45 protein-coding genes and 1 pseudogene (2 of these 46 cut by a window edge) are annotated in these 57671 nt (G+C 73.7%); 30 read left to right on the forward strand and 16 right to left on the reverse strand.

Annotated features, from left to right (window positions below; genetic code table 11):
* Positions 1-1691 carry the 5' portion of a hypothetical protein gene (locus ACIQUQ_RS14685; protein ID WP_403975346.1) on the reverse strand. 853 nt of this gene lie to the left of the window's left edge, so 1691 of the gene's 2544 nt are visible here — the first part of the coding sequence; the start codon lies at positions 1689-1691; the stop codon falls past the left edge of the window.
* A 198-nt stretch (positions 1692-1889) separates the two neighbouring features.
* Here ACIQUQ_RS14685 and ACIQUQ_RS14690 point away from each other — a divergent pair, with 198 nt between their 5' ends.
* A complete protein-coding gene (locus ACIQUQ_RS14690) occupies positions 1890-2672 on the forward strand; it encodes a hypothetical protein (protein WP_403975348.1) in 783 nt (260 codons plus the stop codon).
* Positions 2673-2874: 202 nt separating this feature from the next.
* Here the strand turns inward: ACIQUQ_RS14690 and ACIQUQ_RS14695 are convergent, their stop codons facing one another.
* Together ACIQUQ_RS14695 and ACIQUQ_RS14700 are read right to left on the reverse strand one after the other, a co-directional pair.
* Positions 2875-5352, reverse strand: a complete 2478-nt coding sequence (locus ACIQUQ_RS14695; RefSeq protein ID WP_403975350.1) for an HAD-IC family P-type ATPase — start codon at positions 5350-5352, stop codon at positions 2875-2877.
* 53 nt (positions 5353-5405) lie between these two features.
* Positions 5406-5696, reverse strand: a complete 291-nt coding sequence (locus ACIQUQ_RS14700) for a DUF2530 domain-containing protein (RefSeq protein WP_403975353.1) — start codon at positions 5694-5696, stop codon at positions 5406-5408.
* A gap of 140 nt (positions 5697-5836) precedes the next feature.
* On the opposite strand from ACIQUQ_RS14700, the gene ACIQUQ_RS14705 reads away from it, so the two are divergent.
* Positions 5837-7294 carry an NCS2 family permease gene (locus ACIQUQ_RS14705; protein WP_403975355.1) on the forward strand — a complete coding sequence of 486 codons (1458 nt, stop codon included), beginning with the start codon at positions 5837-5839 and terminating at the stop codon, positions 7292-7294.
* A 28-nt stretch (positions 7295-7322) separates the two neighbouring features.
* On the opposite strand, the gene ACIQUQ_RS14710 is transcribed toward ACIQUQ_RS14705, so the two are convergent.
* Positions 7323-7505, reverse strand: a complete 183-nt coding sequence (locus ACIQUQ_RS14710) for a ribbon-helix-helix protein, CopG family (RefSeq protein WP_399939308.1) — start codon at positions 7503-7505, stop codon at positions 7323-7325.
* Positions 7506-7666: 161 nt separating this feature from the next.
* Here ACIQUQ_RS14710 and ACIQUQ_RS14715 point away from each other — a divergent pair, with 161 nt between their 5' ends.
* The 3 genes from ACIQUQ_RS14715 to thpR all read left to right on the forward strand — a co-directional run bounded on the left by ACIQUQ_RS14715 (position 7667) and on the right by thpR (position 10299).
* Entirely contained in the window at positions 7667-8104 is a 438-nt protein-coding gene (locus tag ACIQUQ_RS14715; RefSeq protein WP_399939311.1) for a MarR family winged helix-turn-helix transcriptional regulator, read from the forward strand.
* 25 nt (positions 8105-8129) lie between these two features.
* Complete coding sequence (locus ACIQUQ_RS14720; RefSeq protein ID WP_403975358.1) at positions 8130-9545, forward strand: MFS transporter; 1416 nt, start codon at positions 8130-8132, stop codon at positions 9543-9545.
* A 193-nt stretch (positions 9546-9738) separates the two neighbouring features.
* Positions 9739-10299, forward strand: a complete 561-nt coding sequence (gene thpR, locus ACIQUQ_RS14725; protein WP_403975361.1) for an RNA 2',3'-cyclic phosphodiesterase — start codon at positions 9739-9741, stop codon at positions 10297-10299.
* Positions 10300-10498: 199 nt separating this feature from the next.
* On the opposite strand, the gene ACIQUQ_RS14730 is transcribed toward thpR, so the two are convergent.
* Positions 10499-11488: an aldo/keto reductase gene (locus ACIQUQ_RS14730; RefSeq protein ID WP_403975363.1), complete on the reverse strand. Its 990-nt coding sequence runs from the start codon at positions 11486-11488 to the stop codon at positions 10499-10501.
* A 138-nt stretch (positions 11489-11626) separates the two neighbouring features.
* Here ACIQUQ_RS14730 and ACIQUQ_RS14735 point away from each other — a divergent pair, with 138 nt between their 5' ends.
* The 3 genes from ACIQUQ_RS14735 to ACIQUQ_RS14745 all read left to right on the forward strand — a co-directional run bounded on the left by ACIQUQ_RS14735 (position 11627) and on the right by ACIQUQ_RS14745 (position 16249).
* Positions 11627-13114: an FG-GAP and VCBS repeat-containing protein gene (locus ACIQUQ_RS14735; protein ID WP_403975366.1), complete on the forward strand. Its 1488-nt coding sequence runs from the start codon at positions 11627-11629 to the stop codon at positions 13112-13114.
* A gap of 87 nt (positions 13115-13201) precedes the next feature.
* The gene (locus ACIQUQ_RS14740) at positions 13202-14656 is read left to right on the forward strand and encodes an FG-GAP-like repeat-containing protein (protein WP_403975368.1); all 1455 of its coding nucleotides are present in this window, start codon (positions 13202-13204) and stop codon (positions 14654-14656) included.
* Positions 14657-14755: 99 nt separating this feature from the next.
* Positions 14756-16249, forward strand: a complete 1494-nt coding sequence (locus ACIQUQ_RS14745; RefSeq protein ID WP_403975371.1) for an FG-GAP and VCBS repeat-containing protein — start codon at positions 14756-14758, stop codon at positions 16247-16249.
* Here ACIQUQ_RS14745 and ACIQUQ_RS14750 read toward each other — a convergent pair whose 3' ends face one another.
* The gene (locus tag ACIQUQ_RS14750; protein ID WP_403975373.1) at positions 16250-16933 is read right to left on the reverse strand and encodes a GDSL-type esterase/lipase family protein; all 684 of its coding nucleotides are present in this window, start codon (positions 16931-16933) and stop codon (positions 16250-16252) included.
* A gap of 75 nt (positions 16934-17008) precedes the next feature.
* On the opposite strand from ACIQUQ_RS14750, the gene ACIQUQ_RS14755 reads away from it, so the two are divergent.
* Together ACIQUQ_RS14755 and ACIQUQ_RS14760 are read left to right on the forward strand one after the other, a co-directional pair.
* Positions 17009-18037, forward strand: a complete 1029-nt coding sequence (locus ACIQUQ_RS14755; protein ID WP_403975376.1) for a WD40 repeat domain-containing protein — start codon at positions 17009-17011, stop codon at positions 18035-18037.
* A 100-nt stretch (positions 18038-18137) separates the two neighbouring features.
* Entirely contained in the window at positions 18138-18932 is a 795-nt protein-coding gene (locus ACIQUQ_RS14760) for a hypothetical protein (RefSeq protein ID WP_403975378.1), read from the forward strand.
* Between the two features lie 332 nt (positions 18933-19264).
* Here the strand turns inward: ACIQUQ_RS14760 and ACIQUQ_RS14765 are convergent, their stop codons facing one another.
* The 3 genes from ACIQUQ_RS14765 to serC all read right to left on the reverse strand — a co-directional run bounded on the left by ACIQUQ_RS14765 (position 19265) and on the right by serC (position 21577).
* A complete protein-coding gene (locus tag ACIQUQ_RS14765) occupies positions 19265-19513 on the reverse strand; it encodes a sortase domain-bontaining protein (protein WP_403975381.1) in 249 nt (82 codons plus the stop codon).
* 35 nt (positions 19514-19548) lie between these two features.
* Positions 19549-20157, reverse strand: coding sequence for a hypothetical protein (locus tag ACIQUQ_RS14770; RefSeq protein WP_403975383.1), 609 nt, complete (start codon positions 20155-20157; stop codon positions 19549-19551).
* Between the two features lie 301 nt (positions 20158-20458).
* Positions 20459-21577, reverse strand: coding sequence for a phosphoserine transaminase (gene serC, locus ACIQUQ_RS14775; protein WP_403975385.1), 1119 nt, complete (start codon positions 21575-21577; stop codon positions 20459-20461).
* Positions 21578-21662: 85 nt separating this feature from the next.
* On the opposite strand from serC, the gene ACIQUQ_RS14780 reads away from it, so the two are divergent.
* The 3 genes from ACIQUQ_RS14780 (at position 21663) to ACIQUQ_RS14790 (ending at position 27820) form a co-directional block, all read left to right on the forward strand.
* On the forward strand, positions 21663-24407 hold the full coding sequence (locus ACIQUQ_RS14780; protein ID WP_403975387.1) for an FAD-binding and (Fe-S)-binding domain-containing protein: 2745 nt from the start codon (positions 21663-21665) through the stop codon (positions 24405-24407).
* A gap of 39 nt (positions 24408-24446) precedes the next feature.
* Complete coding sequence (locus tag ACIQUQ_RS14785) at positions 24447-26711, forward strand: protein kinase (protein ID WP_403975390.1); 2265 nt, start codon at positions 24447-24449, stop codon at positions 26709-26711.
* Positions 26712-26797: 86 nt separating this feature from the next.
* The gene (locus ACIQUQ_RS14790; RefSeq protein ID WP_403975392.1) at positions 26798-27820 is read left to right on the forward strand and encodes an EamA family transporter; all 1023 of its coding nucleotides are present in this window, start codon (positions 26798-26800) and stop codon (positions 27818-27820) included.
* 405 nt (positions 27821-28225) lie between these two features.
* Here ACIQUQ_RS14790 and ACIQUQ_RS14795 read toward each other — a convergent pair whose 3' ends face one another.
* On the reverse strand, positions 28226-29878 hold the full coding sequence (locus tag ACIQUQ_RS14795; RefSeq protein WP_403975395.1) for a CocE/NonD family hydrolase: 1653 nt from the start codon (positions 29876-29878) through the stop codon (positions 28226-28228).
* A 230-nt stretch (positions 29879-30108) separates the two neighbouring features.
* On the opposite strand from ACIQUQ_RS14795, the gene ACIQUQ_RS14800 reads away from it, so the two are divergent.
* The 8 genes and pseudogenes from ACIQUQ_RS14800 (at position 30109) to ACIQUQ_RS14835 (ending at position 40099) form a co-directional block, all read left to right on the forward strand.
* Positions 30109-30585 carry a hypothetical protein gene (locus ACIQUQ_RS14800; RefSeq protein ID WP_403975397.1) on the forward strand — a complete coding sequence of 159 codons (477 nt, stop codon included), beginning with the start codon at positions 30109-30111 and terminating at the stop codon, positions 30583-30585.
* 148 nt (positions 30586-30733) lie between these two features.
* Positions 30734-31528: a TIGR03084 family metal-binding protein gene (locus tag ACIQUQ_RS14805; RefSeq protein WP_403975400.1), complete on the forward strand. Its 795-nt coding sequence runs from the start codon at positions 30734-30736 to the stop codon at positions 31526-31528.
* A 67-nt stretch (positions 31529-31595) separates the two neighbouring features.
* Positions 31596-32798: pseudogene (locus tag ACIQUQ_RS14810) on the forward strand (acyclic terpene utilization AtuA family protein); the annotation flags it as partial.
* Positions 32799-33780: 982 nt separating this feature from the next.
* Positions 33781-35379, forward strand: a complete 1599-nt coding sequence (locus ACIQUQ_RS14815) for an acyl-CoA carboxylase subunit beta (RefSeq protein ID WP_403975403.1) — start codon at positions 33781-33783, stop codon at positions 35377-35379.
* A gap of 8 nt (positions 35380-35387) precedes the next feature.
* Complete coding sequence (locus ACIQUQ_RS14820; RefSeq protein WP_403975406.1) at positions 35388-37382, forward strand: biotin carboxylase N-terminal domain-containing protein; 1995 nt, start codon at positions 35388-35390, stop codon at positions 37380-37382.
* Positions 37379-38563 (forward strand): acyl-CoA dehydrogenase family protein, encoded by a 1185-nt coding sequence (locus ACIQUQ_RS14825; protein WP_403975409.1) that lies wholly within the window; start codon positions 37379-37381, stop codon positions 38561-38563. The genes ACIQUQ_RS14820 and ACIQUQ_RS14825 overlap by 4 nt, the downstream gene beginning before the upstream one ends.
* Before the next feature lie 115 nt (positions 38564-38678).
* Positions 38679-39491 (forward strand): enoyl-CoA hydratase-related protein, encoded by an 813-nt coding sequence (locus tag ACIQUQ_RS14830; protein WP_403975411.1) that lies wholly within the window; start codon positions 38679-38681, stop codon positions 39489-39491.
* Positions 39479-40099 carry a TetR/AcrR family transcriptional regulator gene (locus ACIQUQ_RS14835; protein ID WP_399939359.1) on the forward strand — a complete coding sequence of 207 codons (621 nt, stop codon included), beginning with the start codon at positions 39479-39481 and terminating at the stop codon, positions 40097-40099. Before ACIQUQ_RS14830 ends, ACIQUQ_RS14835 begins: the two co-directional genes overlap by 13 nt.
* 59 nt (positions 40100-40158) lie before the next feature.
* Here ACIQUQ_RS14835 and ACIQUQ_RS14840 read toward each other — a convergent pair whose 3' ends face one another.
* A complete protein-coding gene (locus tag ACIQUQ_RS14840; RefSeq protein WP_399939362.1) occupies positions 40159-41265 on the reverse strand; it encodes a citrate synthase 2 in 1107 nt (368 codons plus the stop codon).
* Positions 41266-41667: 402 nt separating this feature from the next.
* Between ACIQUQ_RS14840 and pdxH the strand changes: the two genes are divergently transcribed.
* Both pdxH and ACIQUQ_RS14850 read left to right on the forward strand, forming a co-directional pair.
* Positions 41668-42291, forward strand: a complete 624-nt coding sequence (gene pdxH, locus ACIQUQ_RS14845; RefSeq protein WP_403975415.1) for a pyridoxamine 5'-phosphate oxidase — start codon at positions 41668-41670, stop codon at positions 42289-42291.
* A gap of 364 nt (positions 42292-42655) precedes the next feature.
* Positions 42656-43927, forward strand: coding sequence for a PAS domain-containing protein (locus tag ACIQUQ_RS14850; RefSeq protein WP_403975417.1), 1272 nt, complete (start codon positions 42656-42658; stop codon positions 43925-43927).
* Between the two features lie 51 nt (positions 43928-43978).
* On the opposite strand, the gene ACIQUQ_RS14855 is transcribed toward ACIQUQ_RS14850, so the two are convergent.
* Entirely contained in the window at positions 43979-44734 is a 756-nt protein-coding gene (locus tag ACIQUQ_RS14855) for an SIS domain-containing protein (protein ID WP_403975418.1), read from the reverse strand.
* Positions 44735-44921: 187 nt separating this feature from the next.
* On the opposite strand from ACIQUQ_RS14855, the gene ACIQUQ_RS14860 reads away from it, so the two are divergent.
* From ACIQUQ_RS14860 to ACIQUQ_RS14870, 3 genes are all read left to right on the forward strand, one after another.
* Complete coding sequence (locus tag ACIQUQ_RS14860; RefSeq protein WP_399939369.1) at positions 44922-45614, forward strand: iron dependent repressor, metal binding and dimerization domain protein; 693 nt, start codon at positions 44922-44924, stop codon at positions 45612-45614.
* A 669-nt stretch (positions 45615-46283) separates the two neighbouring features.
* On the forward strand, positions 46284-47159 hold the full coding sequence (locus tag ACIQUQ_RS14865; protein WP_403975421.1) for an alpha/beta fold hydrolase: 876 nt from the start codon (positions 46284-46286) through the stop codon (positions 47157-47159).
* Between the two features lie 272 nt (positions 47160-47431).
* Positions 47432-48571 carry a Kelch repeat-containing protein gene (locus tag ACIQUQ_RS14870; RefSeq protein ID WP_403975667.1) on the forward strand — a complete coding sequence of 380 codons (1140 nt, stop codon included), beginning with the start codon at positions 47432-47434 and terminating at the stop codon, positions 48569-48571.
* Between the two features lie 74 nt (positions 48572-48645).
* On the opposite strand, the gene ACIQUQ_RS14875 is transcribed toward ACIQUQ_RS14870, so the two are convergent.
* From ACIQUQ_RS14875 to ACIQUQ_RS14885, 3 genes are all read right to left on the reverse strand, one after another.
* Complete coding sequence (locus ACIQUQ_RS14875; RefSeq protein WP_403975669.1) at positions 48646-50229, reverse strand: transporter; 1584 nt, start codon at positions 50227-50229, stop codon at positions 48646-48648.
* A 95-nt stretch (positions 50230-50324) separates the two neighbouring features.
* Positions 50325-51143, reverse strand: coding sequence for an ABC transporter ATP-binding protein (locus tag ACIQUQ_RS14880; RefSeq protein WP_403975424.1), 819 nt, complete (start codon positions 51141-51143; stop codon positions 50325-50327).
* Positions 51144-51265: 122 nt separating this feature from the next.
* Complete coding sequence (locus ACIQUQ_RS14885; protein ID WP_399955746.1) at positions 51266-51931, reverse strand: bifunctional DNA primase/polymerase; 666 nt, start codon at positions 51929-51931, stop codon at positions 51266-51268.
* 282 nt (positions 51932-52213) lie between these two features.
* Between ACIQUQ_RS14885 and ACIQUQ_RS14890 the strand changes: the two genes are divergently transcribed.
* A complete protein-coding gene (locus ACIQUQ_RS14890) occupies positions 52214-53596 on the forward strand; it encodes a transcriptional regulator (RefSeq protein ID WP_403975427.1) in 1383 nt (460 codons plus the stop codon).
* A 126-nt stretch (positions 53597-53722) separates the two neighbouring features.
* Complete coding sequence (locus ACIQUQ_RS14895) at positions 53723-55390, forward strand: hypothetical protein (RefSeq protein ID WP_403975429.1); 1668 nt, start codon at positions 53723-53725, stop codon at positions 55388-55390.
* A gap of 97 nt (positions 55391-55487) precedes the next feature.
* On the opposite strand, the gene ACIQUQ_RS14900 is transcribed toward ACIQUQ_RS14895, so the two are convergent.
* Entirely contained in the window at positions 55488-56819 is a 1332-nt protein-coding gene (locus tag ACIQUQ_RS14900) for an ABC transporter substrate-binding protein (RefSeq protein WP_403975431.1), read from the reverse strand.
* A gap of 179 nt (positions 56820-56998) precedes the next feature.
* On the opposite strand from ACIQUQ_RS14900, the gene ACIQUQ_RS14905 reads away from it, so the two are divergent.
* The gene (locus ACIQUQ_RS14905) at positions 56999-57445 is read left to right on the forward strand and encodes a hypothetical protein (RefSeq protein ID WP_403975433.1); all 447 of its coding nucleotides are present in this window, start codon (positions 56999-57001) and stop codon (positions 57443-57445) included.
* Between the two features lie 72 nt (positions 57446-57517).
* Positions 57518-57671: the 5' portion of a formyltetrahydrofolate deformylase gene (purU, locus tag ACIQUQ_RS14910; RefSeq protein ID WP_403975435.1), read on the forward strand. 731 nt of this gene lie beyond the right edge of the window; the window shows 154 of its 885 coding nt (coding positions 1-154); it begins with the start codon at positions 57518-57520; the stop codon falls past the right edge of the window.

The following is a 57671-nucleotide window of genomic DNA, read 5'->3' on the forward strand; positions in this document are numbered from 1 at the left end:
GCGGTCCAGGTCACGCCGTTGTCCATGGAGAACTCCAGGGACTTGAGGGTGGCCGTGGTGCCCGCCAGGCGGGGCTTCAGGGTGGTGCTGACCGTCACCGGGTCGGTGCCGGCCTGGTTGCGCCAGTCCAGCCCGGTGACCTTGTACGTGGGGTCGGTGACCGGGAGGCCGGACTGGGCGGCCAGGGCGGCCCCGGTCATCGTCCAGTCGGTCCAGACGCGGCTGGAGAGCCGGCCCTGGGCGCCGTGCCGAGTGGCCGACACCCGGACGGTGTACGACGCGTGGCCGGTCGGGACGGTCGCCTGCCAGGTGCCGGAGTCCTGGACCGGCGAGGTGGCCAGCGTGGTGCTGCCCGTGCGGATCCGGAACTGCAGGCTCGCGGCGTCGTCCTTGCCGAGGTTGCCGGCGGCGTCGGAGTGCAGCGCGCTCTCGGTGAACTTGAACGTGCCGCTCTGGTGGGTGGAGTTGTAGCGCACCCGGGGCGTGAAGGGCGCGGCGCCGACGATCTCGACCGGATGCGTGCCCTTGGCCAGGGTGCGGGTCTTCAGGTCCAGGCGGTGGGTGCTGCCGTACGTCAGGGCGCGCGCGAAGGCCGTGCCCGGGGTGACGTATTCGGTGATCTTCGACGGGACGCCCACCTGGCTGCCGATGAACATGCCGCCGATGTTGAGGCCCATGTCGGCGTGACTGTCCAGCCGGCCCACGGAGTTGCCGTCCTGCGCGCGCAGGGAGGTCTGGGTGGTGGCCAGGTTCGCCTTGAGGACCTGCGCGACCGGGGTGGCGGGGACGCCGTTGGTGAAGCGGTGCACCAGGTCGTAGCGGTAGGGGCTGGGCAGGTTGCCCGTCGAGCCGCTCTTGTCCAGGACCTCGTGGAGGTTGAGCTTCAGGCCGGTGAGGGCGATCGGGTTGACGTACACCTTCTCGCCCCAGCCGCCGACGAAGCCGGTCGAGCTGCCGTTGGGCAGGGTGTACGAGATCTCCGCGCTGGAGCGGGCCGCGGTGGTGTCGTCCACCGCGATCCGGGTCTCCTTCGACGTCTTGGCGTCCAGGAGCACCGTCTGGGCGGTGGAGCCGACCGTGAAGGTCTTCGCCAGGAAGTGGCTCGCCCGGCCCCAGTTGGAGTACAGGCCGACGGTCACGTAGTCGCCGGGCGGCAGCGCCACCGTCCCCCAGTCGTCCCACTGCTCCTCGGCCACGTCGTAGTAGGTCCAGGTGCTGCGGTTCCAGACGTGGATCGACGGGCCCCAGTGGTCGGCGTTGACCAGGTCGATCTTGACCTGCTGGGCCGCGGTGGCGGCGTACGTGGTGCGCGCCGCCGACGGCGCGGTGACCGTGGTGCCGTCCGTGGCGAGGGTCGTGGTGGCCAGGGGGGCCTTCTCGCCGACCGGGCGGATCTCCACGCGGCCGGGCGTGGCGAGGTAGCCGTAACTGCCGGGCTGCTCGCCGTCCTTGCCGGTGACGCGGAAGGCTCCGGCGCGGCCCGGGACCCGCTCGACGCGGTCGCCGTTGGCCAGGGTGGCGCCCCCGGCGGCCCCGGTTCCGGCGTCGGGCGCGGCCGCGGTGGCCGGATTCGGTACGGCGTCGGCCGACGGCACCAGCAGGCCGGCCGCCAGCAGGGCGGCGGACAGGACGCCGGTCGCGGCGCGCCGCCGCCCGGCAGCCCCGCCGACCAGCAGGTTCTTGAAGTGCATGGACCCCCCTCGGGATGAATGGAGGTCAGCGTAGATCCGACCGCCGGAAGCCCTGCCGGGGCCCCCGCCCGTTGACCGGTGCGTGCCGGTTGGGCAGGGAAGTGGCCGGAATTTTCCCCTGCCTGCACAACCATTCGCGATCTTGCATGGTCGTACCTCCCGTCCGGTCAGTCATGTTCCGTTCGGGGGATTCCGATCATGCGTTATCGCGCCGCAGCCGTCGCCACCACGGCCGCCCTCGCCCTGTCCGCCCTCTGCGTGCCCGCCGCCGGTGCCGCCGGTACGGGTCCGGCGGCGTTCAGTGCCGTGTCCACCAACAAGCGCTGGATGCCGGTCAAGCCGGTCACGCCGAACAGCGTGAAGGTCATGTACACGATCAAGCATGCCGCGGATGTGCCGCTGTCCGACATCCACGCGGACGTCCTGCTCGCCAAGGCCGAGGCCTACGGCGGCAAGACGATCGCACCCCGCCAGGCCCCGGTGTGCGTCGCGGCCGACCGCACCTCGGCCGTCTGCGAGGTCGTCATCACCGTGGACCCGCGCACCGACCTGAAGAACGCCGACTCGCAGTCGCCCTGGGAGCTCACCGGCCGCTCCTGGCGGAAGTCCCGGCCCTCCGAGGTCTTCACGACCCCGCTCAGCGGCAACGTGTACACCCCGCGCGCCGCGTACCTGCCGATGGACGCCGGACCGGAGCCGGTGGTCAAGGGCCAGATCCTCACGGTCAAGGGCACGGTCCAGCGCGCCAACTGGGAGACCGGCGACTACCGCAACTACAACGGCGCCGTGGGCATGGGCCTGTGGTTCCGCAAGAAGGGCGCCACCGTCCAGAGCTACGTCACCGGCGTCGAGACCGACGGCAAGGGCAACTTCACCAAGCGCGTCCTCGCGAGCGAGGACGGCTACTGGCAGTGGAAGATCCAGGGCAACGCGACCACCAACCGCACGGTCTCCCGCGAGGACTACGTCGACGTCCGCTAGACGGTCCCGCGAGCCGGTCACGGCCCGCGTACAACCATTCCGGCCGAGAACGCGTCGTAGCAATCGGCCGGACGGCGCACGTCCGGACTGCGCACGGCCTCCCCGAACGGGTCCGGCGCGTGCGGAACGGGCTCCCACGGGGGTGGGGCCGGAACCGCACGCGCCGGACCGGGGGACCGCACCGGCCCCGCCGGGAACCCGGCTAGGCCGGGAACCTGCGGTCGACCCAGCGGAAGGTGAACTCCACCAGCACCGCGGCGGCAGCCGCGATGGCCACCGCGGCCCACGGCATGGTCGTTCCCACCAGCTTCAGCTCGAAGAAGTGCTGGAGCCACGGCACCACCAGGACCAGCAGGAACGCCAGCCCCATCGCCCCTACCAGCCCCACCCGCCACCACGTGTACGGGCGGGCGATGATCGCCAGCACCCACATCGACACCAGGAACAGGGTCAGGGTGGCGGCGCTGGTCTCGGCCTCAAGCGCCCCCTCGCCGGTGTAGTGGTTCCGGGCCAGCAGGTACGTGACGAAGGTGGCCAGCGCCGCGATGGTGCCGCCCGGGATCGCGTACCGCATCACGCGCTTCACGAAGTGCGGCCTGGCCCGCTCCTTGTTCGGGGCCAGGGCCAGGAAGAAGGCCGGGACGCCGATGGTGAGGGTGGACAGCAGGGTCAGGTGCCGCGGCAGGAAGGGGTACTCCACCTGCCAGCACACCACCAGGATGGCCAGCAGCACCGAGTAGACGGTCTTCGTCAGGAAGAGCGTGGCCACCCGGGTGATGTTGCCGATGACCCGGCGGCCCTCGGCGACCACCGAGGGGAGCGTGGCGAAGGAGTTGTTGAGCAGCACGATCTGGGCCACCGCGCGGGTGGCCTCGGACCCGGAGCCCATCGAGACGCCGATGTCGGCGTCCTTCAGCGCCAGGACGTCGTTGACGCCGTCGCCGGTCATCGCCACGGTGTGGCCGCGGGACTGGAGCGCGCCGACCATGTCCCGCTTCTGCTGCGGGGTGACCCGGCCGAAGACCGCGTTCCGGTCCAGCTCCGCCGCCATCCCGGCCTGGTCGGCCGGCAGCTGCCGCGCGTCCACGGTGTTCTCGGCGCCCGGCAGGCCCAGCTTCCCGGCCACCGCGGAGACGGAGACGGCGTTGTCGCCCGAGATGACCTTGGCGTGGACGTTCTGCTCGTCGAAGTAGCGCAGGGTGTCGGCGGCGTCGGGGCGCAGCCGCTGTTCGAGGACGATCAGGGCGGTGGGGCGGGCGCCGGCGCCGATCTGCGGGTCGTCCAGCTCGCGGGCGGACCTGGCGAGGAGCAGCACGCGCAGCCCCTGCTCGTTGAGCGCGTTGATCTCGTCCAGGGCCGGGTCGCCGGAGGGCAGCAGCACGTCGGGCGCGCCCAGCAGCCAGGTGGAGTTCTCCCCGTCGCCCTCGCTGAAGCTGGCACCGCTGTACTTGCGGGCGGAGGAGAAGGGCAGCGACTCCGTGCAGCGCCACTCCTCCTCGTCCGGGTAGGCGTCGATGATGGCCTGCAGGCTGGCGTTGGGCCGCGGGTCGGATTCGCCGAGGGCGCCGAGGACCTTGCGTACGTACGTCACGTCCGCGCCGCCCAGGGGCCGCAGCTCGGTGACGTCCATGCCGCCCTCGGTGAGGGTGCCCGTCTTGTCGAGGCACACCACGTCCACGCGGGCCAGCCCCTCGATGGCCGGCAGCTCCTGGACCAGGCACTGCTTGCGGCCCAGCCGGATGACGCCGATGGCGAAGGCCACGGAGGTCAGCAGCACCAGGCCCTCGGGGATCATCGGGACGATGCCGCCGACGGTCCGGGCGATGGAGTCCTGGAGGTTGTTGTCCTTGACCACGAGCTGGCTGATGATCAGGCCGATCGAGGTCGGGATCATCATCCAGGTGACGTACTTGAGGATGGTGGAGATGCCGGAGCGCAGCTCGGAGTGGACGAGCGTGAAGCGGGAGGCCTCCTCGGCCAGCTGAGCGGCGTACGCCTCGCGGCCGACCTTGGTGGCGGTGAAGGCGCCGCCGCCCGCGACCACGAACGAGCCCGACATCACCTCGTCGCCGGGCTTCTTCAGGACCGGGTCCGCCTCGCCGGTCAGCAGCGACTCGTCGACCTCCAGTCCGTCGGCCTCGCCCACCACGCCGTCGACGACGACCTTGTCCCCGGGACCGAGCTCGATCACGTCGTCGAGGACGATCTCGGAGGTGGAGATCTCGGCGGCCCTGCCGTCGCGCCGGACGGTGGGTTTGACCTCGCCGATCACGGCGAGTCCGTCGAGGGTCTTCTTGGCGCGCAGCTCCTGGACGATGCCGATGCCGGTGTTCGCGATGATCACGAAGCCGAAGAGGCTGTCCTGGATGGGCGCGACGCAGAGCATGATCACCCAGAGCACGCCGATGATCGCGTTGAAGCGGGTGAAGACGTTGCCGCGGACGATGTCGGCGGTCGAGCGGCTGCTGCGGACCGGTACGTCGTTCACGTCGCCACGCGCGATGCGTTCGGCGACGGCCGCCGCGGTGAGGCCGCCCGGCTGGAAGACGGGGGCGGGCATCCGTACAGGGTGCACGGGGTCGAGCTCCGCGCCCGCGTCGATCGCGGTGCCGCGGGTGCCGCCCGCGCCCCCGCCGCCCGGCTCCGGCCCGTCGGTGTCGATCTTCGCCCGCTGCGTCATGGTTTCGACGGTAAGCGGGGTCGTGCCGCTTCACCCGCCGAGCGACGGGAAGATCAGACCTCGGTATGACCCGGATCGTCCTGGGGTCGCCCGGCGGTTTCGGCCGCGTGGCGCTTGAGTGCGGCGTCGCGGGCGCGTACGTACCAGATGCCGATCAGGCCGAGGGCGCCGCCGGCCGCGCAGGTCCAGACCCACCAGAGGAGGTCCCGGTCGGCGAACCAGCCGTAGAAGGGGAGCTGCACGACGAACATGGCGAACCAGAGGATCGTGCCGCCGGTGATGGTGGCGACGACCGGCCCCTCCAGGGGCTCGGGTGCCTCGTGCTTGGGGGTCCACTTCGCCATGCGGGCCAGTCTAGGTGGCCTCCTGAACGGTCTACGCGCGGAGATGGACGCCCCTTCGTTCATGTGTTCATACTGAAACGGTTTGTTCGCGACCCGAATTTATTGGTGCGAATCTCCTAAGCAAACCCTTTGAGGACCGAATGAGCACGTCGGCCCCCGCCGCCCCGGCCACCGCCCCCCAGCCTTCCCCGCAGGGGACCGGTTCCGTCCTGGACCGCTACTTCAAGATCTCCGAGCGCGGTTCCACCGTGGCCCGTGAGGTCCGCGGCGGCTTCGCCACCTTCTTCGCGATGGCCTACATCATCGTGCTGAACCCGATCATCCTCGGCAGCGCGAAGGACATGTACGGCCACCAGCTCGACGGCGGCCAGCTGGTCACCGCCACCGTGCTGACCGCGGCCCTGACCACCCTCCTCATGGGCGTGATCGGCAACGTCCCGATCGCCCTGGCCGCCGGCCTCGGCGTGAACACGGTGGTCGCCCTCCAGCTCGCCCCGCGCATGAGCTGGGCCGACGCCATGGGCATGGTGGTGCTCGCGGGCTTCATCGTGATGCTGCTGGTGGCCACCGGCCTGCGCGAGCGCGTGATGAACGCCGTACCGCCGGGCCTGCGCAAGGGCATCGCGATCGGCATCGGTCTCTTCATCATGCTGATCGGCCTGGTCGACTCGGGCTTCGTCTCCCGCATCCCGGACGCCGCGCACACCACCGTCCCGCTCCAGCTCGGCAGCGACGGCCACCTGCACGGCTGGCCCGTGCTGGTCTTCGTGCTCGGCGTGCTGCTGACGCTGGCGCTGCTCATCCGCAAGACCCCGGGCGCCATCCTGATCTCGATCGTCGTCATGACGGTCGTCGCGGTGGCCGTCCAGCTGATCGCGGACCTGCCGGGCCAGGCCTGGGGCCTGACCGTGCCGGAGTGGCCGGGCAACCCGGTCGCCGCGCCCGACTTCGGGCTCGTCGGTCAGGTCAGCCTGTTCGGCGGCTTCGGCAAGGTGGGCTTCCTGACCGGCGCCCTCTTCGTCTTCACCGTGCTGCTGTCCTGCTTCTTCGACGCGATGGGCACCATCCTCGGCGTCGGTGACGAGGCCAAGCTGATGGACCGGGACGGCAACCTCCCCGGCATCAACAAGGTCCTGATCGTCGACGGCATCGCCGTCGCGGCCGGCGGCGCCACGTCCTCGTCCGCGAACACCTGCTTCGTCGAGTCCACCGCGGGCGTCGGCGAGGGCGCCCGTACGGGCCTGGCGAGCGTCGTGACGGGCGCGCTCTTCGCCGTGGCGCTGTTCCTCACCCCGCTGGCCACGATGGTGCCCTCGCAGGCGGCCACCCCGGCGCTCGTCGCGGTCGGCTTCCTGATCCTCGCGGGCTCCGTCAAGGACATCGACTGGAGCGACTTCACCATCGCCGTCCCGGCCTTCCTGGCGATGCTGACGATGCCCTTCACGTACTCGATCACCAACGGCATCGGCATCGGCTTCATCAGCTTCACCGTGCTGCGGCTGGCCGCCGGACGGGGCCGTGAAGTCCCGGCGGCGATGTACGTCGTGTCGGCGGTGTTCGTCTTCTACTACGCGATGCCTGCCCTGGGCCTCACGTAGGACCTTCCCCCGGTGGGGTTCCACGGGCTCAGGTGAGCCCGTAGAACTTCTCCGTCTCGTCGACGGCCGCCTTGAAGCGCTCGTCGAAGTCATCGCGGATGAGCGTCCGGACCACGTAGTCCTGGACGCTCATTCCGCGTTTGGCGGCGTGGTCCCGCAGCCGGGCCAGCAGCTCCCCGTCTATGCGCATGCTGAGCACGTGTGTCCCCATGGGCACAGGGTCGGGGCAGCGGGCCGCGGGATGGGTCACTTTCCGGAAGGGTCTCACCCTTATGGGTGACACGTGCCGTCAGGAGGTCGAGTGCGGGGTATCACGGCGCGCCGCGCGTTATCCGTTGGTATTTAGACTGACTAATGAGCTACTCTAAATACATGCTTGACCTCACCCATGGCGACGATGCTGCCGCCGTGAACGACCTCCGCTCGGCCGTCATGCGGCTGGGCCGGCGCCTGAAGCACCAGCGCGTCGACGAATCGCTCAGCCCGACAGAGATGTCGGTGCTCGGCACCCTCGCACGCTGCGGCTCGGCCACCCCCGGTGAGCTGGCCCGCAAGGAGCACGTCCAGCCGCCGTCGATGACCCGCATCGTCGCGCTGCTGGAGGCCAAGGGACTGGTCAGGCTGGAGCCGCACCCGGACGACCGCCGGCAGAAGGTGGTCAGCCAGACCGAACGCGCCGAGGCGATGCTCGAGGAGAGCCGCCGCAAGCGCAACGCGTTCCTGGCCCGGCTCGCGGCCGAGCTCGACGAGGACGAGTGGGCCAAGCTGCGCGCCGCCGCGCCCGTCCTCGACAAGCTCGCGCACCTGTAAGGACGAGCCGAGGAGGCGAAAGCCTTTGAGTACGGGAAACGGAGCAGACTCCGCACCCGGACCGAAATCCACCCCGACAACACCCGCAACACCCGCTGGACCCGCAGCACCTGCCGTACCCGCAGCTCCCGGCGCCGGCCGCACCCCGGTCGGCACCACCCGCAAGAACACGATGTTCAGCTCGCTGAGGATCCGGAACTACCGGCTCTTCGCGACCGGCCAGGTCGTCTCGAACACCGGCACCTGGATGCAGCGCATCGCGCAGGACTGGCTGGTCCTCTCCCTGACGGGATCCGCCTCCGCGGTCGGCATCACGATCGCCCTGCAGTTCCTGCCGATGCTGCTCTTCGGCCTCTACGGCGGCGTACTCGCCGACCGCCTGCCGAAGCGGCCGCTGCTGATCGCCACCAACTCGGCCCTCGGCCTCACCGGCGTCGCGCTCGGCGCGCTCACCGTCACCGGGCACGTCCAGGTGTGGCACGTCTACCTGGCCGCCTTCCTGGCAGGCCTGGTCACGGTGGTCGACAACCCGGCCCGGCAGACCTTCGTCTCGGAGATGGTCGGCAAGCGGCAGCTGGCCAACGCGGTCAGCCTGAACTCCGCGAACTTCCAGACCGCGCGGCTGGTGGGCCCCGCCGTCGCCGGTGTGCTGATCACCGCCGTCGGCTCCGGTTGGGCCTTCCTGCTGAACGGCTTGTCCTTCGCGGCACCGATCGCCGGCCTGCTGCTGATGCGGACCCGCGAGCTGCACGTGGTCGAGCCACGGCCGCGCGCCAAGGGCCAGCTCCGCGAGGGACTGCGCTATGTGGCCGGGCGCCCGGAGCTGGTCTGGCCGATCGTGCTGGTCGGCTTCATCGGCACCTTCGGGTTCAACTTCCCGATCTGGCTGTCGGCCTTCACGGACGACGTCTTCCACGGGGAGGCCGGCACGTACGGCCTGTTCAACTCGCTCATCGCGACCGGCTCCCTCGCCGGGGCGCTGCTGGCGGCCCGGCGAGGCCTGGCCCGGCTGCGGCTGCTGGTCGTGGCCGCCGCGATGTTCGGCGCCCTGCTGACGGTCACCGCGTTCGCGCCGGGCTTCTGGCTCTTCGCCGCGCTGCTGGTGCCGATCGGCATGTTCGGCCTCACCGTGAACGTCACGGCGAACTCCAGCGTCCAGATGGCCACCGACCCGGAGATGCGGGGCCGCGTCATGGCCCTGTTCATGATGGTGTTCACCGGCGGCATGCCGCTGGGCGCGCCCCTGGTCGGCTGGGTCACGGACACCTACGGCGCCCGCGTGGGCATGGCCGCGGGCGGCCTCGTGTCGCTGGCCGCCGCGGTCGGCGTCGGTCTGGTGCTGGCCCGCGTCGGCGACCTCCGCCTCCGGGTGGACCTGCGGCCGGGCCGTACGCACGTGGCCTTCGTACCGCGCCGCGAGCAGCTCGCCACCGCCGCGTGACGGCGCCCGGCGGGCGGCCAGGACCGCCCGCCGGGCCGCCCGGGTCCACCTGGCGTCCCCTGCGTCCACCGGGGGCCACCCGGCGGGCCGCCCGGGTCCGCCTGGCCTACGCCCGGGCCGCCCGGCGTCCGCCCGGGCCGGTCCGGCGTCCGGACCCCCTGCCGACTCCCGCGGCGAGGACTATCGTCGCCGCATGAGACTCTTCGCCGCCGTGCTGCCTCCCGAGGAGGTGCTCGACGAGCTGGCGCGGGTCGTGGACCCGCTGCGCCGGGCCGACGGCGACGAACTGCGCTGGACCGGGCACGCCGGGTGGCACTTCACCCTGGCCTTCATGGGGGAGGTGGGGGAGGAGCTGCTGCCCGAGCTGCACGCCCGGCTGGCCCGCGCGGCGCACCGCACGGCGCCCTTCCCGCTCCGCCTGCACGGCGCCGGACAGTTCAGCGGCCACGCCCTCTGGATCGGCGCGGCCGGCGGGGTCGACGAGATCCACCTGCTCGCCGAACGCGCGGACGCCGCGGCCCGCCGCTCCGGCGTCCCCATGGAGCGCCACCGCCGCTTCACCCCGCACCTGACCGTCGCCCGCAGCCGGGCGCGGGCCGACCTGCACGCGTACACCGAGGCGCTGGGCTCCTTCGAGGGCGCGTCCTGGCAGGTCGGCGAGCTGTCCCTGGTCCGCAGCACCCTGCCGGCGCACGGCGTGCCCGGCGAGCAGCCCCGCTACGACGTGGTCGAGGCCTGGCCGCTGGCGGGGTGACCCGCGGGGCCGGTTACGCTCGAAGGGTGGATCCCAAGACCAGGAACCGGGTAATGGCCGGTGTGCTCGCCGTCATGTTCGTCGTCGTCGCGGTGGCGGCCGCCCTGAAGTAACAGCAGCCGCCACCACGCGGTACGCCGTACGCGAGGCTCCCCGCACGCGGCCACGCCCTGCGCGCGGCCCGCCGTACGCGGCCCGGCTACCAGGCGAAGGCCTCCGGGGAGGGTCCCGGGCCCGGGAAGATCTCGTCCAGCCCGCCCAGCACCTCGTCCGGCAGCTCCAGCTCGACCGCCCGCAGCGCGCCCTCCAGCTGCTCCGCCGTGCGCGGCCCGACGATCGGGCCGGTCACGCCCGGCCGGGTGAGCAGCCAGGCCAGGGCGGCCTCGCCGGGCGCCAGACCGTGCTTGTCGAGCAGGTCCTCGTACGCCTGCACCTGCGCCCGCACGGTGCTGTTGGCCAGTGCGTCCGCGGACCGTCCGGAGGCCCGGCGGCCGTCCGCGGCCTCCTTCTTGATCACGCCGCCGAGCAGGCCCCCGTGCAGCGGCGACCACGGGATGACGCCGAGCCCGTACTCCTGCGCGGCCGGGATGACCTCCATCTCGGCGCGCCGCTCCGCGAGGTTGTACAGGCACTGCTCGCTGACCAGGCCGACCATGCCGCGCCGGGCGGCCGTCTCGTTGGCCTGGGCGATCTTGTAGCCGGGGAAGTTGGAGGAACCGGCGTACAGGACCTTGCCCTGCCGGACGAGCACGTCGATCGCCTGCCAGATCTCCTCGAAGGGGGTCCGGCGGTCGACGTGATGGAACTGGTAGACGTCGATGTAGTCGGTACGGAGCCGCCTGAGGCTCGCGTCGACGGCCCGCCGGATGTTCAGCGCGGAGAGCCTGTCGTGGTTCGGCCAGGTCTCGCCCTGCCGGTCCATGGAGCCGTACACCTTGGTGGCGAGGACCACCTTGTCGCGGCGCGCGCCGCCCTGCGCGAACCACGTGCCGATGATCTCCTCGGTGCGGCCCTTGTTCTCGCCCCACCCGTACACGTTGGCCGTGTCGTAGAAGTTGATGCCCGCGTCCAGCGCCGCGTCCATGATCGCGTGGCTGTCGGCCTCGTTCGTCTGCGGGCCGAAGTTCATGGTGCCGAGTACGAGTCGGCTGACCTTGAGTCCAGTGCGTCCGAGCTGCGTGTACTTCATGGTCCGCAAGCCAACTCGATCGGCGCGGCGCGGGCAAGGGCGCGGGGCGGGAGGCGGGGCAAAGATCCGTACAACCGTTCTCTCCTGTCAGGGGTCTTGGGGGTGTTACCGATCGCATTCCCAGGGGGGAAACCGGACGTGCGAAGTCACCTCCGCAGGACCGTCATGACCGCTGCGGCGGTCGCCACGCTCACGGGAGGCCTGCTGGTCTCCACCCAGGCCCAGGCGGCCACGGGGCCCGCGCCCACCCGGTACGCCGACGACTTCAACGGCGACGGCCGCCACGACCTGGCGGCCGCGTCCGCGGGGGCCGCCCTCAACGTGCCGGCGGCGGCCGGCGGCACCGTGATCGCCTACGAGGCGGGCTACGTGACCGTCTCGTACGGTTCGAAGTACGGCGCCCAGAAGACCGGCCTGAAGGCCATCACCCAGAACAGCCCGGGCGTGCCCGGCGCGGCGGGCGAGCGGCAGTCCTTCGGCCTGGCGCTGGCCAACGGCGACTTCAACGGCGACGGGTACGCGGACCTGGCGGTGTCCTCCCGCTCGGCCTTCGTCGACTGGGACACGCCGCAGAAGGGCGTGGTCACCCTGCTGTGGGGCAGCCCGGCCGGCCTCAAGGGCGGCAGCACCGTCCCGGTGGCGCCCGCGCTGCAGTACCGCCTGGGTGCCGCGCTCGTGGCCGGTGACTTCACCGGGGACGGCAAGGCCGACCTGCTCGTCGGCCACGACTCGGGGCTCCACCTGTTCCGCGGCCCGTTCGCGGCCGACGGCAGCCCCTCCCGGGTCCAGCCCGTGGACGTCGGCGCGAACGTCGACTTCGGCACCCCCGGTGTCCTCAAGAGACTGGCCGTCGGCCGGATCAACAAGGGCGCCATCGACGACCTCGTCGTCCTCCCGGACGGGCGCGGCCGCGGCCGCGTGCTCCTCGGCGGCCCGTCCGGCCTGCGCCTGACGGAGGGCACCCTGCGCGGCGGCAGCAGCGTCGCCGTCGGGGACTTCGACCAGGACGGGTACGGCGACATCGCCGTGGGCGACCCGGAGCACGAGCGGGACGGCCGGGCCTGGGTGGGCAGGGTCCACGTCACCATGGGTTCCTCCGCCGGGGTGGACGAGAACCGCGCCGTGCGGACGTTCACCGAGGACACCACCGGCGTCCCCGGGTCCCCGGGGGAGGGCGACCAGTTCGGCTCCGAGGTCGCCGTGGGCGACCTCGACCGTGACGGCCGCCCGGAGCTGATCGTCGCCGCGGTCGGCGAGAACCGGCCCACCTGCGAGCACTGCTACGTCAGTGGCGGCGGCCTGTACGTGCTCAAGGGCACGGCCAAGGGCCCGACCGGCGCCGGCGCCGCGTTCTACGGCCACAAGGCGGCTGGCCTGCCCGCCCTCCCCGGTGTCGCCCGCATCGCACGCCAGTTGAAGGTCACCGACCTCGACGGCGACCGGCAGCCGGAGATCACCCTGGCCCTGTCGAGCATGTACGAGTCCGGCCAGCAGGTCTGGTCCGTCGGCACGAAGGACGGCAAGGTCGCCGGCACCTCGCCGACCCGCGTGGTCCAGCCGCCGGCCGACCCGCTGATCCACCGCACGCCGACGGCCCCGGGCACCCTGGGCCTGATCACCCGCTGAGATCCGGGGCCGTGCCGCCTACAACCTTCCCGGCCCGGCAGGGGTCTTGAGTACGTATCCGAACGAATCAACTAGGGGGAAACGGACGTGCGACGTCACATCCGTCAGGCCGTGATGGTCGCCGCGGCGGCCGCGACGCTCAGCGGGGGCCTGCTGGTCCCCACGCAGGCGCAGGCGGCCACCACGGCCCCCGCGTCCACCCGGTACTCCGACGACTTCAACGGCGACGGGTACCACGACCTGGCGATCGGCGCCCCGGACGGCAACGTCAAGGTGACGGGTGCGGACGGCGAGACCCTGCTCTCCGCGGCCGGCTACGTGACCGTCTCGTACGGCTCGAAGTACGGCGCCCAGAAGACCGGCCTGAAGGTCCTCACCCAGAACAGCCCCGGCGTGCCGGGCGACGCGGCGCAGGGCCGTGGCTTCGGTGCGGTTCTCACCAGCGGCGACTTCAACGGCGACGGCTACGCGGACCTCGCCGTGGGCGCACGCAACGCCCAGGTCTCCCTGCTCTGGGGAAGCGCCTCGGGCCTCAAGGGCGGCACCCTGATGGCCGACCCCCTGAAGCGGCCCGGCTACGGAGTGGTCCTGAAGGCCGGTGACTTCACCGGTGACGGCAAGTCCGACCTCGTCGTCGGCTACTCCACCACGCTCTGGCTGTTCCGGGGGCCGTTCGCGGCGGACGGCTCGCCCGCCGCGGCCCCGAAGCACATCGACCTCGGCCGCGACTACCCCGTCTTCGAGCCGGGGGCGCAGAACCGGATCGCCGTGGGCCGGATCAACAAGGGCGCCATCGACGACCTCGTGGTCCTCGGTGAGCGGCGCGACATCGGCGGACCGATGCGGGGCCGGGTGCTCCTCGGCGGGGCGTCCGGGCCGCGCTTCACGCCGGTCACCATCCGCGGCGGCAGCAGCGTCGCCGTCGGGGACTTCGACAAGGACGGCTACGGCGACATCGCGGTGGGCGACCCGGAGAACCAGATCGACACCGAGTACGCCGCGGGCCTGGTGCGCATCAACTACGGCGGCCCCGACGGCGTGGACGAGAACCGCGCCGTGCGGACGTTCACCGAGGACAGCGCCGGCATCCCGGGTGGCGTGGGGGCCGCGGACCGCTTCGGCTGGTCGGTCGCCGCGGCCGACCTGAACCGGGACGGCTACGCCGACCTGGCCGTCGGTGCCATCGGCGAGTTCAAGCCCACCTGCGAGCACTGCTACGTCAGCGGCGGCGGCATCTACGTGCTGAAGGGCACGGCCAAGGGCCTCACCGGCACCGGCGCCGCGTTCTACGCCTACAACGCACCCGGTCTGCCCCGCCCCGCGGGCACGTACCGCATCCCGTCGTACCTCAAGGCCACCGACCTGAACGGCGACAAGCAGCCCGAGCTGACCTTCCCGGTCAAGGCGACCGTGCCGCAGGTCTGGTCGGCCGGCACGAAGGACGGCAAGGTCGCCGGCACCTCGCCCACCCGCGTGGTCAACCCGCCGACGGACGCGCAACTGCAGGGCACTGCAACCCAGTTCGGCGTCCTCGCCAACTGACCCTTCCCGCAGACCTCGAAGGCCGGGGGCGTCCGTCGCGTACGAGCGCGCCGGACGCCCCCGGGCCCGCAACCACCGCACCAACAGGGGGAACCCCACATGCGACGCCACACGCGTCACGCCGTCTCCGTCGCCGCGGCGGCCACGGCACTCACCGCAGGCCTGCTGGTCTCCGGCGGCACCGAGGCCCGGGCGGCCACCGCCGTCGGCCCCGCGGCCACCCGGTACGCCGACGACTTCAACGGCGACGGGTACCACGACCTCGCGGTCGCCGTACAGGACTCCAACGTCGTCGTGCCCGAGACCGCGCAGACGCCCAACGCCGGCTGGGGCGCGGGATACGTCACCGTCTCGTACGGCGGCAGGTACGGCGCCCAGCGGACCGGCCTCAAGGCCATCACCCAGGACACCGCCGGGGTCCCCGGCAAGGCCGCGCTCAACCACCGCTTCGGCCAGGTCATCGCCAACGGCGACCTCGACGGCGACGGCTACGCCGACCTCGTCGTGCGTTCCGAGGACTGGACCGGCGAGCTGGGCGGCAAGGACCTGGGCCGGGTCACGATCCTGTGGGGCAGCCCCACGGGCCTCAAGGGCGGCACCGACATCGCCAACAACGACCCGGACCTGCCGTACGGCGCCTTCGGCGAGGTCCTGGTGACGGGCGACTTCTCCGGTGACGGGAAAACCGACCTGATCGTCGGGCACAGCACCCGGCTGGACCTCTTCAAGGGGCCGTTCACCCGCACCGGCAAGCCCGCCGCGATCCTGCCGGTCGAGGACGGCATCGACTTCCGCTACTCGCAGTACCAGCGCGGCCGGATCGCCGCCGGCCGGATCAACAAGGACGCCGCCGACGACCTCGTCGTCCTCGGGGACACCAACGCCTTCGGCGACCGCCCCGGCAAGGTGCTGCTCGGTGGCCCGAAGGGTCTGAAGGCCACGTCCGCGAAGGTGCGCACCGGCACGAGCGCCGTGATCGCGGACTTCGACAAGGACGGTTACGGCGACGTCGCGGTGGGCCACCCCGACTACAACTGGGAGGACCTGTCCCAGGCCGGCCGCGTCCACATCGCGTACGGCGGCAGCGGCGGCCTCGACGCGGGCCGGCGCGTCCGGGTGATCACCGAGGACACCGTCGGCGTCCCGGGCACCCCGCAGCGCAGGGACCAGTTCGGCTCCGACGTGCGGGCGGCCGACATCACGGGTGACGGCTACCCGGACCTCGTCGTCGGCGCCGCCGGCGAGAAGTCCCCGGTCTGCGACGACCACTGCCGGAACCGCAGCGGCGGTGGCTTCTACGTCCTCAAGGGCGGCAAGTCGGGTGTCACGGCGACCGGTTCGAAGTTCTACGACTACGCGTCGGAGGGCTTCCTCAAGCCCGGCGGGATCGTCCGCTTCGGCTCCCAGCTCAAGCCGGTCGACCTGAACGGTGACAAGAGGCCCGAGCTGAACCTCACCTGGACGGGCGGCTCCGTCTGGTCGGTGGGCGTGAAGAACGGGGTCGTGGGCGCCGCCCCGACGCGGGTGGTCGAGCCCGTGAAGGACCCGAAGATCGAGGCCTGGAACAACTTCTTCGGTCTGCTGACCCGCTAGTCAGGGCATCGCGTACGGCGCGCCGATGCCCCACGCCTGGTACATGGCATCGGCGAACTCGCCCGCCAGACGGTGCTCACCCGACTCGTTCGGGTGAGTGCCGTCGTACGTGTCGTAGTGGATGTCGTACTCCTTCGGCCGCGCGCCCAGCAGGATCGGCGAGGCCGGGGTGTCGAGGTCGGCGACCGCCTTGGCCAGCAGCTCGTTGAAGCGGGCGCACTCGGCGGCGAAGGGGGCGTCCGACTCGGCGCGGACGTTCGGGATCACCGGCAGGAAGACCATCCGGATGCCCGGCCGGGCGTCGCGGGCCTCGCCGACGAACCGGCGGGCGTTGTCCGCGGTCTCGTCGGAGGCGGTGTAGAAGCCGAGGTCGATCAGGCCCAGGGAGACCAGCAGCACGTCCGGCTTGTGCACGGCCACGGTCTCGCCGATCAGCGGGGCCATGTGCTGCCAGCCCTCGCCCCAGCCGGCCAGGTGGCGGCGGGCGTGGTCCGGGAAGGCGGGGTCGGCGTAGTCGTGCGAGACGGGTGCGTCGGCGAAGGTGTCGTACACCTCGCGGCGCGGGCCGACGATCTTGTACGGGCCCCCGAAGGACGCGTTGAGGTGCTGCCACATCCGGTAGCGCCAGGTGTAGTCGCCCGCGCGTCCGATGGTCATGGAGTCGCCGACGAACATGAAACGCATCCGGTCATCATCGCGGATCGGCCCCGGGGCCGTGCTGTGAGCCTGGACACCCCGCGGGGGTGGCAGGCTGGGGGGATGCGTCGTCTTCTGCGTCCCGTCCTGTGTGCGGCCGTCCTGGTCCCGGCGGTCCTGTCGTCCCCGGCGGTCGCCCTGGCCGCCGACGGGGCGGAGGGCCCCGGCACCTCCTCGTTCACGATCTCCGACCCGCGCATCAAGGAGTCCAGCGGCCTCGCGGCCAGCAGGAAGCACCCCGGCGTGTACTGGACGCACAACGACAGCGAGGACGGGCCGTACCTGTACGCGGTCGACTCGGCCAGCGGCCGTACGGTCGCCCGGGTCACCATGACGGGCGTGGGCCGCCCGCGTGACGTCGAGGGGATCTCCCTCGGGCCGGACGGGAACCTCTACGTCGGCGACATCGGGGACAACGCCGACGGCTCCTGGAACCACGTGTGGATCTACCGCCTGCCCGAGCCCGACCGGCTGGCCGACACGACGGTCAAGGCCACCCAGTTCACCGTCCGTTACGCGGACGGCGCGCGCAACGCCGAGGCGCTGATGGTGCACCCCGTGACCGGGCGGGTCTACATCGCGAGCAAGAGCGAGGACTCGGGGCACCTGTACGAGGGCCCGGCCCGGCTCAGCGCGTCCGGCACGAACGTGTTCCGCCGGGTGGGCGACGTGCCGTGGGTGACGGACGGCGCCTTCTCGCCCGACGGGCGCCAACTGGTCCTGCGCGGCTACTTCTTCGCGGAGACCTACCCCTGGAAGGACGGCCGGGCCGTCGGCGAGGGCGAGCGGGTGAACGCCCCCTTCCAGGGCCAGGCCGAGGCGGTGACGTACTCGCCCGACGGCTCGACGCTGATGTTCGGCTCGGAAGGCGAGGGCAGCCGGGTGGTGGCGGTGCCGGTGCCGGGGCGCGCGGCGGACGGGACGCCCGACGCCACGCGGCCGGGCGCGAAGCCGGGCGCGGCGGCCGCGGGCGGGGGGACCGGTGGCGCGGCGGCCGAGGGCGGCGGGGGCTTCACCGTGGGAGCCGTGGTGCTGGTGCTCGGCGCGGCCGCACTGCTGGCGATGCGGCGCTTGCTGCGTCGGGGTGACTGACCTGACGGGCTTTCACGTGACTGGCGCACCCCGGTTGCGGGGCCGCGCCGACTGCTCGTGAGTGGTGACTGAACGTCCACTCCCCGAGGAGGAGAGCCCATTGCGTACCACTACGCGTTTCGTCCTGCCCGCCGCCCTGTCCCTGGCCCTGCTGGGCGCGTCACCCGGCCTCGCCGGTGCCGCGGCCGCGCCCGAGCGGCCCGCCCTGGCGGCCCGGGCCGCCGCGCCCCTGCCGGGTGCCGACGCCCTGCTCAAGCAGGTGCAGGCGCTGGGGGCCGTCGGAGGTCTCCTGACGCCCGTCACGGACCTGCTGACCGCGGTGCTGAAGGCGGACGACGGCAAACTGCCGCAGGCGGACCTCGACAAACACGTGGCGGCGGTCAAGGCCGCGGTCGAGAAGCTGAAGGCTTCGCTGCCGGCGCCGCCGGTGGAGGTGCCCAAGCCCCCGGTGGACCTGCCGGTGGACCCGCCGAAGCTGCCCGTGGACCCGCCGAAGCTACCGGTGGAGGCGCCGAAGCTGCCCGTGGAGGCACCGAAGACGCCGGTCGAGGCACCGAAGCTGCCGGTGGAGGCACCGAAGCTGCCGGTCGAGGCGCCGAAGCTGCCCGTCGCCGCCGTGGCGGGCCAGGCCCGGGCCGCCGCGCCGCTCGACCTGATCACCGCCGCCCTGGACAAGCTGGTGAAGTCCGTCGAGGGGCTCGCCAAGGCCTCCGCCCCCTGCGGCTGCTCCGCCGACGCCGTCGGCAAGGTCAACGAGGTGGTGACGGGCCTGGTCGACACCGTGCTGGCCCTGCTGCTCGGCGCCGGCCTGCCCGCGCCGGCCCTGCCCGGCCTGCCGGACCTGCCCGGCCTGCCGAAGCTGCCCGGCGAGCCGCCGAAGCTGCCGGTCTCGTGAGCGCGGCAGCCGGAGGTGCGATAGCCGTGGGGGGGGGGGGGGGGCGCCCCCCCCCCCCCCCCCCCCCCCCCCCCCCCCCCCCCCCCCCCCCCCCCCCCCCCGGCCCCCCCCGGCCCCCCCCCCGCCCGCCCCCGCCCCCGCCGCCCGGCGCGCCCCGGCGGGGCCCGTACTGGGGGCCGCGCCCGCCGGGGGGGGGCCCCCCCGGGGGGGGGGGGGCCCCCCCCCCCGCCCCCCCCGCCCCCCCCCACGTCGTACCCGTACGGCCGCCCGTGCCCGTACCCGGTCGGCCGCCCGTGCTCGTACCCGCTCGGCCGCCCGTACCGCGGGCCGGCTCAGGCCGTGCCCGTCAGGTGGGCGAAGACCACGACGTTCGAGTCCCAGTGCCGGTCCGGGGTCAGCTTCCCGCCGCAGGTGATCAGGCGCAGCTCGGCGTCCTTCGTCGCGCCGTAGACCTTCTCCGTGGGGAAGGCGCTCTTCCTGTACGTCTCCACCCCGTCCACCGCGAAGACCGCGGTCGTGCCGTCGGCCCGGTGAACCTCGACCTGCTCGCCCTTGGTGAGCTTCTTCAGGTCGTGGAACACGGCCTCGCGCGTGGTGGGCGGTGGTGCGCCGCCGCTCAGTCATCGTCGGCCGTGACGCCGGCGGGGGCCAGGCCGGTGTTCACGCCGCCCTTGGGCTTCTTGTGCTGGGCGGGCTTGAGCGGGGTGACCGGCTTGGAGTCGCCGCCGTGCCGGCCCTCGGTGGCGGTGAACTTCACGGTGTCGAACTTCTTGCCGCCGGCGAAGGCGTCCACGCCGTAGTAGCCCAGCTTCACGTCCTTGGCGACGACCGCGGTGCCGGTCCAGACGCCGTGGCCGTCGTCCTTCACGGGCACCCTGCCGCCGAAGGCCTTGGAGCTGACGTGGGCGTCGGCGTCCTTGACCGTGGTCCTGACGGTGACCGCGATCTTCTCGCCCGGGGCGCCGCTGTCCTTGGACAGGGAGACCGTGGAGGTGGCGGGGGCGGGCGTCGGGGTCGCGGGGGTGGTGGCCGTCGGGGTGACCTTCGGGGTGGCGGTGCCGGTGCCGGCTGCGGTGGCGGTGGCGGTGGCGGTGGTGGGAGTGGCGGGGGCGGGGGTGCTGCCGCCCGTGCCCGCCGTCGGGCCGGCGGCGTACGCGGCGACCGGGGCGGCCAGGGCCAGGGACGCGGCGAGTGCGATCGCCGGGACGGTGAGTGCCTTGCGCATGGTGGATCCTCCTGACAGGGCCCCGGTTTTTCGGGGCACACCAGACATGAGGGACATCCTGCGCGCCCGGTTGCGGGCCCCGCACGGGTGGCCGGGGCCCCGGCCGAAGGTCCTGCGGGACGTAGCCGCAGGCCCAGGGGTGCGGGCTGATCTTCCGTTTGCGCTGCCTTTGCCGGCATTTTTGGGACCAAGGTCCCGGCCGGGCGTCCCGTGCTCCGGGCGCGGCAGAGCCCGGGCAACGCCGGAGCCCCCGGTGACAGGGCGTCACCGGGGGCTCCGGACCGTACGGTTCGGGAAGCCGTCAGAGCTTCTCGATCACGTAGTCGATGCACTTCGTCAGCGCCTCGACGTCCGCCGGGTCGATCGCCGGGAACATCGCGATGCGCAGCTGGTTGCGGCCGAGCTTGCGGTACGGCTCGGTGTCCACGATGCCGTTGGCGCGCAGCACCTTGGCGATCGCGGCGGCGTCGATCTCGTCCGCAAAGTCGATCGTGCCGATGACCGCGGACCGCTTGGCCGCGTCCGTCACGAACGGGGTGGCGTACTTCGACTCCTCGGCCCAGCCGTACAGGGTCCGGGCGCTGGCCGCCGTGCGCTGCGTGGCGAAGTCCAGGCCGCCCTGGCCGTTGATCCACTTCAGCTGCTGGTCCAGCAGGAACAGGGTGGACAGCGCCGGGGTGTTGTACGTCTGGTTCTTCAGCGAGTTGTCGATCGCGGTCGGCAGCGAGAAGAACTCGGGGATGTGGCGCCCGGAGGCGTGGACGCGCGCGGCGCGCTCCAGCGCGGCCGGCGAGAACGCCGCGAGCCACAGGCCGCCCTCGGAGGCGAAGGACTTCTGCGGGGCGAAGTAGTAGACGTCCGACTCGGTGATGTCGACCGGCAGGCCGCCCGCGCCGGAGGTCGCGTCGACCAGCACCAGGGCGCCCTCGTCGGCGCCCGCGACGCGCTTGACCGGCGCGGCGACACCCGTGGAGGTCTCGTTGTGCGTGTACGCGTACACGTCCACGCCCGCCTCGGCGACCGGCTCGGGGTGCGTGCCCGGGTCGGAGGAGATCACGCTCGGCTCGTCCAGCCACGGCGCCAGCTTGGCGGCCTTGGCGAACTTCGAGGAGAACTCACCGAAGGTCAGGTGCTGGGACTTCCGCTCGATCAGACCGTGGGTCGCGACGTCCCAGAAGGCGGTGGAGCCGCCGTTGCCCAGGATCACCTCGTAGCCCTCGGGGAGCGAGAAGAGGTCCCGGATGCCGTCGCGCACGGACCCGACCAGGTTCTTGACCGGGGCCTGGCGGTGGGAGGTACCGAGCAGTGAGGTTCCGGTGGCGGCCAGCGCGTCCAGCGCTTCCGTCCGCACCTTGGAGGGGCCCGCGCCGAATCGTCCGTCGGCGGGCTTGATGTCAGCGGGAATCTGGATCTCAGCCACGAGCGGAGCGTATCCGGTCGGAACCCTCCCGTCGGCCGCGCGTCCACCCGATGAGACGAGCCGTGCAGGGCGGGAGGATGGGCGGGTGACCGACACGGTGGAACTGGAACGGGCGCTGCGGGGGACGGTCCGGGGCGAAGTGGACTTCGGGGCCTCGGCCCGCGCCCTGGTGACCATGGACGCCTCCAACTACCGGCGGGTCCCGCTGGGCGTGGTGGCCCCGCGCGACGCGGCGGACGTGCGCGAGGTGCTGCGGGTGTGCCGCGAGGCCGGGGTGCCCGTGGTGCCCAGGGGCGGCGGTACGTCCATCGCCGGCCAGGCCGTCGGCACCGGTGTGGTGCTGGACTTCACCCGGCACATGGCCGCCCTGGTCCGGCTGGACCCGGAGGCGCGGACGGCCGTGGTCCAGCCCGGTCTGGTGCTCGGCGCGCTGCGGGCCGCGGCCGCCCCGTACGGGCTGACCTTCGGCCCCGACCCGTCCACCTGGTCCCGCTGCACCCTCGGCGGGATGATCGGCAACAACGCCTGCGGCGCGCACTCGGTGGCCTGGGGGACCACCGCGGACAACGTCGCCGAACTGGACGTCCTCACCTACGGGGGCGGCCGGCACCGCCTCTCCCGGGGCTTCTCCGACGCGCCCGCCGGGCTGCGTGAGCTGGTCGACCGGAACCTCGCGCCGCTGCGCACCGGAATGCCGGCCGGCTTCCCGCGCCGCATCTCCGGCTACGCACTGGACGCGCTGCTGCCCGAGCGGGGCGCGCAGGTGGCGCGGGCGTTCTGCGGGAGCGAGGGCACGCTCGGGGTGGTCACCGAGGCGGTGGTGCGGCTGGTCGAGGTGCCGGCGGAGCCGGTGCTGGTCGTGCTCGGGTACGCGGACGAGAGCGCCGCGGCCGACGCGGCGGCCGGACTGCTGCCCTACGGGCCGCTGACCGTGGAGGGGATGGCCGCCGACCTGGTGCGGGGCGCGGCGGGGCTGCCGCGCGGGGGCGCCTGGCTGTTCGTGGAGATGCCGGACGCGGGGGCGGCCCGGGCCCTGGTGCGGGCGGCGGACGCGGTGGACGCGGCGGTGGTGGCCGACCGGGGCGGGCAGCGGGCGCTGTGGCGGATCAGGGAGGACGCGGCCGGTACGGCCACCCGGCTGCCCGGCGGGGAGATGGCCTGGCCCGGCTGGGAGGACTGCGCGGTGCCGCCGGCCCGGCTGGGCGCGTACCTGCGGGAGTTCCGGGCGCTGCTGGCCGCGCACGGCCTCCGGGGCGTCCCCTACGGGCACTTCGGGGAGGGCTGCGTCCACGTGCGGATCGACTTCGACCTGGTCGGCCCCGAGGGCGTGCGCCGCTTCCGGGCCTTCTCCGCGGAGCTGGCCTCCCTCGTCGTGGCGCACGGCGGCTCGTTGTCCGGGGAGCACGGGGACGGCCGGGCGCGGGCGGAGCTGCTGCCGAGGATGTACGGGGACGACGTGGTGCGGGTCTTCGGCGCGTACAAGGACCTGTGGGACCCCGAGGGCGGCATGAACCCGGGGGTGCTGGTCCGCCCGGAGCCGCTGGACGAGGGCCTGCGGCTGACCGTGCTGCCGCCCACGGAGTTCGCGCGGGAGGTGGGCCGGTGCGTCGGGGTGGCCAAGTGCCGTACGCCCGGGCCGGGTCCGGGGGTGATGTGCCCCTCGTACCGGGTGACCGGCGAGGAGCGGCACTCCACGCGGGGCCGGGCCCGGCTGCTGCACGAGATGCTGGCCGGCGAGGTGGTCACCGACGGGTGGCGGTCGGCGGAGGTGCGGGAGGCGCTGGACCTCTGCCTGGGCTGCAAGGGGTGCCTGAGCGACTGTCCGGTGGGCGTCGACATGGCCGCGTACAAGGCCGAGTTCCTGCACCGCCACTGGGCCGGGCGGATCCGGCCGGCCGCCCACTACGCGATGGGCGGGCTGCCCGGCTGGCTGCGGCTGGCCGCCGCGCTCCGGCTGGCGCCGCTGGTGGGTGCGGCCGGCCGGGCGCCGGTGCTGTCCTCCCTGGTCAAGCGGCTGGCCGGGATCACCCCGGAGCGGGAGCTGCCGGCGCCGGCCCGGGTGCCGTTCACGCGGGGCTGGCGGCCGGACGGCCCGGGCGAGGTGGTGCTGTGGCCCGACACGTTCACCGAGTACCTCGCGCCGGGCGCGGGCCACGCCGCCGTACGGGTCCTCGCCGACGCCGGGCTGCCGGCCGGCCTCCCGCCGGGCCGGGTCTGCTGCGGGCTGACGTACGTGTCGACCGGGCGGCTCGACCGGGCGCGGGCCGTGCTGCGCCGCACCCTCGACGTGATGGAGCCCGTGCTGGACGAGCGGCGGCCCGTGGTGGTCCTGGAGCCCAGCTGTGCGGCCGCGCTCCGGGGCGACCTGCCGCAGCTGCTGCGCGACGACCCGCGGGCGGTCCGGCTGGCCGGGGCCGTACGGACCTTCGCCGAGGCCCTGGAGGAGTACGCGCCGCACTGGGCGCCCCCGCGCCTGGACCGCCCGGTGACCGGCCAGACCCACTGCCACCAGCACGCGGTGCTGGGCGACGCGGCGGACCGCAGGCTGCGCGACCGGGCCGGCCTGACCGGGGAGCTGGAGGGCGGCTGCTGCGGGCTGGCCGGGAACTTCGGCTTCGAGCGCGGCGCCGGGCGCTACCGGGTGTCGGCGGACTGTGCGGAGGAGCGGCTGCTGCCCGCCGTCCGGGCGGCGGACGCGCGGGCCGCCGTACTCGCCGACGGCTATTCCTGCCGTACGCAGCTCGCACAGCTCGGCGGCCGACGGGCCCTTCACCTGGCGGAGTTGCTCGCTTCCGCGCTCGACGCCGGGGAAGTGCCGCGGGAGCAATAGGGTGACGCCTGAACACACGGGCGTGAAGGGGGCGCAGGGATGAGCGGGTCGGCAACTGACGGGATCTTCCAGCCGCTTGAGGCGGACGATCCGCAGATGGTGGCCGGATACCGGCTGGCGGCCCGGCTGGGCTCGGGCGGCATGGGCAAGGTCTACCTCTCCCACACCCCCGGCGGCCGGCCGGTGGCGATCAAGGTGATCCGGCCGGAGTTCGCCGAAGACGCCGAGTTCCGGCGGCGGTTCAAGCAGGAGGTGCAGTCCGCGCAGCGGGTGCAGGGCCTCTTCACGGCGCCGGTCATCGACGCGGACGCGGACGGCCCGGTGCCCTGGCTCGCCACGGCGTACGTGCCCGGGCCCACCGTCGCCGCGGCCGTCGCCGAGCACGGCGCGCTGCCCGCGCGCACGGTGCTGATGCTGGCCGCCGGAATCGCGGAGGCGCTCCAGGTCATCCACGGCGCGGGCATCGTGCACCGGGACCTGAAGCCGTCGAACGTGCTGCTGGCCTCCGACGGGCCCCGCGTCATCGACTTCGGCATCGCGCGGGCCGCCGACGCCACCTCCCTGACCGCGAGCGGGGTCGCGATCGGCACGCCCTCCTTCATGGCCCCCGAGCAGGCTGCCGGGGGCCGCATCGGACCGGCCACCGACATCTTCGCGCTGGGGCAGGTCGCCGCGTACGCCGCCCTGGGCGCCCCCGCGTACGGGGAGGGCCCCTCGCACGGCGTCCTGTACCGCATCGTGCACGAGGAGCCGCGGCTGACCGGCCTGCCGGAGGAGCTGCGGCCCCTGGTGGAGCGGTGCCTCGCCAAGGACGCCGCCGACCGGGCCTCGCTCGCCGAGGTGCTGGAGCTGTGCCGGGCGGCGGACGGCCAGACGCAGCTGCGCCGGCCCGAGGACTGGCTGCCGGGCGGCGTCGCGGCGGGGATCACCTCGCGGGTGGGGATCGTGCCGGGGCCGGTGGGGGGTCCGGTGGGTGGTCCGGCCGGGGGTCAGGCGGGCGGTCCGGCGGGGGGTCCGGCCGGGGGTCAGGCGGGCGGTCCGGCCGGGGGTCAGGCGGGCGGTCCGGCCGGGGGTCCGCTGCCGACGGTGCCGGCTCAGGGCGCGGCGACGCCTCCGCCGACGGTGCCGGCTCAGGACGCGGCGACGCCTCCGCCGACGGCGCCGGCCACGGCTCCGGCGCCCGCGGCCGCACCGGCCACGGCCCCGGCCGGTGCGGTGCCGACGGCCGCCGCGGCCCCGGGCGTGCCCCCGATGCCGGCCGGCGCGCCGGGCGCGTCCGGCGCCACGCCGCCCCCGATGCCGGCCGCGGCGCCGGCGGCCGCAGCCGTCGCCCCGGCAGCGGTGGCCCCGTACGCCACGCCGACCCAGGCCGGTCCCGCCCACCAGCAGACCGCCCCGGCCCACCCGGCCGCCGGAGCGCACCCGACGCCGCCGCCGAGCGCGCCGGGCACCTACCCCACGCCCCCGCCGAGCGCGCCGGGCACCTACCCCACGCCCCCGCCGAGCGCGCCCGGTACGTACCCCACGCCCCCGCCGGTGGCGCACCACACGCCGCCGCCCGCGCACCACACCCCGCCGCCGGTGAACCACACCCCGCCGCCGGTGAACCCGTACCAGACCCCGTACCCGGGATCCGGGACCGGCGGCTACGCGGTGCCGACGCCCGTACCCGCGCCCGCCCCGCGCAGCTCCGACGCCAAGCGGGCCGGGATCGTGCTGGGTTCGATCTTCGGCGGCCTGGTCCTGCTGCTGGGCGGCTGCGCGGCCCTGGCCAACCTGGCCGGCAAGGACGACGACAACGCGGCGCGCCGCACCGGCGGGAGCTCCGCGGCGAGCAGCGGCGGCGGTTCGGCGAGCGGCAGCCGGAACCCCTCGGCCGGCGGGAGCACCCGGCCGCGCACGGACCCGAAGCCCGCCACGTACGCGAACTTCGAGTTCCCCGCGGGCTACCACATCGAGCTCGGGGACGACCCGCTCACGCCCCGGGACTCGCAGTTCAGCGACGACCTGAACTTCTCGTGCGGCAGCTCCGACGGCTGCAAGTTCACCTCGTACGTCACCAAGATGGTGCTGCTCGACTCGGCGGAGAAGGGCTCGCTCGACACCTGCCGCAAGGCGACCCGCTTCACCAACCAGATCCTCCTGGAGACCCTGTCGCGGGGTGACCAGATCTGCCTGCGCACCAAGTCCGGCAACATCGCGCTGGTCACCTACCGCGGCATGTCGGGCCAGGACGACCCGAGCACGCACTCAACGGTCGACGTGACGGTCTGGCGCGGCGCCCTGGAGCCCGAGACGGACTGAGGAGAGGAGCGAGGGGCGGGGGCGGCCGCCGCCATGTAAGGGAAAACATGGAGCCACGCTCCTTACGGCGGGCTTAGCATGGTGGAATGACCCATTCCGCCGCGCCCGCCCCTGCGCCCGCCGCCGCCCCCGTCACCACCGGGGCGGCCGGGACCACCGGGGCCGCCGGGACCACCGGGACGGCGGGGACCTCCCCGGCTGCCGGGCTCGGCCGGCTCGCCGGGCGCCTTCGGGGCCGCGGTCCCGGGCGGCTGGGCCCGGTCGCGCTGGTGATCTCCGCCGGCGTCTCGGTGCAGTTCGGCGCGGCGCTCGCGGTCACGCTGATGCCCCGCGCGGGAGCGGCCGGCGTGGTCTCGCTCCGGCTGGTCGCGGCGGCCGTCGTGCTGCTGCTGATCTGCCGGCCGCGGATCCGCGGCTACTCGCGCGCCGACTGGACCACCGTGCTGGCCTTCGGCGTGGCCATGGCGGGCATGAACGGCCTCTTCTACCAGGCCGTCGAGCGCATCCCCCTCGGCCCCGCCGTCACGCTGGAGGTGCTGGGCCCGCTGGTGCTGTCGGTCTTCGCCTCGCGGCGGCTGTCCAGCCTGCTCTGGGCGGGGCTCGCGCTGTGCGGCGTGGCCCTGCTCGGCGGGGCCGGCGGGTCCGGGATGGGCTCGCTCGACCCGCTGGGTGCCGCCTTCGCCCTCGGCGCGGGCGCGATGTGGGCGGCGTACATCGTCTTCAGCGCCCGTACGGGGCGCCGCTTCCCGCAGGCCGACGGTCTGGCCCTGGCGATGGCCTTCGCCGCCGTGATCAGCCTGCCGCTGGGCATCGCCGAGGCCGGGGACAGGCTGGTGGTGCCGGGCACGCTGGCGCTGGGCCTCGGTGTCGCGCTGCTGTCCTCGGTCCTGCCGTACACGCTGGAGCTGCTCGCCCTGCGGCGGCTGCCCGCGCCCACCTTCGCGGTGCTGATGAGCCTGGAGCCGGCCATCGCGGCCACGGCGGGCTTCCTCGTACTGGGCCAGGGCCTCTCCCTCACCGACGCGCTCGCCATCGCCCTGGTCATCGCGGCCAGCATGGGCGCGGTCCGCTCGCAGGCGAAGCGCATGCCGCCGACGGCCGAGGCCTGACCACGCGTCGGTCTCCGACGGTGCGTCGGCCTTCGACGGTGCGTCGGCCTTCGACGGTGCGTCGGCTTCCGACCGTGCGCCAGCCCTGGCCGTGGTGCCCCGGGGCGGTGGTGCGGGGTGGCCGGTCGTGTGGTGTGTGGGTCCCCTCGGTGCTTGACGCGTCGTGGCCTGCAGGCCCTGCGGCAGGCCCACCCCTGGGGCAAGGGGGCTTCGCCCCTGGCCTTCGGCCACCCCAGGCCCGGGCCTGCCTCCGGTCCAGCCTGCCACGACGCGTCAAGCACCTTCCCCACACACCACACGCCCGGCCGGGCGCTGCCAAGGGGACACCAGCAGCACGGCCACCCAGCAGCACGGCGCGGCGCGCCGTCGGCTGGCCCGGTCCCGGCCGACGGCTTGCCGTACGGCTCAGCCGAGCGGCAGTTCCAGGAAGGCCGGGTCTTCGTCAGAGGAGCCGAACCGCAGGGTTCCCCGGGGCAGGTTCGCGCCCCCGTAGAACGGGTCGACGGTGTCCGCCACCAGCATCAGCCGGTGCCCCGCCGGCACGTCGTACGCCGTGGCCTGGAGTTCGACCTCGGCGGCGTACGGGCTCTCAGGGTCGCCCTGCAGCCGGGTGAACGGCGCGTGCGTCACGATGTGCCCGGTCCCGTCCGGCGCCACGTCCAGCAGGTACGCGACGAACGTGGCCCGCGGCGTCGCCGCCGCGCAGCTCAGCCGCAGCCTCGGGATCCCGCGCAGCCGCAGCACCGCGTCCTGCGGCGCGCCCGTCCAGACGGCCGCCACGTCGCGGCTGATCCCGTCGGCGGGGTAGGTCTTCGGGCGGCCGGCGATCTCGTCGTACCCGGTGGTGATGATCGCGTCGGCCACGGTGGCGGGGGTGTCGATGCCGGTCAGCGCCTCGATGGTCCAGCCGGTCTCCGGCTTGTCGGCCAGCGAGCCGCCCGCGGCGCCGCCCGTCAGGTACACGCGCTGGCGGCGCGTCGTCACGGCCGTCCAGGTGGGTCGGTCCTCCAGGGTCTTGTTCCACATCACCTGACTGAGGATCTGGCCCTCCGAGCCGATGCCGGTGTCCTCGCCCCTGAGGTGCTGGTCGAGCCAGCGGTGGGCGTTCGACCAGATCCGGTTCGGCAGACCGATGATCCCGCTCATCTCCGGACAGGAGTGGTCGCCGATGGACAGGTCCAGGCGCTTGGGGCCGGTCAGCGCCTCGAACATCCGCAGCGTCTGGTTCACCGGGAAGAGCGTCTCGTGCCAGGCGTGCGCGAAGTAGACGGGCACCTGTCGCTCGCGCAGCTCGTCCGCGTACGTGAGGGGTGAGCGGCGGGCGGCCCAGGCCAGGGTCGCCTCGATGTTCCGGTTGTTCAGCACGTCGGCGAAGACAGCCGCCGTCTCCTGGCTCAGCCGGGCGTTCCTGGCGGCGTTCAGCAGGGCGGTCACCGAGGCGACGTGCCGGGTGGTGTTCTCGTAGAAGGCCTCCCCGAGGTCGCCCCAGGTGCTCATCGCGACGACCGCGTCGACCCGGGTGTCGTGCGCCGCGACCAGCTGGCTGATGCCCGATCCGTAGCTGTCGCCGAGGAAGCCGGCCGCGGTGACCCCGGACGGCGTCCGCTCGATCAGGAAGTCCAGCGCCCGGGTGCCGTCCTCGACGTCGAGCGGGCCGGCCACCTCGACCTCGCCGCCGGAGAGCCCGAAGCCGCGGGCGCTGTAGGCCAGGACGTTGTAGCCCTTGGCCGCGAAGGCCGTGGCCTGGACGGCGTACGAGAGCCAGCCGAGGTCCGTCCACGGCGAGGGCATGACGACGACCGGACGCGGATCGGGGCCGGTGTGCCGCCAGAGGGCCGCGTCGAGCAAGGCGGGCTCGCCGGTGGCCGGATCCGCCGCGCCCGGCACCTTGACCGGGGTGAACGTGAGCAGCGAGCGGGCCTGGTCGACCTCGGCGGCGCGGGCGGGCGCGAGCCCGGAGGTGTCGCCGCTCCGGAGCGCGGCCACGAAGGCGCGCAACGCGGCCTCGTCGAGCTGGGGGTAGAGCGTGATCGGCTGCTGTGCTGCTTCGGAGGTCATGTCGCGGTCCATTCCTCTACGGTGAGCAACGGCGTGATCGCTCCGTGTGCGGAGCGGGCCCAGTATGGGCGGACCCGCGCCCGGAAGTGTCGTCAGTTTTACGGATCTGGCCGGAACCGGATCCTCCGTCCGGGCGTGTCGGCCGACGCGCCACGGGGTCGCGCCGGACCCGGATCCGTGCGCGCATCCCCTGACGGAAGGTGTCAGGGAAGCGCCCGTACGGTCCCCGCATGGCATTCCAGGAGAAGCACCTGAGCGTCCCCGGACCCGTCGAGGTCGAGGGCCGTCTCGTGAAGCGGTACCACGTCACCGCAGACCCGGCCGGCATCGAGCCGGAGGTCGAGAAAGCCGCCTACGCCTTCCTGCCCGAACTGCTCGCGACGCTGCCGGAGCCGGACGGCACGCCGCCCGTGAGCTTCGTCGTCCTCCACAGGGGAGGGGACGACGGCGCGTACCTCAACGTCTACAGCTGGGTGTGGGACAACGTCCTGCACTTCGCGGGCGGGGCGGCGGGCCAGCCGGTGCTGGGCTGCCCGGACCGGGACAGCACGCACTTCGTCCGGCTGGACCGCTCGCTGATCGGGTGCGTCTGGGAGCTCCCGCCCATCGGCCACGAGCGGAACGCGTGGGTGCGGCACATGCTGTCCGGCGAGCCCGACGTGCCGGCGTACCTGGCGGACTCGCTGCCGGAGGGCCTGACCGGCTGACTCGCCGTCTCCGCAGGGGAGTTGGTGCGGTGGGCGCCCCGGGGGAACACGGGGCGAAAAATCATGCAAGCACGCTTGATTGTTTCTCGGCCCGCTGCCACGCTTCGGGGCACACCGTCGTGTCGCCGTCCGCGTGGGGGAGTCCGCCGTGCCCGATCCGTCGTCCCTGGTGATCGCCGATCTGTTTGCCGAAGGGGAGGAACTCGACCAGCTCGTAGGCGCGTTGGACGCCGAGGAGTGGGCGAGGCCCACCCCCGCACCCGGCTGGACGGTCGCCCACCAGATCGCGCACCTGGAGTGGACCGACCGGGCGGCCCTCCTCGCCCTCACCGACGCCGACGGCTTCGCACGCCAGGCCGCGGAGGCCCTGGGCAAGCCCGACACCTTCGTCGACGAGGGCGCCGGGGCAGGTGCCGCCCTGCCGCCCGCCGAACTGCTGGCCCGCTGGCGGGCCGGGCGCGCGGAGCTCGACGCGGCCCTGACGAAGGCGCCCGCGGGGGAGCGGTTCCCCTGGTACGGGCCCCCGATGAAGGCCGCCTCCATGGCCAGCGCCCGCCTCATGGAGACCTGGGCGCACGGCCAGGACGTGGCGGACGCGCTGGGTGCCGTCCGGGTCCCGACCGCGCGGCTGCGGCACGTGGCCCGGATCGGGGTGCGGGCCCGCGACTACGCCTATGCGGTACGCGGACTGCCCGCGCCCGAAGGGGAGTTCCGGGTGGAACTGACCTCGCCGGACGGCACGGAGCTGTGGGCGTACGGGCCACCGGAGGCGGCGCAGCGGGTCACCGGACCGGCGCTGGACTTCTGCCTGCTCGTGACCCAGCGGGCGCACCGGGCGGACCTCGCCGTGACGGCCTCGGGCGCGGAGGCCGACCGCTGGCTGGACATCGCCCAGGCCTTCGCGGGCCCGGCGGGCGAGGGCCGGGAGCGGCGCGGTGCCTGACGACCGGATCCTGCGCATCGGCAACGCCTCGGGCTTCTACGGCGACCGCTTCGACGCGGTGGCGGAGATGCTGACCGGCGGCCCGCTGGACGTGCTGACCGGCGACTACCTCGCCGAACTGACGATGCTGATCCTCGGCCGCGACCGGCTGAAGGACCCGGCGCTGGGGTACGCGAAGACGTACCTGAAGCAGCTGGAGGGGAGCCTCGGCCTGGCCGTCGACCGGGGCGTCCGCCTGGTGACCAACGCCGGCGGCCTGAACCCCGCCGGGCTGGCCGACGCCATCCGCAAGCTCGCCGCCAGGCTGGGCGTACCGGTGGCGGTGGCGCACGTCGAGGGCGACGACCTGATGCCGTACGAGGACGCCCTCACCGCCAACGCGTACCTCGGCGGCTGGGGAATCACCGAATGCCTGAAGGCCGGCGCGGTGGTGGTCGTCACCGGCCGAGTGACGGACGCGGCGCTGGTCAGCGGGCCGTCCGCCTGGTTCTTCGACTGGGCGCGGGACGACTTCGACGCGCTGGCGGGGGCGGTGGTGGCCGGGCACGTGCTGGAGTGCGGCACGCAGGCGACCGGCGGCAACTACGCGTTCTTCACCGGCCACGACGTACGGCGGCCCGGCTTCCCGCTGGCGGAGGTCGCCCGGGACGGCAGCGCGGTCATCACCAAGCATCCGGGCACGGGCGGCGTGGTGAACACCGGCACGGTCACCGCCCAGCTGCTGTACGAGACCCAGGGCGCCCGGTACCTGGGCCCCGACGTGGTGGCCCGCCTCGACACGGTGCGGCTCACGCAGCAGGGCCCGGACCGGGTCCTGGTGTCGGGCACCCGGGGCGAACCCGCCCCCGGCACCCTGAAACTGGGCCTCACCCGCATCGGCGGCTGGCGCAACGAGGTCGTCTTCGTGCTGACCGGCCTGGACGTCGAGGCCAAGGCGGCCCTGCTGAAGGCCCAGCTGGCGGACGCGCTGGCCGGCATCGCCTCGGCGGAATGGACCCTGGCCCGCACCGACCACGAGGACGCGGCCACCCAGGAAACGGCGAGCGCGCTGCTGCGCCTGACGGTGAAGGACCCCGACCCGGCCAAGGTGGGCCGCCCACTCACCGCGAAGGCCATCGAACTGGCCCTCGCGAGCTACCCGGGCTTCCACGTGACGAGCCCTCCCGCCGCCCCCACCCCCTACGGCGTCTTCGCCTCCCCCCTGATCCCGTCCGCCACCCCGCCCCACACGGCAGTCCTCCCGGACGGCACGGCCGTCCTGGTCGCCCCGATGCCCGGAGACGCCTCCTGTGCGGGGCATGGGGGCGAGACCCGGGAGAAGCCCGAAACGTCCGGGGCCGCGGGCTCGGTGACCGAAGACGCCCCAGGTGCGGCGCCGTTGCCGCTGCGCGGAGCCGTTTCCCCACCCCGCCCCTTCCCGAACCGGGGCTCCGCCCCGGACCCCGCGCCTCAAACGCCGGCGAGGCTGGAAGTGCCCCTGGGGGTAGATCAAGCCCCTCCGGCGTTTGAGGAGCTGGGGGTCCCCCCAGCGGTAGCTGGGGGAGGGTACGGGGGCGGAGCCCCCGAAGGGTCCGGGGCGGAGCCCCGGGGAACGGAGGAAGGGCGGGTAGGGGACAGCCCCGCAGGGCTCAGCCCCGCACCCGCCCCCGACAGGCGCCCGGAAGCACCGGCCGCCGGCACGGCCCCGCACCCGGAAGCACCGGCCCCCGGCAAGGGCAACGGCACGGGCAACGGCACGGGAACCGGCGCCGAAACCGTCCGCATCCCCCTGGGCCGCATCGCCGGCGCCCGCAGCGGAGACAAGGGCGGCGACGCCAACCTCGGCCTCTGGACGGAAACGGAAGCCGCATACGACTGGCTCCGCGCCACCCTCACCGTCCCCCGCCTCAAGGAGCTCCTCCCGGAGACCGCCCCCCTCCAGGTCACCCGGCACGAACTCCCCAACCTCCGCGCCCTGAACTTCGTCATCACCGGCCTCCTCGGCGACGGCGCAGCCGCCCAGCACCGCTTCGACCCGCAGGCGAAGGCCCTCGGCGAATGGCTCCGCGCCCGGCACGTCGACGTACCGGCCCACCTCGCCCCGCAGCACCCGGCCCCGCAGCACCGGGCCCCGCAGCACCCGGCCCCGTAGGGACCCGGCCCCGCACCCCCCAACCCGGCAGGGCCCCCGCAGCACCCCGCGCCGCAGGAACCGCCAGACCCCGCCCCCGCCCCGTGAAACCCGACGGCACACCACCCCCGGAGGCCACGCAGTGACCCGGCTCCGAACCGCCCTGGACCCCCGCGACCCCGCCCACGCGGACAACCGCACCGCGATGCTCGCCAGACTCGCCGACCTCGACGAGGAGCACGCCAAGGCGCTGGCCGGCGGCGGCCCGAAGTACACCGAGCGCCACCGCAAGCGCGGCAAGCTCCTCGCCCGCGAGCGCATCGAGCTGCTCCTGGACCCGGACACGCCCTTCCTCGAACTGTCCCCCCTCGCGGCCTGGGGCAGCGACTACCCCGTCGGCGCCTCCATGGTCACCGGCATCGGCGTCGTCGAGGGCACCGAATGCCTCATCACCGCCAACGACCCCACCGTCCGCGGCGGCGCCAGCAACCCCTGGACCCTCAAGAAGGCGCTCCGCGCCAACGAGATCGCCCTCCAGAACCGGCTGCCCTGCATCAGCCTCGTCGAGTCCGGCGGCGCCGACCTCCCCTCCCAGAAGGAGATCTTCATCCCCGGTGGGGCGATCTTCCGGGACCTCACCCGGCTCTCCGCCGCCGGCATCCCCACCGTCGCCGTGGTCTTCGGCAACTCCACCGCCGGCGGCGCCTACATCCCCGGCATGTCCGACCACACCGTGATGATCAAGGACCGCTCCAAGGTGTTCCTCGGCGGCCCGCCGCTCGTGAAGATGGCCACGGGAGAGGAGAGCGACGACGAGTCACTCGGCGGAGCCGACATGCACGCCCGCACCTCCGGCCTCGCCGACTACTACGCCCTCGACGAGCACGACGCGCTCCGCCAGGCCCGCCGCATCGTCGCCCGGCTCAACCACCGCAAGGCGCACCCCGACCCGGGCCCAGCCGAGCCGCCGAAGTACGACCCCGAGGAACTCCTCGGCATCGTCCCGGCCGACCTCAAGACCCCCTTCGACCCGCGCGAGGTCATCGCCCGCATCGTCGACGGCTCCGACTTCGACGAGTTCAAGCCCCTCTACGGCACCAGCCTCACCACCGGCTGGGCCGAACTCCACGGCTACCCCCTCGGCATCCTCGCCAACGCCCACGGCGTGCTGTTCAGCCAGGAGTCGCAGAAGGCCGCGCAGTTCATCCAGCTCGCCAACCAGCGCGACATCCCCCTCCTCTTCCTCCACAACACCACCGGCTACATGGTCGGCAAGGAGTACGAGCAGGGCGGCATCATCAAGCACGGCGCCATGATGATCAACGCGGTCTCCAACTCCCGCGTCCCGCACCTCTCCGTCCTCATGGGCGCCTCCTACGGCGCCGGCCACTACGGCATGTGCGGCCGCGCCTTCGACCCCCGCTTCCTCTTCGCCTGGCCCAGCGCCAAGTCCGCGGTGATGGGCCCCCAGCAGCTGGCCGGCGTGCTCTCGATCGTGGCCCGCGCCTCCGCCGCCGCCAAGGGGCAGCCCTACGACGACGAGGCCGACGCCGGGCTGCGCGCCCTCGTCGAGCAGCAGATCGAGGCCGAGTCCCTGCCGTTCTTCCTGTCCGGGCGGATCTACGACGACGGCGTCATCGACCCGCGCGACACCCGCACCGTCCTCGGCCTGTGCCTGTCCGCCCTCCACAACGCCCCCGTCGAGGGCGCCCGCGGCGGCTTCGGCGTCTTCCGGATGTGAGCCCGCAGATGACCACGACACCAGACACCACCGCCCCCGCGACCGCCCCCGCGACCTCCGTCACCACCCCCCTCACCTCCCTCCTCGTCGCCAACCGCGGCGAGATCGCCGTCCGCGTCTTCCGCACGGCCCGCGCCCTCGGGCTCGCCACCGTCGCCGTGTACGCCGACCCCGACGCCGGCTCCCTGCACGTCCGGGAGGCCGACGCGGCCGTCCGGCTGCCCGGCGCAGCGCCCGCCGACACGTACCTGCGCGGCGACCTGGTCATCAAGGCCGCCCTGGCGGCGGGCGCCGACGCCGTCCATCCCGGGTACGGGTTCCTCTCCGAGAACGCCGACTTCGCCCGCGCCGTCCAGGACGCCGGCCTGCGCTGGATCGGCCCGCCGCCCGCGGCCATCGAGGCCATGGCCTCCAAGACCCGCGCCAAGGAGCTGATGCGGGCCGCCGGCGTCCCCCTCCTGGAACCGGTCGACCCGGCCGCCGCCACCGCCGCGGACCTGCCCCTCCTCCTCAAGGCCGCCGCGGGCGGCGGCGGCCGCGGCATGCGGGTGGTACGCGACCTCGACGCCCTGAAGGAGGAACTCGCCGCCGCCTCCGCCGAGGCCACCGCCGCCTTCGGTGACGGCGAGGTCTTCGCCGAGCCCTACGTCGAACGCGGCCGGCACGTCGAGGTCCAGGTGCTCGCCGACGCCCACGGCACGGTCTGGGCCCTCGGCACCCGGGACTGCTCCCTCCAGCGCCGCCACCAGAAGGTCGTCGAGGAGGCCCCGGCCCCCGGCCTCCCGGCGGGCCTGCGCACCGCGCTCCACGAGGCGGCGGTCGCCGCCGCCCGTGCCGTCTCGTACCAGGGCGCCGGCACCGTCGAGTTCCTCGTCACCGCCGACGGCCGCCCCTACTTCCTGGAGATGAACACCCGCCTCCAGGTGGAGCACCCCGTCACCGAGGCCGTCCACGGCATCGACCTCGTCGCCCTCCAGCTCCGTGTCGCCGAGGGCCACGCGCTGCCCCTGACCCCGCCCGGGCCCTCCGGCCACGCCGTCGAGGCCCGCCTCTACGCCGAGGACCCGGCCCGCGGCTGGCGCCCGCAGACCGGCACGCTGGAGACCCTGGACGTGCCCGACGGGGTCCGGGTCGACGCCGGCTACGCGGCGGGCGACCCGGTTGGCATCCACTACGACCCGATGCTGGCCAAGGTCATCGCCCACGCCCCCACCCGGGACGAGGCCGTACGGGTCCTCGCCGGCGCCCTGGAGCGTGCCCGCATCCACGGCCTGACCACCAACCGGGACCTCCTCGTCCGGTCCCTGCGCCACCCGGAGTTCCGGGCCGCCCGGCTGGACACCGGCTTCTACGACCGCCACCTCGCCGCCCTCACCGGGGGCACCCCCGACGCCGCGCTCCCGGCCCTGGCGGCAGCCCTGGCCCAGGCCCTGCCCGCCCCCGGCGCGGGGGTCGCCGCCCGGCTCGGCGGCTGGCGGAACGTACCCTCCGCGCCCCAGCTCCGCCGCTACCGCGCCGAGCCCTCCGGCACCGAACACGAGATCCGCTACCGGCACACCCGTACCGGCCCGGAGCCCGCCGAGGGGTACGAAGGCGTCCGGGTCGTCGCGGTCACCCCGGACCTGGTCACCCTCGAAGTCGAGGGCGTCCAGCGGATGTTCCACGTGAAACACAATTCGAACACCGGGGTCGTGTACGTCGATTCGGCGCTCGGCTCGCACACCCTCACCGCCCTGCCCCGCTTCGCCGACCCCGAGGACCGCACCGACCCCGGATCCCTGCTCGCCCCCATGCCCGGCACCGTCGTCCGCGTCGCCGAGGGCCTGGCCCCCGGCACCCCCGTCACCGCCGGGCAGCCGCTGCTCTGGCTGGAGGCCATGAAGATGGAGCACCGCATCGTCGCTCCCGCCTCCGGCACGCTCACCGCACTCCACGCCGCCCCCGGCCATCAGGTCGAGGTGGGCGCCCTACTCGCCGTAGTCCTGGAGGAAACGCAGTCATGAGCACCGCCCCCGGAACCCCGACCGGCACCGTCCTCGAAACCGAAGAGCACAAGGCGCTGCGCGCCGCCGTCGCCGCCCTCGGCCGGCGCTACGGCCGCGAGTACCTCGCCAGGGTGGCCGCCGAGGGCGGCCACCCCGACGAGCTGTGGGCCGAGGCCGCCAAGCTCGGCTACCTCGGCGTGAACCTCCCCGAGGAGTACGGCGGCGGGGGCGGCGGCATCGCCGAACTCTCCATCGTCCTGGAGGAGCTGGGCGCCGCCGGCTGTCCCCTGCTGATGATGGTGGTGTCGCCGGCCATCTGCGGCACGGTCATCGCCCGCTTCGGCACCGAGGAGCAGAAGCGCGCCTGGCTGCCCGGGCTGGCCGACGGCAGCCGCACCATGGCCTTCGGCATCACCGAACCCGATGCCGGGTCCAACTCGCACCGCATCACGACCACGGCCCGCCGGGACGGCACCGACTGGGTCCTCACCGGGCGCAAGGTCTTCATCTCCGGGGTCGACATCGCGGATGCCACGCTGATCGTCGGCCGTACCGAGGACGCCCGCACCGGCCGGCTCAAGCCCTGTCTGTTCATCGTCCCCCGGGACACCCCCGGCTTCGGCCGCTCGGCGATCGACATGGAACTGCACGCCGCGGAGAAGCAGTTCGAGCTGGTCCTGGACGAGGTGCGGCTGCCCGCGGACTCCCTCGTCGGCGAGGAGGACGCCGGCCTCCTCCAGCTCTTCGCCGGGCTCAACCCCGAACGCATCATGACGGCGGCCTTCGCCATCGGCATGGGCCGCCACGCGCTCGCCAAGGCCGTCGACTACGCGAAGACCCGGCAGGTCTGGAAGCAGCCGATCGGCGCGCACCAGGCCCTCGCCCACCCCCTCGCCCAGGCCCACATCGACCTGGAGCTGGCCCGGCTGATGATGCAGAAGGCCGCCCACCTCTACGACGAGGGCGACGACATGGGCGCCGGTGAGGCCGCCAACATGGCCAAGTACGCGGCGGCCGAGGCCTGCGTGAAGGCCGTGGACCAGTCCGTGCACACCCTGGGCGGCAACGGCCTGACCCGCGAGTACGGGCTGGCCTCGCTCATCACCGCCTCCCGGGTGGCCAGGATCGCCCCGGTCAGCCGCGAGATGATCCTGAACTTCGTCGCGCACCAGACCCTGGGCCTCCCGAAGTCCTACTGAGCCGCACCCCCGCGGGCCTCCCGGACCCCCGCCCGCCCGGGCCCGGGTCCGGGGGCCCGCGTACGCTCCCCGGCAGGATCCCGTCGCCACCCGCACATCTCCGGAGGACACCGGCATGGACCCCCTGGTCAGCGCCGCGCAAGCGAGCGGCGTCACGACGCTCACGCTCGACTCACCGGCCAACCGCAACGCGCTCTCCGCGGCCCTCGTCGGGGAACTCCGCGCCGCGCTCGCCGCCGCCGGCAAGGACCCGGCGGTCCGGGCGGTCGTCCTCACCCACACCGGGAACACCTTCTGCGCGGGCGCCGACCTCAAGTCGCCTTGCGACCCCGAGGACTTCGTGGCGCTGATGAGGGAGGTCGTGGAGCTGCCCAAGCCCGTCGTCGCCCGGGTCACCGGGCACGTCAGGGCCGGCGGTCTCGGCCTGCTCGGCTCCTGCGACATCGCCGTGGCGGGCCCGGGAGCCACGTTCGCCTTCACCGAGACCCACCTGGGGCTCGCCCCGGCCGTCATCTCGGTCCCGCTGCTGTGCCGCCTGGACCCGCGGGCCGCAGCACGCTACTTCCTCACCGCCGAGCCCTTCGGCCCCGCAGAGGCGGCCCGCATCGGCCTGCTGACCCTGTCCGCCGACGCCGACGAGGCCGCCGACGAGGCCGCCGACGCACCCGCCACCGACTCGGGTGAGATCCCCGCCAGCCCCGCCAACCCCGTCGACCTGGCCCTCGCCCCCGTCCTCGACGGCCTGCGCAAGGCCTCCCCGCAGGGCCTGGCCGAGACGAAGAAGCTGGTCACCGCCGGGGTACGGGCCGCCTTCGACCGGGACGCCGCCCGGCTGACCGCCCTGTCGGCCGCGCTCTTCGCCTCCGACGAGGCCCGCGAGGGCATCACCGCCCGCTTCGAGCGCCGGAGCCCGTCATGGGTGTCGTGACCGCCCCGGTCCCCGACCGCACCCCCAAGCAGGACCGCAGCCGCGCCACCCGTCGCCGCCTCCTGGAGGCCGCCGTGGCCTGCCTGGCCGAACACGGCTGGGCCGGCTCCACCGTAGCCGTCGTCGCCGAGCGCGCCGGCGTCTCCCGGGGCGCGGCCCAGCACCACTTCCCCACCCGCGAGGACCTCTTCACCGCCGCCGTCGAGTACGTCGCCGAGGAGCGCTCCGCCGCCCTGCGCGGCCTCTTCGCCGACGGGCCGGCCGCCCGGCCCGCGGTGGTCGGGGCCTTGGTCGACCTCTACACCGGCACGCTCTTCCGGGCCGCGCTCCAGCTCTGGGTCGCCGCCTCCAACGAGGAGCAGCTGCGCCCCCGGGTCACCGAGCTGGAGGCCAGGGTGGGTCGCGAGACCCACCGGATAGCCGTCGAGCTGCTGGGCGCCGACGAGGCGGTACCGGGTGTCCGGGAGACCGTCCAGGGCCTGCTCGACATGGCCCGCGGCCTGGGCCTGGCCAACGTCCTCACCGACGACGCCGCCCGGCGGGCCCGGGTCGTCGCCCAGTGGTCCGCGCTGGTCGACCTGGCCCTCGTACCCGCCCCCCGCCCCTGAACGCGACGGCGCGCCGCACCCCGGAAGGGATGCGGCGCGCCGTACGGGACGGAGACCGGTCAGGCGGTCGAGGCGATGTCCCCGAAGCCCTCGATCTGGCGCGGGTCGCGCGGGCCCGGGCCGATGTACCGCGCCGACGGCCGGACCAGGCGGCCGGTCCGCTTCTGCTCCAGGATGTGCGCGGACCAGCCGGCGGTGCGCGCGCACGTGAACATCGACGTGAACATGTGCGCCGGGACCTCCGCGAAGTCCAGCATGATCGCGGCCCAGAACTCCACGTTCGTGGCCAGCACGCGGTCGGGGCGGCGGGCGTGCAGCTCCTCCAGCGCGGCCTTCTCCAGGGCGGCGGCCACCTCGTAGCGCGGCGCGTCCAGCTCCTTGGCCGTACGCCGCAGCACGCGGGCGCGCGGGTCCTCGGCGCGGTAGACGCGGTGGCCGAAGCCCATCAGGCGCTCGCCCTTGTCCAGGGCCTTCTTCACGTACGCCACGGCGTCGCCGGTGCGCTCGATCTCCTCGATCATGCCCAGCACGCGCGAGGGCGCGCCGCCGTGCAGCGGACCGGACATGGCGCCCACGGCGCCGGACAGGGCCGCGGCGACGTCGGCGCCGGTGGAGGCGATCACACGGGCGGTGAACGTCGAGGCGTTCATGCCGTGCTCGGCGGCCGAGGTCCAGTAGGCGTCGACGGCCTTGACGTGCTTCGGGTCCGGCTCGCCGCGCCAGCGGATCATGAACCGCTCGACGACGGAGTCGGCCTTGTCGATCTCCCGCTGCGGGACCATCGGCAGGCCCTGGCCGCGGGCCGACTGGGCGACGTACGACAGGGCCATCACGGCGGCCCGGGCGAGGTCGTCCCGCGCGGTCTGCTCGTCGATGTCCAGCAGCGGTTTCAGGCCCCACACGGGGGCGAGCATGGCGAGCGCGGACTGGACGTCCACGCGGATGTCACCGGAGTGCACCGGGATCGGGAAGGGCTCGGCGGCGGGCAGACCGGGGTTGAAGGCACCGTCGACCAGCAGGCCCCACACGTTCCCGAAGGAGACGTGGCCCACCAGGTCTTCGATGTCGACACCGCGGTAGCGCAGCGAGCCGCCTTCCTTGTCGGGCTCGGCGATCTCCGTCTCGAACGCGACGACCCCTTCGAGTCCGGGTACGAAGTCGGACATCAGGCGGCTCCTCAAGGTAGTGCGGCGAACGGCTGTGACCAGAACGGCTGCCTACGGGCCGGCTGTGCGGTCCGGCTGTGAACAGGCGTAAGGATCTGGCGGGTGCGTACACCTTTGTACGCTTCCGCACGCTGCGCGGTGCGGGTGGTCAACCCCGTCATGCCCCGTGCGGCCGATGCCGAACACCGGGACGGGATTCCGGGGAGGAGGCCCGCCGCGGGAATCGGCCGCAGGAGGCGGCCCAGCCTCAAGATTTTGTACGTTGGGCCAGGCGCGCGGAAGCGTGACGTGTGGCACACCGGCCGCGGGCGCCCGCGGGGCGTGGGCGGACCCCGGGCGGGGTAGGGGGCGTCACTGGGGCAGGATGGCGGTGTGCCGAACCAGGACCTTGATCCCGCTGTCATGCGCAAGCAGTACCGCTCCGAGATCGTCTTCGAGGCCGATCTCGCCGCGGACCCGATGGAGCAGTTCGCCCGCTGGTTCCAGCAGGCCGCCGACGCGCACGTCTTTGAACCGAACGCGATGGTCGTCTCGACCGCCACGGCGGACGGCAGGCCCAGCTCGCGCACGGTGCTGCTCAAGCAGTTCGACTCCAGGGGCTTCGTCTTCTACACGAACTACGGCTCCCGCAAGGGCCGGGAGCTGGCGGAGAACCCGCACGTGGCGCTGCTCTTCCCCTGGCACCCCATCGCCCGGCAGGTCGTGGTGACCGGCACCGCGGCCCGGGTCGGCCGCGACGAGACGGCCGCCTACTTCCGCTCCCGGCCGCACGGCTCCCAGCTGGGCGCGTGGGCGAGCGAGCAGTCCACCGTGATCGCGTCGAGGGCGGACCTGGACGCGCGCTACGCGGAGCTGACCGCGCGCTACCCGGAGGGCGAGCAGGTCCCCGTACCGACGGAGTGGGGCGGCTTCCGCGTCGTACCGGAGGCGGTGGAGTTCTGGCAGGGCCACGAGAACCGCCTCCACGACCGCCTCCGCTACGTACGGGAGGACGAGGGGTGGCGGGTGGAGCGGCTCCAGCCGTAGTGCCTGGAAAAGCAGGCGACCCGCGGGCTCGGGTTTCTCTTCTGCAGTAAGAGAAGCCGGCCGGACGTGCCGGCGAGCCCGCGGGTCGGGTGACTGCTTGGGATTGGCCGACGCCACGACGCCGGCGAGCACACTGGGTGCGTGCGACGACGGGCGCTAGCCCGCAGTCACCTCACGCGTCCGGTTGCCATACATTTCCGGAACCACCTCCCTTCTCGTGTGCCCCACACGCTAGGAGCCCCTCGGAACCGGCGCAACCGATTAATAGACCCGGCTCTTTTCCGAGAACCCCGTGTGGGCTGCGTCACGTTGGAGTTGAATGATCTGACGTGCCGCACACGCGAACACCTGCAGGGGGTGCCAGGTGAGTGCTTCCGGACGTAGTGAGACCGCCGACGATCTGCTCGCCGCGCTACTGGACGGCATGGACGCCGCACTGTGCGCGTTCGACGCCGACGGCGTGATCACCCACTGGAACCGCGAGGCAGAGCGGATCCTGGGGTGGACGGCCGCGGAGGCGGTCGGACGGCGGGGCTTCGCCGGGTGGGCCGCCAGAGCGGCGGACGCGGAGGACGTGCAGCGCCGGCTGATGTCGGCGATGGACGCGCCGGGCCGCCAGGTGCACGAGTTCGCCCTGGTCACCAAGGACGGCGGCCGGGTCCTCGTACGCACCCAGTCGGCCCGCGTGCCCGGCGCGGACGGCAAGCCGGCCGGGGTCTACTGCGCCTTCAGCGAGGTGCACACCCAGATCGACCTGGAGCGTTCCATCGCGCTGAGCGAGGCGCTGCTGGACGACGCCTCGTGGGGCGTGGTCCTGGTCGACGTGGACCTGCGGCCCGCGGTGGTCAACGCGCACGCGGCCCGCGCCTTCGGGGCCGGGCGGACGGTGCTGCTCGGCCGGCCGCTGGGGGAGCTGCTGACCCAGGGCGTGGAGGAGCTGGAGGGCGCCATCCAGCACGTGCTGGCCGAGGGCGCGCCGCCCCCGCCGGCGGAGCTGTGGGTGTCCGTGAAGTCGCCCGAGGGCGTGCGCCGCCGCTGCTGGCGCTCCGGGTTCCTGCGGCTGGCCTCGCCGCTGGGGGAGGAGCCGGTGCCGCTGGGCGTGGCCTGGCTGTTCCAGGACATCACCGAGGCCCGCCAGACCGAGCTGGACACCGCGCAGCTGCGGTTCCGGGCCAACCAGCTGCACCGGGCGGCCCGCGCCGCCGCCGAGTGCGAGGACCCGGCCGAGGCCGTGGCGGTGCGGCTGGACTTCTCGCTGGCCGGGTTCGCCGACCACGCGCTGGTGGACCTGGCGGTGGGGGACCGGCTGGTGCGCTCGGCCACCTCGCCGCCCGGCCTGACCTCCACCGGCGGCCTGCCGGCGAGGTACGAGGCGGGGCACCCGGCGTTCCAGGCGCTGGACCGGGTCGGCTCGGTACGGGTCAGCGCCCCGGCGCGGCTGCCGTCCGGCTGGCCCGACGGCGTCGCCCACGGCCTGTGCACGGTCCTCCGCAGCCGCGGCCGGACCCTGGGCGTGCTGACCTTCCTGCGCGCCCCCTCACGCCCGGCCTTCGAGCGCCCGGACGCGGTCTACGCGGAGGAGATCGCCGCCAGGGTGGCCGCAGACCTCTCCCTGGCGGGCGTCACGGCGGACTAGAGGGGGTTCGGCGGATCACGGCCGGGGCCGGCCCGCCGGACCCCCGGCCGCTCAGTGGCGGTAGAAGATGCGGTCGCCGTACTCCGTCATCACGCGGCCGTTCCATTCGTGGCCGCCGTCGACGTTGCCGGAGCGCAGCAGCGGCGGCTCGATCCCCCGCTCGGCCAGCGAGCCCGCCGCGGCGGCCATCACCGACTGCATGATCGCGCTGGTGACGACCGTGGACGCGGGTGCGAAGGGCGCGTCGATGCCGTCCAGGGTCAGCTCCGCGTCGCCCACCGCGATCTTGCTGTCCAGGACGATGTCGCAGTGGTCCTTGAGGAAGCCGCCGGACACGTGCCGGGACTTGGTCTCGGTCGCGTAGGCCACGGACGTCACGCCGATGACCTTGAGGCCCAGGGCACGCGCGTTCATCGCCATCTCGACGGGCAGTGCGTTGCGCCCGGAGAGTGAGATGATCACCAGTACGTCGCCCGCGGCGGCCGGGCTGGAGTCGAGCACCGCGCTCGCCAGGCCGTCCACCCGCTCCAGGGCGCTGCCGAGCGTGGCGGGCATGACGTCGACGCCGGCGGTGCCGGGCACGGCGAGGAAGTTCATCAGGGCGAGGCCGCCGGCCCGGTAGACGACGTCCTGCGCGGGCAGCGAGGAGTGTCCGGCGCCGAAGGCGAAGAGGCGGTTGCCCGAGGCCACGGCGTCCGCGATCAGTTCTCCGGCGGCGGCGATGTGCGCGGACTCCTCGTCGCGGACCCGCTGTAGGAGACCGATCGCGGCGTCGAAGAACTGACCGGCCAGCTTGCTCTCGCTCATCGCCGAGGGCCCTTCCAGAAGTCGGGGTGCGTCCGTGTCCGCGGATCACCGTGCGGTCTGGACCAGTGGCCTGTCAATAGCCGGTCAGCCGTGTCGGTGGGAGGCCGCGCGCTCAGGCACGGGACGGTTGTCGGCGTGATGCGTCAGAATTGGGGACAGGGCCAGCGCACGATATTGAGGGGCACGGATGTCCGGACTGATCGATACCACGGAGATGTATCTCCGCACCATTCTCGAGCTGGAAGAGGAAGGTGTGGTCCCCATGCGCGCCCGCATCGCCGAACGGCTTGACCAGAGCGGTCCCACGGTCAGCCAGACGGTCGCGCGCATGGAGCGTGACGGCCTGGTGGCCGTCGCCAGCGACCGGCACCTGGAGCTGACCGAGGAGGGCCGCCGCCTGGCGACCCGCGTCATGCGCAAGCACCGGCTCGCCGAGTGCCTGCTGGTCGACGTGATCGGCCTGGAGTGGGAGCAGGTGCACGCCGAGGCCTGCCGCTGGGAGCACGTGATGAGCGAGGCGGTGGAGCGGCGCGTGCTGGAGCTGCTGCGTCACCCGACCGAGTCGCCGTACGGCAACCCCATCCCCGGGCTGGAGGAGCTGGGCGAGAAGGCCGAGGCGGATCCCTTCCTCGACGAGGGCATGGTCAGCCTGGGCGAGCTGCAGCCGGGCCCGGACGGCAAGACGGTGGTCGTCCGCCGGATCGGCGAGCCGATCCAGACCGACGCCCAGCTGATGTACACGCTGCGGCGTGCGGGCGTGCAGCCCGGTGCCGTGGTGAGCGTGACCGAGTCGCCGGGCGGTGTGCTGGTCGGCAGTGGCGGCGAGGCCGCCGAGCTGGACGACGACACCGCGTCGCACGTCTTCGTCGCCAAGCGGTAGCCCGCGGCGGCATCCACAGGTCCCGGGTGCGGAACCCGTGCCGTGTCCTGCCCGCACCTCGGTGCGCGCCGGGCCGCCCCAGGACCACCGGGCGTACGCCTCTCCACGGGCCCATCCGGCCCACTCCCCGGGCTCATCCGGCCCACCCGGGCCCATCCGGCCCCCCACCCGGGCCCATCCGGCCCTCTCCCCCGGGCCGACCGAGCCCGCCATCCGGGGCCACCGGACGACCCCTCAGGCCCCGTTGACCCCACCCGCCCCCGGCAACCGCCGGGAGGCCCCGGCTCCGCCATGTCGAATTCCGGCTAATCCCTCGGAATGGAAGCGACCGCGCGACTCCCGTGCCAGGCTTGCCCCAGGCAACTGCGGGAGGGGGCGATGCGATGTGCCCGGCCCCGCGCGCCCGGCGCGCCCCGGCACGAGAAGGTCCCGGCGCCTTACGACGCCGGGACCTGTCCTCCCCTTTGCTGACCCGGAGCCCCGAGCTCTCAGGGTCAATCCCCTCGGACCGTCTTCCCCGAGCGGCCCGCCTCCCGATGAAGATCTCCCCTCGGCAGCGGCCGCCAATCCTTGAGGAAGGTCACTCGAAAGAGCGGTGTTGCCGGGGAGACGCCCGTTTTCGAATGCAGGTTCGATAGTCTGGCGCGGAGCGAAGGGGGTGCATCGACGGTGGTACGGCGCATCGATGTGGCGGGAGCCGACGGTGTGCGGCTCGCCGCCTGGGAGTTCGCTGACCCGCCCAAGGACACCGACGGCGGAGCCCCGGCGGAACCGGCGGTGCTGTTACTGCACGGGCTGATGGGGCGTGCCTCCCACTGGGCCGGCACCGCCCGCTGGCTGGCGGCCCGGCACCGCGCGGTGGCCCTGGACCAGCGCGGCCACGGCCGCAGCGAGCGCCCCTCGGACGGCCCGTACTCCCGTGACGCCTTCATCCGCGACGCCGAGGCGGCCATCGAGCAGCTCGGGCTCGCCCCCGTGATCCTCATCGGCCACTCCATGGGCGCCCTCACTGCCTGGCAGCTGGCCGCCCGCCGTCCGGACCTCGTCCAGGCCCTGGTCATCTGCGACATGCGGGCCACGGCGCTCGGCGCGGCCTCCCAGCGGGAGTGGGAGGACTGGTTCCGCAGCTGGCCGCTGCCCTTCGCGACGCTCGGCGACGTGCGCAAGTGGTTCGGTGAGGACGACCCCTGGGTGGAGCGCCCGAGCCCGGCCCGCGGCGAGTTCTTCGCCGAGGTGATGACCGAGGGCCCCGACGGCTGGCGTCCCGTCTTCTCCCGCCGCCAGATGCTGCGGGCCCGCGAGACCTGGGTGCACGACGCGCACTGGGAGGAGCTGGGCCAGGTCCGCTGCCCGACCCTGGTCGTCCGCGGCCTCGACGGCGAGCTGGGCCGGGCCGAGGCCCAGGAGATGGTCCGGGTCCTCCCACTGGGCGCCTACGCCGAGATCCCCGACGCCGGCCACCTGGTCCACTGGGACCAGCCGGCCGCCTGGCGCGCAGCGGTGGAACCGTTCCTGGCCGACCTGCCGGCACCGGTGCGGGAGTAGTTCGGGGCGGGGCGGGCCGGCGTGGGTGCGCGGCTGAGGCGGCCGGCGAGGCGTGGCGGAGGCGGCCTGCGGTGCGCGGCCGAGGCGCGGCGTGGATGCGTGCGCGGGGCTCGTGCCGACGGTTCGCTCCCGTGGCGGTGCAGTGCTCCGTCTGCCGCGGTCCGCCGGGGCCGACGGGAGGAGACCCGCCGGTAGGCGGGCGGGTTCCGCGGTGCGGCGTGGGACATCCCCGGGTGTCTGACCCCTACCAAGGAGGAGCCCCCGTGCCACCCATGCGCACACCACCCCCTGCCCCGACCCGGAAGAAGTGGCGGAAGCGGCTCGCGCTCGCCGCCGTCCTGGCCACCGCCGCGGTCCTGGCCGGCATGCTTCCGGCCGCCGCCAGCAACGGGACGATCTGGACGTCTCTGCCGAGCATGCCGACGGCGCGGCGTGCGCCGGCGTCGGCCGCGGCTCCCTGCCCGCCGGGCCAGGCGGGCACATGCGTCTACACGGTGGGAGGGCAGGCCGGCACGAGCCAGGTGGCGACCATCGAGTCCTACAACCGGATCACGAACGCCTGGTCGACCCTGCCGCCGATGCCCACCCGGCGCTCGCACGCCGCCGCGGTCGCCGCCCCGTGCCCGCCCGGGCAGTCGGGGACCTGCGTCTACGTCATCGGAGGACTCGTCACCGAGGGGGAGACTGCGACGTTCCAGTCGGCAGTGGAGTCCTACAACCCGGTGACCAACGCCTGGAGCATCCTGGCCCCCCTGCGGACGCCTCGGTCCGGTCTGGCGGCCGCTGCGGCTCCGTGCCCGCCCGGTCAGTCCGGAACCTGCGTCTACGCCGTTGGCGGCAGCAGCAACGCGGCGCCGGTGACGGGCCTGGCGGAGTCGTACAACCCTGCCAACAACGCCTGGAGCACGGTGGCCACCATGCCCGTGCCCAGGGCGCTGCTGGGATCGGCGGCAGCGGCCTGCCCGCCGGGCCAGCAGGGCACGTGCGTGTACGCCGTCGGTGGGTTCGACACCGCCCCCACGACGGCCGTGCACTCCTACAATCCCGCCACCAACGTCTGGAGCCCCGTTGCGCCACTGCCCGTTGGACGCTGGGCTGCGGGCACTGCGGCCTCGACCTGCCCGCCCGGCCAGAGCGGTGTCTGCGTCTACACCATGGGTGGCGTCAACCTGAGCAGCGTTCAGTCGTACAACCCGGCATCCAACCTGTGGACGGACCTGCCCCCGATGCCGACCCCTCGCACGCACCTTGCCGCGGCTGCCATGCAGTGCCCGACGGGCGTGGCCGGCAACTGCGTCTACGCCACGGGCGGCGTGGCCGACCAGGGCGTCGTGAGCGGCGCGCTCGAAGCCCTCGATCCCCCGGACCGGGTCCAGGCCGCCGATGTCGCGGAGCAGCCGCAGGAAGACTGAGAACGCCCGCCGCCGGAGCCCCGCGCAGGGGCTCCGGCGACGGGCGCCCGGGTGAACGCGCACCGGCGCCGGCGTCAGCCCTTGCTGACCGCCGCGAGGATCTCCGGCAGGCGCTCGGCCGTCCAGGGGGCCGCCGTGCGGATGCCGGCCCAGACGAGCAGGCCGCCGTACAGTGCGCCGGCGGGCAGCAGGAGCCACAGCAGCCCGTGCTGGCCGGTGACGTGCAGGAAGACGGTCGCCACGATCAGCGGGGCGCACAGCAGGGCCGACACCAGCATCCCGAGGAACACGCTCATCCAGGCGAGGCCGCCCTGGCCCGGCGCCGCGTTCTTGAAGGCGCCGTCCTGCGGGATCGAGTACGGGAAGCGGGACGAGGACACGGCACCCGTGGCCAGCATCGCGCCCAGCAGCGCGAAGGCCAGCCCCAGTGCCTCGGGCAGCGACTGCCAGTCGCCCAGCAGCGCGGCGGTGACCACGGCCACCAGGGTGGTGAACGGCAGGGTCACCAGCAGCAGCGCCAGCGCGCGGGCGCGCAGTTCCTCGTACGCCTGACGGGGCGTCGCGATGGTCTGCGCGACCATCCAGAAGGCCGAGGTGTCCTGGCCGAACTGGTTGTACATCTGCACGCCCAGCATCCAGGCGCCGAAGCAGGCGAAGTAGATCGAGCCGGTGCCCTGGAGGGCGTTGAACACCGGCACGATCAGGCCGATCGCCAGCGCCGTCACCCAGGCCGCCTTGGTCTTCGGGTCGCGCATCACGTACCGCAGGGTGCGCTGCATGACGGCGCCCGTGCGGCCGCCCGGCAGCAGACCCCAGGCCCCGCCGCCGGACTCCTTGGAGCGGGTCGGCTCCGCCGCCGCGACCGTGGACCCGTCGGGCGTGACCATCAGCTTCGTCAGCGAGCGCTCCCAGGCCCACACCAGCGCACCCAGCGCCACGAGGGCCAGCAGCAGCTGCACGGCCGCCGCCCCGTACGCGCCCTCGCTCGCGGACTGGACCGCGCCCAGCGCCGAACCGGGCGGCACCCAGCGCAGCACTGCCGCCGCGGGCTCCAGGGTGTCGAGGCCGCCCTGCTGGAACAGCCGCTGGCTCCCGAAGTTCACCACCTGCGCGCCCACCGCGATCAGCAGACCGCTCAGCAGCGCCAGGTCACGCCCCTTGCGGCTGGTCAGCAGCCGGACGTTCGCCGTGGCCACGGCGCGCGACAGCGCCACGCACCCCAGCAGCACCACCGGCACCGCCAGCACACCGGCCACGACCCCCGCCGCACCCCGCGCCAGCGCGATCACCGAACCCACCGCGAGGCAGAGGGTGAAGAACGGGCCGATCCCGACCAGCGAGGACACCAGCAGCGCCCCGACCAGCGGCCGCGGCCGCAGCGGCAGCATCACCAGCCGCGAGGGGTCCAGCGTCTCGTCGCCGGCCGAGAAGAACAGCGGCATGACCGCCCAGGCCAGCGCCAGCACGGCGCCCAGCAGCACCACCACGGTCCCGGCGGCGTCGGGGAACCCGCGCAGCAGCACCAGGAGCAGCACCGTCAGGGCGGCGAAGAACAGCGTGAACGCCAGCGACACGACGTACGCGGCCTTGCGCTTGGAGCTCTGCCGCAGCCCGTTGCGCAGCAGCGACAGCTTCAGCCGTACGAAGACCGGGGCCAGCGCCCCGACGGAACCGGCCGGGCCCGCAGCGGCAGGGCCCGCAGAGGCAGGCCCCGCAGAGGCAGCACCCGCAGCGGCAGTGTGATCCGCGGCGCTCACCGGCCCGCCCCGCCGCCGAGCCAGTCCAGGGACTCGCCCGCGTCGCGTCCGCCGGCCCCCACCAGCTCGAGGAAGGCGTTCTGCAGCGAGGACGCGTCGCCGCGCACCTCCGCCAGCGTGCCCGACGCGCGGATCCGGCCGGCGGCCATCACGGCGACCCAGTCGCACAGCGACTCCACGAGCTCCATCACGTGGCTGGAGAAGACCACGGTGGCCCCGGAGGCGGTGTAACGTTCCAGCACCCCGCGGATGGTCTGCGCCGACACCGGGTCGACGCCCTCGAACGGCTCGTCCAGGAACAGCACTTCGGGGTTGTGCAGCAGCGCCGCGGCCAGCCCGATCTTCTTCCGCATGCCGGTCGAGTAGTCCACCACCAGCTTGTGCTGGGAGCCGGCCAGGTCCAGCACGTCGAGCAGCTGGGTGGCCCGCTTGTCGACCTCGTCGCCCGGCAGCCCCCGCATCCGGCCCATGTAGCCGAGCAGTTCACGGCCGGAGAGCCGCTCGAACAGCCGCAGCCCCTCCGGCAGGACGCCGATCCGGGACTTCACCTGGACCGGGTCGGCCCACACGTCGTAGCCGGCCACCTCCACCGTGCCCTGGTCGGGCCGGAGGAGTCCGGTCACCATCGACAGGGTGGTGGTCTTCCCCGCACCGTTCGGCCCGACGAGGCCGATGAACTTCCCTGCCGGGAGCTCCAGATCGATCCCCGAGACGGCCACCTGCTCGCCGAACCGCTTCCACAGCCCCGTTATCCGCACGGCCGCGGGCGGCGCGGGTCGCGCCCCCGCCCCGTCCGTGAACGTCTGGTCAGGCACTTGCGCCCTGCCTTTCGTACTGTTCCCCGTTGGTCGGAGTCACCTTACGAGGCCAGCACACCGGCGCTGAAGATCCCGGAGCCGGCGCCGGGCCGCACCCGCGGCGGGGCTCCCGGCCCGGTTCAGCCCAGCCGTGCCCGGGCCGCCGCCGCCTCGCGACCGCACGCGTAGGCAAGGGGGTTGATCAGTTCCTCCGCGTCCGGCAGCCAGCGGTTCGCGGGAGTGGGCCGTCGCGCCCACTGCACCGCGCCCCGCCCGCCGAACCGGGTGGGCGGGGCCGCCACGTAGTCGCCCTCGCCCCGCGCGAGGAGGTCGATCGTGGACGGCGACCAGCCGAGCTTCCGCACCAGCTCGGGCACCTTGGCCGAGGCCCCCGGCAGCACGAAGAACAGCATCCGGCGGTCCGGCGTGAGCGCGACGGGCCCCAGCGTCAGCTCCATCCGCTCCATCCGGGCCAGCGCCAGGAACCCGGCGGTCTCCGGCACGTCGATCGCGTCGAAGGTGCGGCCGGTGGGCAGCAGGATCGCCGCCTTGGGCTGCTTCTGCCACATCCGGCGCACCTGCACCGCACTGCCCGTGGCGGAGGCCGCCCACCCCTGCATCACCGGGTGCGCCCCGGGGGCCACGCACTCCGAGTTCCCGCAGGAGCACAGCTCCCGGCCCTCCTCGGCCTCCAGCCAGGTGCCGGGGAACACATCCCAGTGCCGCTCTTCCGCGTACCGCACGGCATGGTCCAGCAGCTGCTCGCCACGCTGCTTGGGGATGGGTGCGGTCTCCGTGACTCCCATGGTCTCTTCCACGCCCTTCACAACTACAGCCGTCACCTGGGGTTACGGGCGTAAACCAGCCAGGGGGCGGAGCATCGATCCTGCACGCGGGGCGCACCGGTGCACGGGCGGGGGCGCGCAGGGGACGAGGGAGCGGGTCCGGGGTAGCGAGTGACGTGAAAGCGCGACAATCCCAGGCGAGTGAGCGCAAGAGCACCACGTTCCGGGCAAGTTCCGCATTCTCCGCCGATCCGCCGGGCAGTGATCGTACGCACGACACTCGCGGCCACAGGGGGTTTCTTCATGGCAGCCAGGCCTCTCGTCGCCCGCCAGCCGAACGAACGGCTCCAGGCGCTCATCCAGGAAGCCGGGTGCTCCAATGCCGGACTGGCCCGCCGGGTCAACATGACCGGTGCGGAACACGGACTGGATCTCCGGTACGACAAGACTTCCGTCGCCCGTTGGCTGCGCGGCCAGCAGCCCCGCGGCCGCGCCCCGGGCATCATCGCCGAGGCCCTCGGCCGCAAGCTCGGCCGGACCGTCACCATCGACGAGATCGGCATGGCCAACGGCAAGAACCTCGCCTCCGGGGTCGGCCTGCAGTTCTCCCCGACCGTCGTCGGCGCGATCGAGCAGGTCTGCGAGCTGTGGCGCAGCGACGTGGGCCGCCGCGACTTCCTGTCCGGCTCCACCGTCGCCGCCTCCGCCCTGGTCGAGCCCAGCCGGGACTGGCTGATCACCAGCGCCGACGCCCAGGTCGCCCGGACCGCGGGCGCCCGCGTCGGCGCCTCGGACGTCGAGGCCGTACGCGCCACCACCGAGGCCCTGACCGAGCTGGACCACCGGTTCGGCAGCGGGCACGTCCGCCCGGTCGTCGTGCACTACCTCAACAGCGTGGTCTCCGGGCTGCTCGGCGGCTCCTACCGCGAGCCGGTGGGCCGCTCCCTCTTCGCGGCCGTGGCCCGCCTCACCGAGCTCGCCGGGTACATGGCCGTGGACACCGGGCAGCCCGGGCTGGCCCAGCGGTACTACATCCAGGCGCTCCGGCTGGCGCAGGCCGCGGGCGACCGCGCGTACGGCGGGTACGTGCTCGCCGCGTCCATGAGCCACCTGGCCGCCGAGCTGGGCAACCCCAGGGAGATCGCCCAGCTGGCGCGGGCCGCGCAGGAGGGCGCCCGCAGCCAGGTCACGCCGCGGGTGCAGGCGATGTTCTTCGCCGCCGAGGCGCGCGGGCACGCGCTGATGGGGGACGTCCGGGCCACCCAGCTGCTCGCCGGGCGGGCGGTGTCGGCGCTGGAGCGGGCCGAGCCCGACTCCGGGGACGACCCGGTGTGGATCAAGCACTTCGACCAGGCCTACCTCGCCGACGAGCTGGCCCACTGCCACCGCGACCTCGGGCAGGCCGAGGCCGCCGGCCGGCGGGCGGAGGAGGCCCTGCGGGCCCTGCCCGGGACCAAGGCCCGCAGACGCGCCATCGGGCTGCTGCTGCTGGCCGCCTCGCAGGTGCAGGCGCGCGAGGTGGAGCAGGCCTGCCACACCGGCACGCAGGCCGTGGAGCTGCTGGGCACCCTGCGCAGCAACCGCGGCGCCGAGTACCTCGACGACTTCCGGCAGCGTCTGGAGCCGTACCGGGAGGAGGCCGCCGTACGGGAGTTCACGGCCCGTCTGGAACTCCAGGCGGCATGACGCCTCCTCAGTTCACGGCGCGTTCCCCCGCGTGTCCGCTTGCTGTCGATCATGGGCGCGTGGCAGGGCGGGAGGGCGACCCGGTAGCGTAAACCGACGATTCCATAGGCAGCAGAAGGAGTCCCGGTGACGCAGAGCGGACAGGGGGGCGAGCCGCAGTACCCCTCGGCGCGCCCCGCCCACGAGGGCATCGTGCTGCCCGCCGACGGCTCCGCCCCGATCATCCCGGGTGTCCCCGCGGGACCTCCCCAGGAGCCCTGGGCGACCGAGACCGCGCCCGTGGGCGGCAGCCCGTGGGACGACCAGTGGGGTCCTGCGCAGGGCCCCGGCGTGCCGCCGCCCCCCGCCCAGCCGATGGGCGGCGTCCCGCAGCAGCCGCACCAGCCGGCGGCGTACGGGTACCCGCAGCCGTACCCGGAGCAGCCCGAGGCGTACGGGCAGCAGCCGTCGTACGGCGCCGGCTACCCCGGGCAGGACGCGTACGGGCAGTACGCCGCGCCCCAGGACCCGCACGGGCAACAGGGCTACGACCCGCAGCCGCAGGCCGCACAGCCGGGCTACGACCAGCAGTACGCCGCCCCCGGCGACCCCTTCGGCGCCCCGGCACCCCGGCACGCGGCCCCGGGCGCGGACGCCGAGGCCACGGCCCTGATCCCGCCCTTCGACCCGGGCGCGGCCACCCAGTACGTCCCGCCGGTCCCCGGCGGCGCGGACGCGGCGGCCACCCAGTACATCCCGCCGGTCCCGGCCGGCCCCGACGCGGCGGCCACCCAGTACATCCCGCCCGTCCCCGCGGCCCCCACGGGCCTGGACGAGGCCGCCACCCAGTACATCCCGCCCGTCCCCGCGGCCCCCACGGGGCTGGACGAGGCGGCCACGCAGTACATCCCGCCCGTCCCCGGCGGCCCCGCCGGGCCCCCCGCCGAGTTCGACGGCCTCTTCCGCACCCAGGGCGGCGGCCTCCCCGCGGGCGCGCCCGGCGCCCCCGGCGGCTACGGCTACCCGGCCGACGCCCCCGGCTCCACCCAGCAGATGCCGCGCATCGAGGAGCCGGTCGCCGCACCGCGCCCGTACCCGGGCCAGCAGCCCCCGCACCAGCCCCCGCACCACCAGGCGCCCCCGCCGGCCCCGTACCGGTACGAGGAGGAGCCCGAGCCGCGCCGCGCGCCGGTCGGGCTGATAGCGGCCGGTGTGCTCGGCCTCGCGGTGGTGGGCCTCGGCGTGGGTGCGCTGATGGCCGGCGACGGGACCAAGGGCAACAACAACCCGGCGACCGTCTCCTCCGACGCGACCAAGCCGGGCGCCACCAAGGACGCCGGCGAGAAGCCGGTCGACCCGGCGCGCGCCCAGGCCGTGCAGCTGGACAAGCTGCTCGCCGACAGCGGCGGCAGCCGGGACACCGTGATCGGCGCCGTCGACGACATCAAGGGCTGCGACAACCTGGAGCAGGCCGCCGACGACCTGCGGGACGCGGCCCGCGAGCGCGAGGAGCTGGTCACGCGCCTGGAGGAGCTGAAGATCGACCAGCTCCCGGACCACGAGCGGCTCTCGTCGGCGCTGACCAAGGCCTGGAAGTACTCGGCCTCGGCCGACAAGCACTACGCGGAATGGGCCGAGCAGGTCGACGGCGGCAAGAAGTACTGCAAGAACGGCAAGGCCAGGACCACCAGCCACACCAGCGCGGGCAACCGGGCGAGCGGCAACGCCAGCAAGTACAAGGAGCAAGCCGCCGGCCTCTGGAACACCATCGCGGTCAAGTACGAGCTGACCAAGCGGGACAAGACCCAGCTCTGAGGGCCGGGCCGGCGCACCTCCGGGGGCCGGCCCGGTGCACGGCGCCGGCCGCCCGCACCCAGCGGAAAGGGGGCGGGGCCCCCTTCCACGCCGGTGGTCAGCCGGTGGCGCGCGACGCCTCCAGCGTGTCGGTCATGTCCCTGGAGCCCTCGCCCTGGCCGACCAGCCGGCCCTCGCGGACCTCCTGGAAGGTCACCCGGCCGTTGACGAGGCGGGGGAAGCCCCCGACCGCGCGCAGGTCCTTGAAGCGCCAGCTCAGGTCGGGCGTCAGCCCGCCGGTCTTGACGCCCTCGCTGCGGTTGAGGGCCTTGGCGACCTTGCGGCCGGTGATCTCGGAGTCGCCGAGGCCCTTGATGATCTCGGTGAAGACGGTGTACGCGATCCAGGTGGTCTGCACCCCGGTGTCGGCCGGGTCGATCCGGTCGTCGCCGAAGGCGTGCCGGGTGATCACCCTGCGCATGGGGGCCCACCGCGCGTCCGTCGCGACCGGGTACCAGCCCGTGACGTACGCCCCCTCGAACGGGCCCTCCTTGCCGCCGGTGCGGTCCACCAGGGACTGGCTGACACTGCCGAGCACCGAGGAGATCCGCACCCGCTGGTCGTCGCTCTCCACGCGGCGGAACGAGTCGAAGAAGGTCTCGGTGCGCTCGCCGAGGACGGCCGTGACGCAGCCCTTGGCGGCCTTGTCCTTCGCGGCCGAGGTGCCGATCCGGCCCGGCAGCGAGGCGCTCGCGCCGGCCTCGTCCAGGGCCTCGCGCGCCTTGGCGCTGTAGTCCGTGGCGTCCTCGGCGGCCCGCACGTCGGCCGCCGCGTGCTGGTCGCCCGACTTCAGGCCGGCGTTGAGGAGGATGGGCATGGTGTCGCCGGGCAGGGTGTCGGGGCGGACCAGCGCGACCTTGTCGCAGGTGCGGGCGAGCTGGCGGCCGGCGCCCGCGAGCAGCACCGGCTGACCGCCGTTGACGGGGTACGAGAGCACGCTCTGGAACTCCTCGGCGGAGACCCCGTAGCCGCCGATGAACGGGATGCCGGCCGTCTCCAGCGGTGCCATGAAGGCGAGGCCGTGCTGGCTGTAGGAGCCGACGACCGCGACGGCGCCGGCCTGGACCGCCTTCCGGGCGCACGCGGCGGCGCCCTGGGCGGTGTTGTGCTCGTTGCAGGTGAGGACCTTGAGGTCGTGGCCGTTGATGCCGCCGTTGGCGTTGACCCAGCGCTCGTACGCCTTGGCCATGGCGGGCATGCCGGGCATGTTGGTGGCCTTGGTGCCGTCGGGCGCCCACGTCATCACGGTGAGGGGCTCCCCGGATCCCCCCGCGTTCCCGGGGAGCGCCCCGCATGCCGTGATGAGGGACGCGCAGACCGCCGTACACAGCGCGGTGATCGCCGCTGATGTGGTGGAACGGAATGCAGTGGTGCGTCGCCGACCGGTCATGTGCATGCACGATTCCGCCTCGCGGGTAACGACGGAGTGATGTCCACTCAACGTTCGGTGACGTCCGGGTGAACTCCGGGGGCGTCAAGATCGGCCCAAGCGGGAACGTACGATCGACAACCGTGACATTCGTCCAAGGTTCGAAGAACTCTTCCCGTCGCGGCGGTCGCTCATCCACCATGGGCGGCATGCCCCTCAACGACATGCCCTGGTGGCGCTGGCGCTGCAACGTGCGCTCGGCGCTCCACATGCTTTCCGACCCCGCCTTCCAGGAGGAGTGCTGGCTGGGGGGCCAGGAGGGCTACGGAGACGTCACCGACGCCGTGTACCGGCTGGTCGAGGACACCTGGCTCGACAACTGGTCCGCCGAGAAGTACGTCGGCACGATCTTCCGGGACAGCCAGGAGGCCGCGCTCGTCGACGTCGCCGTCCTGCGCGTGCTGCGGATCCTGCACCAGGTCGGGCCCGACGCCCCCGTCTCCGCCTACCTGGAGCACCACGGCTGGCCCGAGGCCGTCCGTGCCGCCCGCGAGGCCCACGTACGCCTGGCGACGGCCGACGGCGACGACCCGGACACCGCCCCGCGCTCGCTGGAAGTGCTGCGGATCATGACGAGGGCCGCATAGCGTTCCCCGCGGCCCTGGGCGTATAGGGCCGCGGTAGGTTCCCGGCCTGCGCGTATGGGAGTCTTGGGCGTCATGAGCGACCCGAAGAGCGCCTCCGCGGCGGCGAGGCCCGAGCAGTACGTCCTGACCGTGTCCTGCCCTGACAAGCAGGGCATCGTGCACGCGGTGTCGAGTTACCTCTTCATGACCGGCTGCAACATCGAGGACAGCCAGCAGTTCGGCGACC

Origin of the sequence: Streptomyces sp. NPDC101118 (assembly GCF_044759445.1) — a bacterium.
Taxonomy (GTDB): domain Bacteria; phylum Actinomycetota; class Actinomycetes; order Streptomycetales; family Streptomycetaceae; genus Streptomyces.

Coding starts and splice junctions, on each gene's coding strand:
- ACIQUQ_RS14860 (WP_399939369.1), top strand. CDS start 44,922: ATGTCCGGACTGATCGATACCACGGAGATGTATCTCCGCACCATTCTC.
- ACIQUQ_RS14855 (WP_403975418.1), bottom strand. CDS start 44,734: ATGAGCGAGAGCAAGCTGGCCGGTCAGTTCTTCGACGCCGCGATCGGT.
- ACIQUQ_RS14840 (WP_399939362.1), bottom strand. CDS start 41,265: ATGTCCGACTTCGTACCCGGACTCGAAGGGGTCGTCGCGTTCGAGACG.
- ACIQUQ_RS14830 (WP_403975411.1), top strand. CDS start 38,679: ATGGACCCCCTGGTCAGCGCCGCGCAAGCGAGCGGCGTCACGACGCTC.
- ACIQUQ_RS14755 (WP_403975376.1), top strand. CDS start 17,009: ATGCGTCGTCTTCTGCGTCCCGTCCTGTGTGCGGCCGTCCTGGTCCCG.
- ACIQUQ_RS14705 (WP_403975355.1), top strand. CDS start 5,837: ATGAGCACGTCGGCCCCCGCCGCCCCGGCCACCGCCCCCCAGCCTTCC.
- ACIQUQ_RS14730 (WP_403975363.1), bottom strand. CDS start 11,488: ATGAAGTACACGCAGCTCGGACGCACTGGACTCAAGGTCAGCCGACTC.
- ACIQUQ_RS14770 (WP_403975383.1), bottom strand. CDS start 20,157: ATGCGCAAGGCACTCACCGTCCCGGCGATCGCACTCGCCGCGTCCCTG.
- ACIQUQ_RS14700 (WP_403975353.1), bottom strand. CDS start 5,696: ATGGCGAAGTGGACCCCCAAGCACGAGGCACCCGAGCCCCTGGAGGGG.
- ACIQUQ_RS14715 (WP_399939311.1), top strand. CDS start 7,667: ATGCTTGACCTCACCCATGGCGACGATGCTGCCGCCGTGAACGACCTC.
- ACIQUQ_RS14695 (WP_403975350.1), bottom strand. CDS start 5,352: ATGACGCAGCGGGCGAAGATCGACACCGACGGGCCGGAGCCGGGCGGC.
- ACIQUQ_RS14790 (WP_403975392.1), top strand. CDS start 26,798: ATGACCCATTCCGCCGCGCCCGCCCCTGCGCCCGCCGCCGCCCCCGTC.
- ACIQUQ_RS14785 (WP_403975390.1), top strand. CDS start 24,447: ATGAGCGGGTCGGCAACTGACGGGATCTTCCAGCCGCTTGAGGCGGAC.
- ACIQUQ_RS14750 (WP_403975373.1), bottom strand. CDS start 16,933: ATGCGTTTCATGTTCGTCGGCGACTCCATGACCATCGGACGCGCGGGC.
- ACIQUQ_RS14905 (WP_403975433.1), top strand. CDS start 56,999: ATGGGCGGCATGCCCCTCAACGACATGCCCTGGTGGCGCTGGCGCTGC.
- pdxH (WP_403975415.1), top strand. CDS start 41,668: ATGCGCAAGCAGTACCGCTCCGAGATCGTCTTCGAGGCCGATCTCGCC.
- ACIQUQ_RS14885 (WP_399955746.1), bottom strand. CDS start 51,931: ATGGGAGTCACGGAGACCGCACCCATCCCCAAGCAGCGTGGCGAGCAG.
- ACIQUQ_RS14745 (WP_403975371.1), top strand. CDS start 14,756: ATGCGACGCCACACGCGTCACGCCGTCTCCGTCGCCGCGGCGGCCACG.
- thpR (WP_403975361.1), top strand. CDS start 9,739: ATGAGACTCTTCGCCGCCGTGCTGCCTCCCGAGGAGGTGCTCGACGAG.
- ACIQUQ_RS14870 (WP_403975667.1), top strand. CDS start 47,432: ATGCGCACACCACCCCCTGCCCCGACCCGGAAGAAGTGGCGGAAGCGG.
- ACIQUQ_RS14710 (WP_399939308.1), bottom strand. CDS start 7,505: ATGGGGACACACGTGCTCAGCATGCGCATAGACGGGGAGCTGCTGGCC.
- ACIQUQ_RS14795 (WP_403975395.1), bottom strand. CDS start 29,878: ATGACCTCCGAAGCAGCACAGCAGCCGATCACGCTCTACCCCCAGCTC.
- ACIQUQ_RS14835 (WP_399939359.1), top strand. CDS start 39,479: ATGGGTGTCGTGACCGCCCCGGTCCCCGACCGCACCCCCAAGCAGGAC.
- ACIQUQ_RS14825 (WP_403975409.1), top strand. CDS start 37,379: ATGAGCACCGCCCCCGGAACCCCGACCGGCACCGTCCTCGAAACCGAA.
- ACIQUQ_RS14800 (WP_403975397.1), top strand. CDS start 30,109: ATGGCATTCCAGGAGAAGCACCTGAGCGTCCCCGGACCCGTCGAGGTC.
- ACIQUQ_RS14820 (WP_403975406.1), top strand. CDS start 35,388: ATGACCACGACACCAGACACCACCGCCCCCGCGACCGCCCCCGCGACC.
- ACIQUQ_RS14890 (WP_403975427.1), top strand. CDS start 52,214: ATGGCAGCCAGGCCTCTCGTCGCCCGCCAGCCGAACGAACGGCTCCAG.
- ACIQUQ_RS14900 (WP_403975431.1), bottom strand. CDS start 56,819: ATGACCGGTCGGCGACGCACCACTGCATTCCGTTCCACCACATCAGCG.
- ACIQUQ_RS14690 (WP_403975348.1), top strand. CDS start 1,890: ATGCGTTATCGCGCCGCAGCCGTCGCCACCACGGCCGCCCTCGCCCTG.